The 55,917-nt window shown below is 67.3% G+C and carries 58 protein-coding genes and 1 tRNA gene (1 of these 59 only partly in view); 40 read left to right on the top strand and 19 right to left on the bottom strand.

Translation table 11 applies throughout. The features are described from left to right. On the bottom strand, nt 1–682 hold the 5' portion of the coding sequence (locus ABD231_RS41075; protein WP_344165621.1) for a hypothetical protein. The gene continues 116 nt to the left of window position 1, outside the view; only the first 682 of its 798 coding nucleotides appear in the window; the start codon lies at nt 680–682; its stop codon lies beyond the left edge, outside the window. Nucleotides 683–1,097: 415 nt separating this feature from the next. Further along, nucleotides 1,098–2,270, bottom strand: a complete 1,173-nt coding sequence (locus tag ABD231_RS41070) for a Gfo/Idh/MocA family protein (protein WP_344165618.1) — start codon at nt 2,268–2,270, stop codon at nt 1,098–1,100. A gap of 147 nt (nt 2,271–2,417) precedes the next feature. Here ABD231_RS41070 and ABD231_RS41065 point away from each other — a divergent pair, with 147 nt between their 5' ends. The 4 genes from ABD231_RS41065 to ABD231_RS41050 are packed head-to-tail and all read left to right on the top strand — an operon-like array spanning nt 2,418 to nt 5,177. Beyond that, entirely contained in the window at nt 2,418–3,257 is an 840-nt protein-coding gene (locus ABD231_RS41065; RefSeq protein WP_344165615.1) for an SGNH/GDSL hydrolase family protein, read from the top strand. Nucleotides 3,258–3,267: 10 nt separating this feature from the next. Next, nucleotides 3,268–3,984 (top strand): ribonuclease PH, encoded by a 717-nt coding sequence (gene rph, locus ABD231_RS41060; protein ID WP_132405575.1) that lies wholly within the window; start codon nt 3,268–3,270, stop codon nt 3,982–3,984. After that, entirely contained in the window at nt 3,981–4,586 is a 606-nt protein-coding gene (gene rdgB, locus ABD231_RS41055; RefSeq protein WP_344165611.1) for an RdgB/HAM1 family non-canonical purine NTP pyrophosphatase, read from the top strand. Before rph ends, rdgB begins: the two co-directional genes overlap by 4 nt. Before the next feature lie 3 nt (nt 4,587–4,589). Then, nucleotides 4,590–5,177: a hypothetical protein gene (locus ABD231_RS41050; RefSeq protein ID WP_344165608.1), complete on the top strand. Its 588-nt coding sequence runs from the start codon at nt 4,590–4,592 to the stop codon at nt 5,175–5,177. On the opposite strand, the gene ABD231_RS41045 is transcribed toward ABD231_RS41050, so the two are convergent. The 4 genes from ABD231_RS41045 to ABD231_RS41030 all read right to left on the bottom strand — a co-directional run bounded on the left by ABD231_RS41045 (nt 5,174) and on the right by ABD231_RS41030 (nt 7,154). After that, complete coding sequence (locus tag ABD231_RS41045) at nt 5,174–5,815, bottom strand: DsbA family oxidoreductase (protein ID WP_344165605.1); 642 nt, start codon at nt 5,813–5,815, stop codon at nt 5,174–5,176. The genes ABD231_RS41050 and ABD231_RS41045 overlap by 4 nt on opposite strands. Continuing rightward, a complete protein-coding gene (locus ABD231_RS41040; RefSeq protein ID WP_344165602.1) occupies nt 5,812–6,297 on the bottom strand; it encodes a nucleoside deaminase in 486 nt (161 codons plus the stop codon). Before ABD231_RS41040 ends, ABD231_RS41045 begins: the two co-directional genes overlap by 4 nt. A gap of 99 nt (nt 6,298–6,396) precedes the next feature. Then, entirely contained in the window at nt 6,397–6,801 is a 405-nt protein-coding gene (locus ABD231_RS41035) for a DMT family transporter (RefSeq protein ID WP_344165599.1), read from the bottom strand. Between the two features lie 32 nt (nt 6,802–6,833). Next, nucleotides 6,834–7,154, bottom strand: coding sequence for a DMT family transporter (locus tag ABD231_RS41030; protein WP_344165592.1), 321 nt, complete (start codon nt 7,152–7,154; stop codon nt 6,834–6,836). Between the two features lie 139 nt (nt 7,155–7,293). On the opposite strand from ABD231_RS41030, the gene ABD231_RS41025 reads away from it, so the two are divergent. The 7 genes from ABD231_RS41025 to ABD231_RS40995 all read left to right on the top strand — a co-directional run bounded on the left by ABD231_RS41025 (nt 7,294) and on the right by ABD231_RS40995 (nt 12,726). Then, complete coding sequence (locus tag ABD231_RS41025) at nt 7,294–7,737, top strand: MarR family winged helix-turn-helix transcriptional regulator (RefSeq protein WP_344165589.1); 444 nt, start codon at nt 7,294–7,296, stop codon at nt 7,735–7,737. 220 nt (nt 7,738–7,957) lie between these two features. Then, nucleotides 7,958–9,418, top strand: coding sequence for an AMP-binding protein (locus ABD231_RS41020; protein WP_344165586.1), 1,461 nt, complete (start codon nt 7,958–7,960; stop codon nt 9,416–9,418). Continuing rightward, nucleotides 9,415–9,681: an acyl carrier protein gene (locus ABD231_RS41015; RefSeq protein WP_344165583.1), complete on the top strand. Its 267-nt coding sequence runs from the start codon at nt 9,415–9,417 to the stop codon at nt 9,679–9,681. The genes ABD231_RS41020 and ABD231_RS41015 overlap by 4 nt, the downstream gene beginning before the upstream one ends. A gap of 16 nt (nt 9,682–9,697) precedes the next feature. After that, nucleotides 9,698–10,072: an ectoine synthase gene (locus ABD231_RS41010; RefSeq protein ID WP_344165580.1), complete on the top strand. Its 375-nt coding sequence runs from the start codon at nt 9,698–9,700 to the stop codon at nt 10,070–10,072. 72 nt (nt 10,073–10,144) lie between these two features. After that, complete coding sequence (locus ABD231_RS41005; RefSeq protein WP_344165577.1) at nt 10,145–11,263, top strand: acyl-CoA dehydrogenase family protein; 1,119 nt, start codon at nt 10,145–10,147, stop codon at nt 11,261–11,263. 9 nt (nt 11,264–11,272) lie between these two features. Then, entirely contained in the window at nt 11,273–11,941 is a 669-nt protein-coding gene (locus ABD231_RS41000) for a transglutaminase-like domain-containing protein (protein ID WP_344165574.1), read from the top strand. After that, a complete protein-coding gene (locus ABD231_RS40995; protein ID WP_344165571.1) occupies nt 11,938–12,726 on the top strand; it encodes a maleate cis-trans isomerase family protein in 789 nt (262 codons plus the stop codon). The genes ABD231_RS41000 and ABD231_RS40995 overlap by 4 nt, the downstream gene beginning before the upstream one ends. Nucleotides 12,727–12,782: 56 nt before the next feature. On the opposite strand, the gene ABD231_RS40990 is transcribed toward ABD231_RS40995, so the two are convergent. Both ABD231_RS40990 and ABD231_RS40985 read right to left on the bottom strand, forming a co-directional pair. Continuing rightward, complete coding sequence (locus ABD231_RS40990; RefSeq protein ID WP_344165568.1) at nt 12,783–13,886, bottom strand: IS701 family transposase; 1,104 nt, start codon at nt 13,884–13,886, stop codon at nt 12,783–12,785. Between the two features lie 235 nt (nt 13,887–14,121). Beyond that, nucleotides 14,122–15,348, bottom strand: a complete 1,227-nt coding sequence (locus ABD231_RS40985; protein WP_344165565.1) for an RNA polymerase sigma factor — start codon at nt 15,346–15,348, stop codon at nt 14,122–14,124. Between the two features lie 32 nt (nt 15,349–15,380). Here ABD231_RS40985 and ABD231_RS40980 point away from each other — a divergent pair, with 32 nt between their 5' ends. Then, nucleotides 15,381–15,815 (top strand): VOC family protein, encoded by a 435-nt coding sequence (locus ABD231_RS40980; protein ID WP_344165562.1) that lies wholly within the window; start codon nt 15,381–15,383, stop codon nt 15,813–15,815. 9 nt (nt 15,816–15,824) lie between these two features. Here the strand turns inward: ABD231_RS40980 and ABD231_RS40975 are convergent. From ABD231_RS40975 to bcp, 3 genes are all read right to left on the bottom strand, one after another. Beyond that, a tRNA-Leu gene (locus ABD231_RS40975) sits at nt 15,825–15,905 on the bottom strand. Nucleotides 15,906–15,952: 47 nt separating this feature from the next. Further along, complete coding sequence (locus tag ABD231_RS40970) at nt 15,953–17,611, bottom strand: substrate-binding and VWA domain-containing protein (protein ID WP_344165559.1); 1,659 nt, start codon at nt 17,609–17,611, stop codon at nt 15,953–15,955. 302 nt (nt 17,612–17,913) lie between these two features. Then, a complete protein-coding gene (gene bcp / locus ABD231_RS40965; protein ID WP_344165556.1) occupies nt 17,914–18,381 on the bottom strand; it encodes a thioredoxin-dependent thiol peroxidase in 468 nt (155 codons plus the stop codon). A 124-nt stretch (nt 18,382–18,505) separates the two neighbouring features. Here bcp and ABD231_RS40960 point away from each other — a divergent pair, with 124 nt between their 5' ends. From ABD231_RS40960 to ABD231_RS40935, 6 genes are read left to right on the top strand one after another with little or no spacing between them, the layout of a single operon-like run. Further along, nucleotides 18,506–20,083: a circularly permuted type 2 ATP-grasp protein gene (locus ABD231_RS40960; protein WP_344165553.1), complete on the top strand. Its 1,578-nt coding sequence runs from the start codon at nt 18,506–18,508 to the stop codon at nt 20,081–20,083. Nucleotides 20,084–20,099: 16 nt separating this feature from the next. After that, complete coding sequence (locus ABD231_RS40955; protein ID WP_344165550.1) at nt 20,100–21,044, top strand: alpha-E domain-containing protein; 945 nt, start codon at nt 20,100–20,102, stop codon at nt 21,042–21,044. Continuing rightward, a complete protein-coding gene (locus tag ABD231_RS40950; protein WP_344165547.1) occupies nt 21,041–21,883 on the top strand; it encodes a transglutaminase family protein in 843 nt (280 codons plus the stop codon). Before ABD231_RS40955 ends, ABD231_RS40950 begins: the two co-directional genes overlap by 4 nt. Before the next feature lie 4 nt (nt 21,884–21,887). Beyond that, nucleotides 21,888–22,931 (top strand): glucose 1-dehydrogenase, encoded by a 1,044-nt coding sequence (locus tag ABD231_RS40945; protein WP_344165544.1) that lies wholly within the window; start codon nt 21,888–21,890, stop codon nt 22,929–22,931. A gap of 17 nt (nt 22,932–22,948) precedes the next feature. Continuing rightward, nucleotides 22,949–23,212 (top strand): DUF3618 domain-containing protein, encoded by a 264-nt coding sequence (locus ABD231_RS40940; protein WP_344165541.1) that lies wholly within the window; start codon nt 22,949–22,951, stop codon nt 23,210–23,212. Then, nucleotides 23,209–23,547, top strand: coding sequence for a GroES family chaperonin (locus ABD231_RS40935; protein WP_344165538.1), 339 nt, complete (start codon nt 23,209–23,211; stop codon nt 23,545–23,547). Before ABD231_RS40940 ends, ABD231_RS40935 begins: the two co-directional genes overlap by 4 nt. Before the next feature lie 12 nt (nt 23,548–23,559). On the opposite strand, the gene ABD231_RS40930 is transcribed toward ABD231_RS40935, so the two are convergent. Then, complete coding sequence (locus ABD231_RS40930) at nt 23,560–23,937, bottom strand: DoxX family protein (protein ID WP_344165536.1); 378 nt, start codon at nt 23,935–23,937, stop codon at nt 23,560–23,562. A gap of 86 nt (nt 23,938–24,023) precedes the next feature. Between ABD231_RS40930 and ABD231_RS40925 the strand changes: the two genes are divergently transcribed. From ABD231_RS40925 to ABD231_RS40900, 6 genes are read left to right on the top strand one after another with little or no spacing between them, the layout of a single operon-like run. Further along, nucleotides 24,024–24,509: a MarR family winged helix-turn-helix transcriptional regulator gene (locus ABD231_RS40925; protein WP_344165534.1), complete on the top strand. Its 486-nt coding sequence runs from the start codon at nt 24,024–24,026 to the stop codon at nt 24,507–24,509. Beyond that, the gene (locus ABD231_RS40920; RefSeq protein ID WP_344165532.1) at nt 24,497–25,363 is read left to right on the top strand and encodes an alpha/beta fold hydrolase; all 867 of its coding nucleotides are present in this window, start codon (nt 24,497–24,499) and stop codon (nt 25,361–25,363) included. Before ABD231_RS40925 ends, ABD231_RS40920 begins: the two co-directional genes overlap by 13 nt. Then, on the top strand, nt 25,360–26,466 hold the full coding sequence (gene dapC / locus ABD231_RS40915; protein ID WP_344165529.1) for a succinyldiaminopimelate transaminase: 1,107 nt from the start codon (nt 25,360–25,362) through the stop codon (nt 26,464–26,466). The genes ABD231_RS40920 and dapC overlap by 4 nt, the downstream gene beginning before the upstream one ends. Nucleotides 26,467–26,515: 49 nt before the next feature. Continuing rightward, nucleotides 26,516–27,673: an amino acid deaminase/aldolase gene (locus ABD231_RS40910; protein ID WP_344165526.1), complete on the top strand. Its 1,158-nt coding sequence runs from the start codon at nt 26,516–26,518 to the stop codon at nt 27,671–27,673. Further along, a complete protein-coding gene (locus tag ABD231_RS40905) occupies nt 27,670–28,974 on the top strand; it encodes a D-arabinono-1,4-lactone oxidase (protein WP_344165523.1) in 1,305 nt (434 codons plus the stop codon). Before ABD231_RS40910 ends, ABD231_RS40905 begins: the two co-directional genes overlap by 4 nt. 10 nt (nt 28,975–28,984) lie before the next feature. Beyond that, complete coding sequence (locus ABD231_RS40900; protein WP_344165520.1) at nt 28,985–29,707, top strand: PIG-L deacetylase family protein; 723 nt, start codon at nt 28,985–28,987, stop codon at nt 29,705–29,707. Between the two features lie 74 nt (nt 29,708–29,781). On the opposite strand, the gene ABD231_RS40895 is transcribed toward ABD231_RS40900, so the two are convergent. Continuing rightward, a complete protein-coding gene (locus ABD231_RS40895; protein WP_344165517.1) occupies nt 29,782–30,195 on the bottom strand; it encodes a hypothetical protein in 414 nt (137 codons plus the stop codon). Between the two features lie 39 nt (nt 30,196–30,234). After that, a complete protein-coding gene (locus ABD231_RS40890) occupies nt 30,235–30,771 on the bottom strand; it encodes a DUF6817 domain-containing protein (protein ID WP_344165514.1) in 537 nt (178 codons plus the stop codon). A 237-nt stretch (nt 30,772–31,008) separates the two neighbouring features. Between ABD231_RS40890 and ABD231_RS40885 the strand changes: the two genes are divergently transcribed. Beyond that, nucleotides 31,009–31,146, top strand: a complete 138-nt coding sequence (locus tag ABD231_RS40885; protein WP_344165511.1) for a hypothetical protein — start codon at nt 31,009–31,011, stop codon at nt 31,144–31,146. On the opposite strand, the gene ABD231_RS40880 is transcribed toward ABD231_RS40885, so the two are convergent. Continuing rightward, complete coding sequence (locus tag ABD231_RS40880; RefSeq protein WP_344165508.1) at nt 31,132–32,046, bottom strand: LysR family transcriptional regulator; 915 nt, start codon at nt 32,044–32,046, stop codon at nt 31,132–31,134. The genes ABD231_RS40885 and ABD231_RS40880 overlap by 15 nt on opposite strands. Before the next feature lie 113 nt (nt 32,047–32,159). Here ABD231_RS40880 and ABD231_RS40875 point away from each other — a divergent pair, with 113 nt between their 5' ends. Then, the gene (locus tag ABD231_RS40875) at nt 32,160–32,903 is read left to right on the top strand and encodes an SDR family oxidoreductase (RefSeq protein WP_344165505.1); all 744 of its coding nucleotides are present in this window, start codon (nt 32,160–32,162) and stop codon (nt 32,901–32,903) included. 11 nt (nt 32,904–32,914) lie between these two features. After that, complete coding sequence (locus ABD231_RS40870) at nt 32,915–33,922, top strand: alcohol dehydrogenase catalytic domain-containing protein (protein ID WP_344165503.1); 1,008 nt, start codon at nt 32,915–32,917, stop codon at nt 33,920–33,922. Between the two features lie 3 nt (nt 33,923–33,925). On the opposite strand, the gene ABD231_RS40865 is transcribed toward ABD231_RS40870, so the two are convergent. Then, nucleotides 33,926–34,066, bottom strand: coding sequence for an RICIN domain-containing protein (locus ABD231_RS40865; RefSeq protein ID WP_344165500.1), 141 nt, complete (start codon nt 34,064–34,066; stop codon nt 33,926–33,928). Nucleotides 34,067–34,225: 159 nt separating this feature from the next. Beyond that, on the bottom strand, nt 34,226–34,837 hold the full coding sequence (locus tag ABD231_RS40860) for a hypothetical protein (protein WP_344165498.1): 612 nt from the start codon (nt 34,835–34,837) through the stop codon (nt 34,226–34,228). A 356-nt stretch (nt 34,838–35,193) separates the two neighbouring features. Here ABD231_RS40860 and ABD231_RS40855 point away from each other — a divergent pair, with 356 nt between their 5' ends. Beyond that, nucleotides 35,194–35,808 (top strand): Type 1 glutamine amidotransferase-like domain-containing protein, encoded by a 615-nt coding sequence (locus ABD231_RS40855; RefSeq protein ID WP_344165495.1) that lies wholly within the window; start codon nt 35,194–35,196, stop codon nt 35,806–35,808. A gap of 156 nt (nt 35,809–35,964) precedes the next feature. Here the strand turns inward: ABD231_RS40855 and ABD231_RS40850 are convergent, their stop codons facing one another. Further along, nucleotides 35,965–36,402, bottom strand: a complete 438-nt coding sequence (locus ABD231_RS40850) for a DUF6319 family protein (RefSeq protein WP_344165492.1) — start codon at nt 36,400–36,402, stop codon at nt 35,965–35,967. Nucleotides 36,403–36,512: 110 nt separating this feature from the next. Then, nucleotides 36,513–37,988, bottom strand: a complete 1,476-nt coding sequence (gene gndA, locus ABD231_RS40845; protein WP_344165489.1) for an NADP-dependent phosphogluconate dehydrogenase — start codon at nt 37,986–37,988, stop codon at nt 36,513–36,515. Nucleotides 37,989–38,174: 186 nt separating this feature from the next. Between gndA and ABD231_RS40840 the strand changes: the two genes are divergently transcribed. From ABD231_RS40840 to ABD231_RS40785, 12 genes are all read left to right on the top strand, one after another. Beyond that, nucleotides 38,175–42,878 carry a DUF2961 domain-containing protein gene (locus ABD231_RS40840; protein ID WP_344165487.1) on the top strand — a complete coding sequence of 1,568 codons (4,704 nt, stop codon included), beginning with the start codon at nt 38,175–38,177 and terminating at the stop codon, nt 42,876–42,878. Continuing rightward, on the top strand, nt 42,875–43,405 hold the full coding sequence (locus tag ABD231_RS40835; RefSeq protein ID WP_344165484.1) for an isochorismatase family protein: 531 nt from the start codon (nt 42,875–42,877) through the stop codon (nt 43,403–43,405). The genes ABD231_RS40840 and ABD231_RS40835 overlap by 4 nt, the downstream gene beginning before the upstream one ends. Before the next feature lie 142 nt (nt 43,406–43,547). Then, entirely contained in the window at nt 43,548–43,883 is a 336-nt protein-coding gene (locus ABD231_RS40830) for a hypothetical protein (RefSeq protein WP_344165481.1), read from the top strand. Beyond that, nucleotides 43,880–44,884 (top strand): phosphate ABC transporter permease subunit PstC, encoded by a 1,005-nt coding sequence (gene pstC, locus ABD231_RS40825; RefSeq protein WP_344165478.1) that lies wholly within the window; start codon nt 43,880–43,882, stop codon nt 44,882–44,884. Before ABD231_RS40830 ends, pstC begins: the two co-directional genes overlap by 4 nt. Continuing rightward, a complete protein-coding gene (gene pstA, locus ABD231_RS40820; RefSeq protein WP_344165475.1) occupies nt 44,884–45,948 on the top strand; it encodes a phosphate ABC transporter permease PstA in 1,065 nt (354 codons plus the stop codon). The genes pstC and pstA overlap by 1 nt, the downstream gene beginning before the upstream one ends. Nucleotides 45,949–45,959: 11 nt before the next feature. Beyond that, nucleotides 45,960–47,627, top strand: a complete 1,668-nt coding sequence (locus tag ABD231_RS40815; protein WP_344165472.1) for a phosphate ABC transporter substrate-binding protein PstS — start codon at nt 45,960–45,962, stop codon at nt 47,625–47,627. Continuing rightward, nucleotides 47,624–48,502, top strand: a complete 879-nt coding sequence (locus ABD231_RS40810) for a sortase (RefSeq protein WP_344165469.1) — start codon at nt 47,624–47,626, stop codon at nt 48,500–48,502. The genes ABD231_RS40815 and ABD231_RS40810 overlap by 4 nt, the downstream gene beginning before the upstream one ends. 28 nt (nt 48,503–48,530) lie before the next feature. Beyond that, the gene (locus ABD231_RS40805; protein WP_344165466.1) at nt 48,531–50,210 is read left to right on the top strand and encodes a PPC domain-containing protein; all 1,680 of its coding nucleotides are present in this window, start codon (nt 48,531–48,533) and stop codon (nt 50,208–50,210) included. Between the two features lie 158 nt (nt 50,211–50,368). After that, nucleotides 50,369–51,382, top strand: coding sequence for a substrate-binding domain-containing protein (locus ABD231_RS40800; protein ID WP_344165463.1), 1,014 nt, complete (start codon nt 50,369–50,371; stop codon nt 51,380–51,382). 83 nt (nt 51,383–51,465) lie between these two features. Then, entirely contained in the window at nt 51,466–54,099 is a 2,634-nt protein-coding gene (locus ABD231_RS40795; protein WP_344165461.1) for a hypothetical protein, read from the top strand. A gap of 42 nt (nt 54,100–54,141) precedes the next feature. Continuing rightward, nucleotides 54,142–54,987, top strand: a complete 846-nt coding sequence (locus ABD231_RS40790) for a phosphate ABC transporter ATP-binding protein (RefSeq protein ID WP_425554253.1) — start codon at nt 54,142–54,144, stop codon at nt 54,985–54,987. 68 nt (nt 54,988–55,055) lie between these two features. After that, a partial coding sequence (locus ABD231_RS40785; protein WP_344165458.1) for a lytic transglycosylase domain-containing protein occupies nt 55,056–55,917 on the top strand: 862 nt, incomplete at its 3' end.

The raw sequence follows: 55,917 nt of genomic DNA, 5'->3' as shown, positions 1-55,917 counted from the left end.
GCTCGGCTACGTCTGAGCTGCCGGGGATGAGGCCGGGTTCATCACGCGGTACGGCGGTCAGGTGCGGATAGCGCGGTATGCCTGCCAGCTTGAGTTCCGCGGGGGCGCGGTCAAGTTTGCAGTTGCCGAAGTTGTCGACGACGGTCACGAGTGGGCCCTCGTCCGGGGTGACGGGTATCGGGGTCGGCGTCGAGGGGACCGCGCGGCCGTCGGTGACCCATTTCGCGAGCAGGGGTAGGTACCAGAGGCTGCGGAACTGGGTGGTGATGATCCGCTCGGATTCCACGGGGTCGAAGTCGAGGGCTTCCAGGACCTCGGCGATGTCGGTGACAAACACCTCGGTGATCCCGAGCTCCCGCCGTACCAGCGCCAGGGCGCGCGGATTGAACGTGCTTGCGACGAGGTGTTCGCCGTACCGGAAGAAGCAGAACGGGACGCCGTTCGGCCAATGACCGTCACGAGGGGCGAGGTTGAGCAGGGTGATGGTGGGGTGGCCGGGTTCGCCGAGGGATTCCGTCGATCTCAGACAGTCCAGCAGGGTCAACGCCGCGAACGACTCGGGATCGGGGTCGTCGAGCGCGATGATCGTGGGGGACTGGCCGAAGAGGGCGCCGATGCGGGTGCTGAGGCGGGCGCGGGCGTTCCCGCCGACACAGTCGGTCAGGTAGGTGATCGGGTACATGCGAGGTCTCCTGGGGTGGTTGCAGACATGAGAAGAGGCCCCCGACAGGAGGCCTCTCGCTGCAAGCACACGTGACTACGCTGCCGAGGTTCCTCCGTATCGAGGGCTCAGCATTCGCATCGCGACGGCGTACCTGGTCACGTCGTGGATGTTAGCACCTGCGGTCATGCGCTCTATCGGACTGACCAGCCCTATCCCAGAGCGTGAGCTCGAGGAGCAAGCGCTCTGGATTTCGTCCGCCGGGTGGTGCGACGGTTCGGCTCTTCCGGCGCCACCTTGAGCACGCACCAACCACGTGACACCTGCCGAAACGGTTGAGCCGTGCTCAAGGTCGCGTGCCCGGCCCACCTTGAGCGCCGCTCAACCACCGTCCGGCCGGACAGGTGACTGATCCGTGCTCAAGGCCGTGGCGCCCTCAGCGCACCTGACCGTTGTCGAAGTAGGCGATTAGGGCGGGGTCGAGGTCCGGTACGTCGATCGGTACGCCGTTCGACCGCAAGGAGTTCGTGGCGGCGACGCCGGCGGCGACTGCGGCGCGGGCGGCGACGGGGGAGGTCAACGTTGTACCGCCGTCCCGGACGAAGGTGAGGAACTCGTTGACCAGGTGCGGGTCGGCGCCGCCGTGGTGGTCGCTCTCGCCGGCGATCTCGACGACCAGGTCGGCGTCCTCGCGGTAGCCGGAGCGGCGGCTGTTCCAGACCTTCACGACGCCGCCCGCGGTGTCGCCGAAGTTCTCCAGGCGGCCGCGGGTGCCGATCACGGTGTAGTTGCGCCAGTAGTCTGGCGTGTAGTGGCACTGCTCGTAGGTGACGAAAACGCCGTTGTCCAGCAGGAGATTCGCCATCGAGAGGTCCTCGACGTCCATCACCGGCGCGAGGCCCTTCTGCTCCAGCGGCGGCCAGTTGTCCGAGCTCACGAAGTCGGAGAACCGCTGGCCGGTGCGGTCGAGCCTGTCCTCGATCCCGCCGTACAGGGTGAGCGCGCCCATCGCGTTGACGCGCCGGGTGTAGCCGTTCGCCAGCCAGTGCATCACGTCGATGTCGTGGGCACCCTTCTGCAGCAGCAGGCCGGTGGTACGGCGGCGGTCGGCGTGCCAGTCCTTGAAGTAGAAGTCGCCGCCGTGGCCGATGAAGTGCCGGCACCAGATCGCCTTCACGTCACCGATCGCGCCGTCCTGGATCAGCTGCCGCATGGTCTGTACGACGGGCATGTGGCGCATGTTGTGACCGACGTACAGGCGGGCGCCGGACTCGTAGGCCGCCTGCAGGACGCGGTCGCAGCCCTCGGTGGTGATCGCCAGCGGCTTCTCCACGAAGACCGGGATCCCGGCGGTGAGGAAGTCGATCGCCGGACCCTCGTGCAGGTCGTCCGGGGTGGTCAGGAAGACACCGTCGAGCTTCTGGTCGAGCAGCTCGCGGTGATCGGCGTACGCGGTCGCCTCGGGGTACTTCTCCAGGGCCTGGTCACGCTGCGCGGCGACCGGATCGGCCACGGCCACGATCGCGCTGCCCTCCCCGGGGCGATGGGCGTGTCCCGCGAGGTAGCTCCGGGCGCCGAGCCCCACCACGCCGAGTCGAAGATCAGTCATCAGCCAGCAACTCCTGCACATAGTTGTTTGAATCAGCCTAACTCCGAGCAGTTCCGTCCTTCAATCACCGGGTCGCTGGATGGAATTGCCTTCCTGGTCACCCAGTCGACAGCGGGACCTCGCCCCGTGTCGCCACCATGACGGAATGTGAGCCTCCACTACGTGGCACTGGGGGACTCGACCACAGTTGGTGTCGGGGACCCGATGAACGGCAGCAGTACGACCGACCTTTCCGGTGCCGGCGCGCGCCCGGGGGAGGGGTGGCGGGGCTGGGCCTCGCTGCTCGCCGACTCCTTGGGCAGCTCCCACCGTGTGACGTTCTCCAACTTTGCGACCAGTGGCGCGACGACCGACCTGGTCGCGACCCGACAACTCCCCGAGATCGGCAGCGGCCCGATCGACATCGCCTCGCTGATCGTCGGCATCAACGACACCCTGCGGTCCACCTTCGACCCGGGCCGCGTCCGCGACCACCTGCACGTGTGCGCCGAGGAGCTGACCGCGCGCGGTGCGCTCCTGCTCACCGTCCGGTTCCATGACCACGCCAAGATCTTCGGCCTGCCGAAGTGGATGGGCCGGCCGCTGTGGCAGCGGATCGAGCAGGTCAACCTCGCGTACGACGACCTGCACACCCGGTACGGCGGGATCCGGCTCGACATGGCCGATTACCCCGAGGTGTACCGCCGCGACTTCTGGAGCATCGACCGGATGCACCCGGGGGAGCGTGGGCACCGCAAACTCGCCCGGATGTTCGCCGACGAACTGACCGGTCGAGGCGTGCGGATCGACGTACCGCCGGATCTGGACTGCGCCTACAAACCGCCGAGCAAGTGGGCCGACACGGTCTGGATGGTCAAGGAGGGCGTCCCGTGGCTGGGCCGCCGCGCCGGCGACCTGCTCCCGTTCGTGGCCCGGATGGCGTTGTCGCAGCGCCGGCCCGCCTCGGGCGCGTTGACCAATGCGGAGGTCCAGCGGCTGGAGGCTTAGGGTTTGGACCATGGCTCGCATCGACGGACGTACCCCTGACCAGCTCCGCCCGGTAACCCTGACCCGGAAGTGGCTCGACCACGCCGAAGGGTCGGTGCTGGTGGAGTTCGGGAAGACGCGGGTGCTGTGCGCGGCGAGTGTGACCGAGGGTGTGCCGCGGTGGCGGAAGGGTTCCGGGCTGGGCTGGGTCAGCGCCGAGTACGCCATGCTGCCGCGGTCGACGAACACGCGCTCGGACCGCGAGTCGGTGAAGGGCCGGATCGGCGGCCGGACGCACGAGATCTCGCGGCTGATCGGGCGGTCGCTGCGTGCGGTGATCGACTACAAGGCGCTCGGCGAGAACACCATCCTGCTGGACTGCGACGTACTGCAGGCCGATGGAGGCACCCGTACGGCGGCGATCACCGGCGCGTATGTCGCGCTCGCGGACGCGGTGTCGTACTTGCGCGACCGCAAGCTGCTGAAGAGTGAGCCGCTGACCGGCACGGTCTCGGCGGTGTCGGTCGGAATCATCGACGGCGCCCCGATGCTCGACCTCTGCTACGAAGAGGACGTCCGGGCCGAGACCGACATGAACCTGGTGATCACCGGCGACGGCAAGTTCATCGAGGTCCAGGGCACCGCCGAGGGCGCACCCTTCGACCGCGCCGAGCTGGACAGCCTGCTGTCGTTGGGTCTTGCAGGCTGTGCGGACCTGACAAAGCTGCAGCAGGAGGCGCTGGGATGACGCGCGTCTTGCTCGCCTCGAACAACAAGAAGAAGCTCGAGGAGCTGCGCCGGATCCTGACCCCGATCGTGCCGGGGATCGAGGTGCTCGGGCTGGGCGACGTACCGCCGTACCCGGAGCCGCCGGAGACCGAGCCGACCTTCGAGGGCAACGCCCTGCTGAAGGCGCACGCCGCGCTGGCTGCGACCGGCCTGCCGTCGATCGCCGACGACAGCGGCATCTGCGTCGACGCGTTGAACGGGATGCCCGGCGTACTGTCGGCGCGCTGGTCCGGTCCGGCCAAGGACAACGACGCGAACAACCAACTGCTGCTGGGTCAGCTCGAGGACGTGCCGGATGAGCGGCGGGGTGCGTCGTTCGTCGCGGCCGTTGCCTTCGTGCGGAAGAACGCGGCCGACGAGCTCGTGCTCGGCGAGATGCGCGGCTCGGTGATCCGCGAAGTCCGCGGTACGGGCGGCTTCGGGTACGACGTACTGTTCCAGGCCGAGGGGTACGACGTGACCACGGCCGAGCTGACCATCGAAGAGAAGGACGCGATCAGCCACCGCGGCAAGGCGTTGCGCGCCCTGGCTCCGATCGTCGCGAAAGCATTGGGGGCCTAGCGCATGTTGTTCGCAGGACGTGACAAGGAAGGCGTCGAGGACGGCTGGATCACCTCGGCCTACCGCCGCTGGTCCGAGGCCCGCGTCGTCGAGGGCCGGATCTACCGCACCAACGCCGGCCGGATCCAGATCGACAGCATCAGCGAGATCAACCCCGCCTTGATCGCCGACAACGACCCCGACGTAGCCCGCGCCGACCGCAGCAACGCCGGCGACATCCTCCGCCGCCTCCGCGGCGACGACTCCTGGCCGACCTTCCTGATCCGCTTCCACCTGGTCAAAGAACCCGACCCCCGCGACCAACTGGCCGCCCAAACAGACCTGACGGCCGAGGACCTCAAGGACCTCAGCGACCGCCTGGCCCGCTTCGACGCCACCAACCCCCACGGCCCCTGGACAACCCAAACCCTCCGCCTCATCCAGTCCAAACCAGCCACCCGAGCAGCCGACCTAGCCGCCACCCTCGGCCGCGAAACCGCCCCCTTCAAACTAGACGTCCGCAAACTCAAGAACCTAGGCCTGACCTACAGCCTCGAAACCGGCTACGAGCTGTCTCCCCGCGGAACGGCGTACCTGAACACCCTCGACTAACAGCCGTCGACGCTGCAGGCCGTGCCGAAGGCGATGGCTTGCTCGGCTTGGGCGTCGAGGATGGCTTTGCGGAGTTCGAAAGGGGTGGGGACGCCTTCTATGCGGGTGTTGCCGACCAGGATGGTGGGGACGGACTGGATCTGGTGGGCCTCGGCCTCGCGGAGGGCGTCTTGGTGCTTCTCGCGGTAGGTGCGGTTGTCGAGGGCCTTGCGGAAGGCGGGGGCGTCCAGGCCGATCTCGGCGGCCAGGGCTTGGAGTACGTCGGGGTTGCCTAGGTCCTGGTCTTCTTGGAAGAAGGCTTGGAACATGCGGTGGGTGTACTCGGTGCCTTTGTCGTGGGCGGCGGCGTACTGGTAGCCCTCGAAGGCCAGGTGGGTGTAGGGCTGGGGGGAGACGGTGGGGAGGGTGATGTCTACGCCCAGTTGGCGGGCCATCGGGTAGACGGCTCGGGCCCAGATGGCGGGGAGGTACTCGTCTTCGGGGCGCAGGGTGGGGTGCGGGTGCGGGCGGAGTTCGAACGGCATCCACTCGATGTCGACGTACAAGTCCTTGGTCGCTTCTTCGATCGGGCCTTCGGCGAGGAGGCAGAAGGGGCAGACGTAGTCGGAGAAGATCTTGATCTTGACCTTGTCGGTCATCGGTGGGCTCCCTTCCGGCCGGACATGAACTCTTCGAACGGCGCCTCGTGTCCCTCGATCGGGGCGTGGGTCACCTGGATCGGCCAGTCGGTGGGGTCGCTGGCGAAGATCGAGTAGGAGCTGGAGTAGTTGAAGCCGTAGGCCTCGGCGGTCTTGCGGTCGGCGGCGTACACGATGTGCTCGATGTTGAAGTAGAGCGCGGCCATGTAGCACAGGGCGCAGGGCTCACCGGAGGCGATCAGGGTGGCGCCGGCGACGCCGAAGCGGCCGGACTTCTTGGCGGCGGCGCGCAGGGCGACGACCTCGGCGTGGGCGGTCGGGTCGTCGTCCTCGAGGACGCGGTTGAAACCGGTGCCGAGGACGTGACCGTCGCGGACGACGATCCCGGAGAACGGGATACCGCCTTCGGCGACGTGGGTGCTGCTGATCCGGACGGCCTCCTCGATGTGAGGAGTCAGGTGGTCGAGAGGGTCAGTGGGCATCAGGAAGTCCTTGGGGGGAGGTCGATGAGGACACCCGGGGCGGCCGGTCGGCTCGGACGGGAGCGACCCGGCCGCTCCGGGTGTGTCGAGGGGCTCGCGTCAGACGCCGGCGTTCTCAGGCGCGGGCGTGGTCTGCTCGGCCGAGGCCTTGGGGGCGTCGAACTTGTCGGCGAGCTTGAGCCAGATGACGCCGAGGACGATGAGGCCGAGCCACAGCGACTGCACGACCGTGAGGCTCTGGTCGAAGAAGACCGGGCCGAGGGCTGCTGCGCCGGCCGCGCCGATTCCTGCCCAGACTGCATAACCGATCCCCACCTCGATGGTGCGCAGTGCGGCGCTCAGCGCCCACAGGGTCAGCAGGAAGAAGAAGACGGCGACCAGGGACCAGGTCAGCCGGGTGAATCCGTGGCTGCCGCCGACGGACAGCGCGTAGCCGATCTCGAAAACACCGGCGAGCAGGAGCATCAGCCAGGACTTGGCCGCGGAGGGGGACGTCGAGGACATCGGAGGTTCCTTTCGAAGGAGTTCGAGTTTGCTTACGCTGCGCCGCTGAGCTGCAGGCCGACGACGCCGACGATGATCGCGGCGATGCCCAGGCCCTTGCGCCAGCTCAGCTTCTGGCCGAACAGCAGCGCGCCGAGGACGGTGATCCCGATCCCGGAGATCGACGTCCACAGGGCGTACCCGACGCCGACGTTGAAGGTCAGCAGCGCCCGGCTGAGGAAGAAGGTGCCGAACGCACCACTGACGAGGGTGATGATCGTCCACTTGCGGTTCTTGAAGCCTTCGGCCTTGCCGGCCGCGATCGCGACGACGATCTCGAAGACGACGGCGATGCCGAGTAGGAGCCAGTGCATGAGGTGTCCTCCGTTGAGTTGCTTGTACATGCAAGCGTCTGGCCCAGACTGTACGCCAAACTCCTGAGCAAGGGAAACCCCGAGAGGTTGCATGGGCATGTACTCTGATTCAAGAATCAATCGAGGAGGACCAGGCTCCATGACAACCTCGCAGCTGGCGCCCGCGCGCACTTCCGACCGCAGCGCCTGGGATCGCGTGCTCACCCTGCATGCCCAGGTCGAGCGTGAGCTCGCCGCGGCCCTGCAGAGCCGGCACGGCATCGGCCTGTCGGAGTACCGGTCCCTCGAGCACCTCGTCGGCTCCGAGACCAGTGAGCTGCGGATGCAGGATCTCGCCGACAAAGTAGGCCTCGGTCAGTCGTCGATCACCCGCCTGGTAGGGCGTTTGGAGGCGTCCGGCTTCGCCTTCAAGGACCTTTGCCCGTCGGACAAGCGCGGTGTCTACGCGGTCATCACTGACGAGGGTCGCAAGCGCTATCAATCGGCTCATGCCACGTACGTCGAGGTGCTGTCGGCCGCCCTGAATGCTTTCGCCGCCGACCCGGACCTGGGGCCGACAGTCCAGGCGCTCCGCACCGCGTAGTCACCGCTCACCGACCCCCGCTCGCCGATCCGGCGATGCGGGGGTTTTTGTTTGCCCGCACAAGCACCAATGATCCTGCTCACTACTACTTCGCCAAGTAGATGCTTGACCAAGCATGTACCTCGCGGGATACCTTCGGCACCGCCGCCCCGGGTTCGAAACCTTCGAACCGAGTGGGTGTGCACCGTCCAGAGATTTCCCTAGTGCGAGGAATTCCGCCGTGCCATCACCTTGCCTGGCCGAAGCCGTCGCCGTTCACGGCCACCTACGACCCCACGCAACCGCCCTGGTCACCAGCGACCGCACCGTCTCGTACGGCGAACTGGGCGAGCTCACGCAGTCCTTCCGGCACAGCCTGATCGAGCTGGACGTGCCGGCCGGAAGCACGATCTGCGTCCCGGCGCACAAGACGCCGGAGACCATCGCGCTGCTGCTCGCCGCGTTCCTCGAGGGCCTCGTCGTACTGGCTCCCGCTCCTGATCTCGGCGCGGCCGCACTGGTCCGCCTGGCGCAGCAGGCCCGCGCCACCCACGTGCTCACCGCGTCTGCGATCGATGCCCTGACCGCGGACGCGGTGCAGCCCGACGAGCAGGAGGCGGCGGGGTTCGCCGCCCCGGATCCCGCCCGCACCTGCCTCCTGCTCACCACCTCGGGTTCCACCGGTACGCCGAAGATCGTGCCCATCGCGGCCACCGGTTTCGACGCCTTCGCCGCCTGGGCCACGAAGGAGTTTGCCCTTACGGACAACGAGGTTGCGCTCTCCTACGCACCTCTCAACTTCGACCTCGCGCTCCTCGACATCTGGACCTTCCTGCAGCTGGGAGCGCAGGTCGTCCTGGTCGACCAGGGCCGAGCGACGGATGCGCCGTACGTCGAAAGCCTGGTCACAGACGTCACCTTCATCCAAGGCGTCCCCATGCTCTACCGACTCCTCACAGAAGCCGGTGCTGAATCGATACCTTCCCCACCCCACCGCCCCGGTCGGTTCGCTCCGGTCCGCCAGGTGATCTTCACCGGGGACAGCGTGCCGGATTCGCTGCTCGGACCGGTGAGTGCGGCCTTCCCGAATGCCCGGTTCCACAACATCTTCGGCTGCACGGAGACGAACGACTCGTTCATCCACGAGGTCGACCCGACCACGTTGACCGGCAAGATGCCGATCGGCCGTCCCATCGCCGGAACCGACGCGCTCATCCGCGACGGCGAGCTCTTGGTGGCAACGCCGTTCCAGACCGACGGCTACCTCAACACCGCCTTGAACGCCGAGGTCTTCGAAGAGATCGACGGCCGCACGTTCTACCGCACCGGCGACCTCGTCACCCAGGACGACGACGGTCTGTACAGCCTGCAGGGCCGTGCGGACTGGCAGGTGAAGGTCCGCGGTGTGCGGACCAACCTGCAGGAAGTCGAGCGGGTGATCTCCGCACACCCCGACGTGATCGAGGCGGTCGTCGTACCGCTGCCGGACGAACAGGCCGGCGTACGGCTGCACGCACATGTCAGCCGGCGCCACAGCAGTGCGCTGACCGGCCTTCGGCTGCGAACGCACGCAGGTCAGCACCTGCCCCGCCATGCCATTCCCACGTCCGTGCACGTCACGGACGACCCGATGCCCCGCACGTCCACGGGCAAGCCCGACCGAAACCTCATCAAGAGCAACCGCCTGAAGGAGAACAAGTGAGCACCCGAGACATCGCCGGCGAGATCCGCGCCTACGTGGTGGCCGAGTACCTGGCCGGTGAGGACACCTCCGACCTGACCGGTGACTACGCCCTGATCGAGTCCGGCGTCATCGACAGCCTCGGGCTGATCCGCCTGATCTCGCACCTCACCGAGACCTACCAGGTCTCCTTCGACGACATCGAGTTCGGCCCGGACAACTTCCGCAGCCTCGACGCGATCGTCGCCCTCGTCCAGACCCATTCCGTCGTACCCGTCCAGTAGAAGGAGCAAGCAAGAAATGATCGTCCGCAGCATCGACAACGTCGCCCCTGTCGAGTGGGGCAACGGCCTCAGCTACCGCGTCCTGACGGATGCCGATGGCATGGGCTTCGCCATCTGCGACACCCTCGTCCGCCGCGGCACGACGAGCGCTCTGCAGTACCGCGCGCACCTCGAGGCCTGCTTCTGCGTCGGCGGTTCGGGTGAGGTCGTCGAAAAGGACGGCACCCGCCACAAGATCGTCGAGGGCACGATGTACGCCCTCAACGAGCACGACCCGCACTACCTGGTCGCGTCCGAGGACGAGGACCTGCACCTGATCTCCGTGTTCAACCCGCCGATCGTCGGCAACGAGAAGCACACGCTGTCCGCGGACGGCTTCTCGCAGTACTGAGCCGTCCGAGCCTGCCGGCTGTTGCCATAAGCAATGGCCGGCAGGCGCCCGCAGCCGAACCGAGGACACCTCTTGAACGACGACCTTTTCCACCTCGCCACCCCGTGGGCAGATCAGCTCAACGCCGACCTGCAGGAGTCGGACGCAGCCGGTGCCTTTCCGCAGGACAAGTGGAAGGCCATCCAGGACTCCGGGATCCTGCGGACCCCCTTCGACCCCGAACTCGGCGGCAGCGGTCGCAGCCTGACCGACACCATGCGTGCCCTGGAAGGCCTCGGCTACACGTCGCGTGACGCCGGCCTGTCCTTCTCGACCTCCACCCAGATCGTCTCCGTCGGCATCCCGATGCAACGGTTCGCGACCCCCGAGCTCAAGAGCCGGTACCTGCCGCGGATCATGGCCGGTGACCTGGTCACCGCGCATGCGATCACCGAGGAGACCGGTGGCTCGGATGCGACGAACGTGTCGACCGTTGCCCATCGCGACGGTGACGACTACGTCATCAACGGCAGCAAGATGTTCATCACGAACGCGCCGATCGCCGACCTGTTCCTGCTGTACGTCCGCACCGGCAAGCCAGGCCCGTTCGGTCTGACCACGCTGCTGGTCGAGGCCGGTACGCCGGGTCTGTCGGTCGGACCGGTGATGGACAAGCTCGGCCTGCGCACCAGCCCGATCGGCACCCTCGCCTTCGACGACCTGCGTGTCCCGGTCGCCAACCGAATCGGTGCCCAGGGCGCGGGATTCCTGGTCCTGGACTACGTGATGAAGCGTGAGGTCCTGTTCGGCTTCTCGCTCACCCTCGGCGAGATGACCCGCCGGCTGGAGGAGACCGTCGAGTTCGCCAAGACCCGCACGCAGTTCGGGCAGGCGATCGGCAAGTACCAGGCGATCTCGCACAAGCTCGCCGACATGAAGATGCGCGTCGAGACCGCCCGCAAGTGGCTGACCGACACCGGTGCCAAGGTCGAGGCCGGGCAGGACGCCGCCTTCGATCTGGCCGCCACCAAGACCATCGTCTCCGAGGCCAACGTGCAGACCGCGCTGGACGCCGTCCAGATCCACGGCGGACGCGGCGTGCTCACCGAGTTCGGGATGGAGCGCGAGTTGCGCAACTCCATCGCCGGGACGCTCTACTCCGGCAGCTCCGAGATCCAGCGCAACCGCATCGCCACTCTGATGGGCCTTTGAGGAGTTCCCATGACTGCTGACCTGAACGAGCTGACCCGGCCGACCGCGTTCCTCGACTACGAGACCGACGAGGTCCAGGCCTTCGTCGACCACGCCGTCAAGGACCGCTCGGCCGACCCGACGACCAACGCGATCGAGCTGTACTACGCCGTACGCGACGGGATCTTCTACGAGGTGTACGACGCCGACCTGTCGCCCGAGGGGCTGAAGGCGTCGAGCACGGTCCGGGCCAAGTCCGGCTTCTGCCTGCACAAGTCCGCGGTCTACGCGGCCGCGGTACGCGCCGTCGGCATCCCGTCGCGCCTCGTGTACGGCGATGTGCGCAACCACCTTGCCTCGCCGCGACTGATCGAGCACATTGGTGGTGACGTCTTCTTCCACGGCCTCACCCAGGTCCACCTGAACGGCAAGTGGGTCAAGGCCACACCGGTCTTCAACAAGATGCTCTGCAAGCTGTACGGCATGGAGGCCCTCGAGTTCGACGGCCTCAGCGACAGCCTCTACCACCCGTACGCCGAGGGTGGCGGGTCGATGGAGTTCCTCACCGACCACGGCAGCTTCGACGACGTCCCGTACGACTTCGTCATCGCCACCATGCGGGCCAAGCACCCGAAGTTCCTCTCGGGCACCGGCACAGTCGCCGGCGGGAGTCTCGCCGCAGAAGGGACAACTCGATGAGCAAGGCACCACTTGACGGCTGGGACGCGAGCACCCGGATCGGAGTCGTCGTACCGCATGCCGATGTCGGTCCCGAGGCCGAGCTCCAGGCGATGGCTCCTTCGTCGGTGTCGATTCACGGATCGCGGATCCACTTCGCCGCGATGCGGGCCGGTGGCGAGATGGACGAGAAGATCCCGCACGACCCGGTCCGCGCGTTCGTCGAACCGCCGTTCCTCGACCAGGCCGTGGAGCTCGTCGCCGCGAGCCCACTGCATGCCCTCGCTCTCGCCTTCACCTCGTCGAGCTACGTGCTGAAGGCGAAGGGGGAGGAGGAGCTCTACGAACGACTCGCTCCCGTCACTCGCGGTCTGCCGATCACGGGCACGACCGTGGCGGCTCGGGCGGCGTTCCGCGCGCTCGGTGCACACAAGATCGCGATCGTGAATCCGCCGTGGTTCGACGACGTCCTCTCGCAACAGGGCGCCGACTACTTCGGTGAGTTCGGGTTCGACGTCGTACATCATGGGCCGTGTGGCCTGCCGTCGAACCAGAAGGCGATCACGCCGACCAACCTGTCCGCCTGGATCCGTACGACGGTCGCCGCGCACCAGCCCGACGCCGTACTGGTTGCCGGTAACGGGATTCGCGCGGTCGGGACCATCAAGCCGCTTGAGGAGGAGCTCGGCTTCCACGTCGTCACCGCGAACCAGGTGATCATGTGGCACGCGCTGCACCTCGCCGACGCCGCGCACGTCGCGGCCGGCATCACCGACTACGGTCACCTCTTCAGCACCAAGCCGTAAACACCAGTCAGGGCCGCGCTCTTCGACGTACTGAAGGGCGCGGCCCTGCTGTGTCGTCAGGCGACCTGGCGCAGGTGGCGCACTGCCAACTGCTGATAGTTGTACGCCGCGGAGACCAGCGTCATGTGGTGATGCCAGCCCGGGTACGAGCGGCCCTCGAAGTCCCGCAGACCGAAGTCCCGCTCGAGGCGGCCGATGGTGGTCGCGGTCGTTGTCTGCGCGTCCACCAGTGCGAGCAATTCGCCGAAGGGCCGGTTCGTCATGTTCGTCAGCCAGAGACCCCCGGGACGGCCGCGGTCGTCCTCGGGGCGCGCGAACAGGCGGTAGGTGCGTTGCAGCCCTGGTCTGGTGTGGGTGCGCGGCAGGTAGACGAGGCCGGAGGGGTGTGGCGCGTGACCGGCGCGTCCGTCGAGGAACTGCGCGGCGCGCACCGGCGCACCTTCGGCACACTGCCGGGCGGCCAGATGGCTGCCGGGCTGCAGCAGCAGGTTGTCCGGTACGGCGACCACGAAGTCGTGACCGCGTTCGACCAGTCCGCGGATCATCGCGGAGGTGTCCAGGTATCCGACCATGTCGGCCACCACCGGCAGCGAGTCCTCGGTCGCGTAGAGCGCCAGGCCGTTGGTCAGCTTCAAGGCGTTGGGGATCGCCGATGCGGCCGTCGCGGTGCTCGGGATCCTGGCCTGCCGACGGCGCGCGCTGTCGGACCACTCCTCAGGGATCAGCAGGTTCCAGGCCACCGGCAGGTCGCCGGTGCCCGACGAGAGGAAAGCGCCGATCCCGATCTGGCAGTTGACGGTCCGGCCGGTCTGCCGGATGAACCGGCGGTGCACCCCACAGGACTGCCCGCCGCGCTTCGGGAGCACGACCGGCGCGAGGCTCCAGCACCGGGGCTGGGTGTGCCGCTCGACCCAGCGGGTGATCTCGGTCTGGATGGGTTCCCATTCCCAGGGGCTCGCATTGACGAACTGGTGCAGGGCCTGGGCCGCGGTATCGGAATCGGTGACGGCGGCTGCCATCCGCCGGACCGTCTTCTTGCCCGGTGTCGTGAGGAGTCCCTGCACGTACACCTCGGCCCACCGCCGCTGATCGGCCCTGGGTATTCGTCTGAACAACTGGTCGGTAAATCCGTCGAAGCTCGTCGATCGCGCAGCCGTCACTGAAGTTCCTCCCCTGAGGCCCACCGGGGCTGGTGGACGCCCTCAAGAGAATAAAGAACAACCGCTATGTTTTTTAGGCCTTTCGCGGCACCTCGCTGCAACTTCACCATGTTGCCAAGTCACGTTCGGCAAAAGCTCCCCGGAGTTATCACTTGGGTAATTGTGCAGTTACCGTGCGGGTATTCGGCCAAGCGTTTGGATGGATTGTTTCGACCTGAATTGAATAGTTTCCGGGCTAGCCCAGTTGATCGCGGCGACGGCCCAGAAAAGCTGCTTCGGCAGTGTTCCCGGCGAGGATGATCGCCTGGTCGTAGGCAGCCCGCGAATCGTCGCTGCGGCCGAGCCGGCGGAGGAGATCGGCGCGGGTCGCGTGGTAGGCGTGATAGCCCGACAGCGCCGATTCCAGCTCGTCGATCGCGGCCAGTGCTACCTCCGGCCCATCCAGCTCGGCGATGGCGATGGCTCGGTTGAGCGCCACGACAGGCGAGGGGTCCACGCGGATGAGCTGGTTGTAGAGAGCGACGATCTGCGACCAGTCGGTGTCCCAGACATCGCGAGCCGACGTGTGGACGGCGTTCACCGCCGCGAGGATCTGATACCGCCCGGGGGCGACACCGGCGGCCAGGCGTTCGCGGACGAGCTGATGCCCTTCCGCGATCAGCTCGGCGTCCCAGACTCCGCGGTCCTGCTCCCCGAGCGGAACCAGCTCCCCGGTCGCCGACACCCTCGCCGTACGGCGGGCTTCGGTCAGCAGCATCAACGCCAGCAACCCCGCGACCTCGCCGTCGGTGGGCAGCAGCCCGCGGATCAGACGGGTCAGGCGGATCGCCTCGGCGGTGAGGTCCGCGCGGACCGGATCGGTATCGGGGCCGGTCGCGAGATAGCCCTCGTTGAAGACCAGGAACAACACCGCGAGTACGCCGGTCACTCGCGCCGGAAGGTCCTCTGTCGCCGGGACCCGGTACGGGATCTTGGCCGCCTTGATCTTCGCCTTCGCGCGGGTGATCCGCTGGCCCATCGTGGTTTCCTGCACCAGGAACGCCCGCGCGATCTCCGGCACGGTCAGCCCACCGACCATCCGCAACGTCAACGCCACCCGCGTCTCCGGTGCCAGCGCCGGATGGCAGCACGTGAAGATCAGCCGCAGCCGCTCGTCGTCGATCACGCCGAGCGGCTCGACAGGTTCGTCGTACGCGAGCTGAGCCTCCTTCTGCCGGTCGTCGCGCTTGCTCTCCCGCCGGAGCCGGTCGATGGCCTTCCGGTTCGCCGTCGTCGTCAGCCACGCACCTGGATTGGGCGGTACGCCGTCACTCGGCCACCGCTCCACCGCCACCGCGAACGCCTCGGCCGCAGCCTCCTCGGCCACATCCAGATCCCCGAACCGCCGAGCCAGCCCGGCCACCACCCGAGCCCACTCCTCGCGGTGGACCCGGCTGATCGCGTCATCCACGGAAACAGCCACCTCGACAAGTTAATGCAAATAGGGTGGAGGGCATGGCAACGGTCAGGCAGTTTCAGGTGACGTTCGACTGCGCAGAACCCGAGCGGGTAGCGCGGTTCTGGTGCGAGGTGCTCGGGTACGAGGTGCCCCCGCCCCCGAAGGGGTTCGCGTCCTGGACCGAGTTCGACCAGTCGCTCCCGGCGGAGAGCCAGGGCTCCGCGTTCGCCTGCGTCGACCCCACCGGCGTCGGACCGCGCCTGTTCTTCCAGCGCGTCCCCGAGGGCAAGGTCGTCAAGAACCGCGTGCACCTCGACGTCCGCGCCGGAACCGGCCTCGTCGGCGACGAGCGCCTCGCCACCCTCCAGGCCGAATCCGACCGCCTCGTCGCACTTGGCGCCGTACAAGGCCAGATCCTGTACGCCGACGGCATCAACGAGTCGTGCATCAACATGCAGGACGTCGAGGGCAACGAGTTCTGCCTCGACTAGTCGGGGTTGTGCCAGAGGCGGGACTCGAACCCGCACGCCCAAGGGCACCGGCACCTAAAGCCGGCGTGTCTGCCGTTCCACCACTCTGGCCAGGGAAAAGCTCCCCTAGGACAGACATCCTAGGGGAGCGGGTTGCGTCAGCGGCTCTGCAGGGCGTCGATGAACACCTGGCGGAGGTCGCTGGGGTTGTCGGCGACGTAGGAGCGGCCGCCGGTGGCCTGGGCCAGGCGGCTGAGCTCGTTGGCGTTGACGTCCGGGCCCATACCGAGGGCGATGATGCGGACCGGGCGGTCGGGGTCGTTGAGACTCTGCAGGCTGCGGATGGTCGCGTCCAGGTCGGAGCTGCCCGGGTCGTCGTTCTTGCCGTCGGTGAACAGCAGGATCGAGTTGACCGCGTTCGGGTCGTAGTTGCTGCGCACCGCGCGGACGGCGGCGATCGCGGTCTGGTAGAGACCGGTGCCGCCGTTCGGGATCGGCTTCTGCTGCTTCAGGACGTTGCCGATCGTGTTGCGCTGCTTCGGTGACAGCGGCGCGATCGGAACCAGCTTGTTGTAGTCGGCGCCGTCCTTGCCGACGTTCGAGGAGAACGTCCACAGGCCGAGGGAGGCGCTGTCCGGGAACAGCGAGAGGCCGCCGCTGGCCGCCTCGATGGTGAGCTGCATCCGGGTCTTGTTGCCGACCTTCTCCGCCATCGAGCCGGAGACGTCGATCACCGCGAGCGAGTGCGTCGACAGCGAGAGCCGGCTCCAGGTGCCGAGCGTGCGGTCGATCGAGTCGGCGTTCGGCTTCGGGAGCTGGTTGATCTCACCGACGCCACGGCCGCCGCTGAGCTGACCGAGCAGCTGGTCGCGGAAGCCGGCCTGGTCGCGGGCCTGGCCGGCGGCGTCGCCGATCATCTCCCCGCCGAGTGTCTTGGCTGCCTCGGTCGCCTTGGCGGTGTCGCCCTTGGCGGTGACCACGACCGGGTAGTCGAGTGAGAGCGTGCCGGTGGCCGGCATGACGGCCTTGAGCTCGCCCTCGGGGTGCTCTTCCTGGTACTTCACGAACGCCTGCTCGGAGGCCGGGACGATGACGTCGCTGCCCTCCTGGCTGGCGCGGCCGAAGAGCGCGTTCACATCGGTGAACGGCTTGGGCATCGAGCCGAGACGCTGCGCGAGCGGTACGACGACGTTGTTCACCGTGGTGTTGGACGTCGAGGTCTGCTGCCGCTCGGCCTGGATCGCCAGCAGCGTGAGCGCACCGGGCGACGTACCCAAGGGGTCGAGCAGGGCCGGCTGCGCGCCGCCGAGAGCCCGCAGCCAGGACGAGGTGTCGGCGAAGTTCGTGTTGCGGCCGACCAGGACCATCGGCGAGCTGGCGACCGACGGTACGGCGACGGACGGGACGGTCTCGCCGTCGTCGGCCTGGGAGACCCAGAGTGAGGAGTCCGGGATCCAGATGTCGGGGCGGTCGTCGGCACCGGTCGCGAGGCTCCGGGCGACCTTGGCCGCCGGCGTACCGGTGATGGTGAACTGCAGGCACGGAACGCCGTCCTTGCCGCCCTTGGCCGACAGCGACTTGGCCGCGGTCTCGATGGCGGGCTGCAGTTCGGGTGCGGTGGTCAGCTTGATCTGCGTGGGGTCGTCGCAGGATTTACCCCCGAGGATCCCGTCGGAGCCGGACTCCGAGCCGAAGGACCGGACTACGAAGACGCCGCCGATCGACAGCACCAGTAGTCCGACCGCGGTGATGTACACCGGCCGGCGGTTGTTGTTGCTCTTGTTACTTCGCGTTACCGCAGAGGAATGCTTTCCCATCGTGGTTGGTCCCTCCCTCCCAGAGGCTCACTGCGCGCGCAGAGTACCCGGTTTCGGCAGGTCAGAGCGAAGTTCACAACGAACCGAAACGGCTTCTCCGGAATACTGCAAGGGGCTCCGGAGTACTGCTCGTTCACAGGAAAGCGGGAAATCTCACGGTGGGTGATGCCGTAGCTGCGGATCGCTGAACTAGCGGTGTGATCCAAATCACACCAGCCGGACCGGCCTCTGGACCGCTCACATGAAACGGTCGAAGGTTTCCCTCCGCAAACGGCATCCGGCCGGTGAATCAGCAACCAGGTCTACAGCCCCAGATCACGCCGCAACTTGGCCACGTGGCCGGTCGCTTTCACGTTGTACTGCGCGACCGCGATCTTGCCGTCCGGGTCGACCACGAACGTCGACCGGATCACCCCGGTCACCTTCTTCCCGTACATGGTCTTCTCCCCGAAGGCGCCGTACGCCGTCAGCGTTTCCTTCTCCGGGTCGCTGAGCAGCGGGAACGTCACGCCGTCGCGCTCGCGGAACTTGGCCAGCTTGGCCGGCTTGTCGGGGGAGATCCCCAGTACGGCGTACCCGGCGGCCTGCAGTGAGTCCAGCGAGTCGCGGAAGTCGCAGGCCTGCTTGGTGCAGCCCGGGGTCATCGCGGCCGGGTAGAAGTAGACGATCACGTTCTTGCCGCGCAGGTCCTTCAGCGCGACGTCGTTGCCGTCGGCATCCTGGAGGGTGAAATCAGGTGCGGTGTCACCGACGGACAGACGTTCGGACATCAGGCCCTCCACGGATCGAGTGAGATGCCCGCAATGTTACGTGCGTGAAAACTCTGACCGGGTCGCAGGGGGCACGCCTCTCGTTCCAGGTGCGGACAAGGCTTTCGTGAGTGAGGATGCGGAGATGAGCCGCCGCCCGGAACCTCAGTTGTTCGCCGGATACCTCGATCCGCGCCGGCCGCATGCCGATGCGTACGACGAGATGTTCGATCCGGTCGATGGTGTCCGGACGGCGTACAAGCGGCTGCACGATTCGCTCAGCCCGTTGCAGCCGGGGGACCTGACGACGCGGTCCGAGGCGCTGGATCGCGCACTGGTCGACCAGGGCATCACCTTCAGCCTGTCCGGTCAGGAGCGGCCGTTCCCGCTCGACCTGGTGCCACGGGTGATCACGGCCTCGGAGTGGGCTCGGCTGGAGCGCGGCATCGTGCAGCGGGTGCGCGGGCTGGAGGCGTTCCTGGCTGACATCTACGGCGACCAGCAGATCGTGAAGGACGGCGTACTGCCGCGCCGGCTGATCACCTCCTGCGAGCACTTCCACCGGCAGGCCGCTGGCATCGTCCCGCCGAACGGCGTCCGGATCCACGTGGCCGGGATCGACGTGGTGCGCGACGAGCAGGGCGACTTCCGGGTGCTGGAGGACAACCTGCGTAGTCCGTCCGGGGTGTCCTATGTGATGGAGAACCGCCGGACGATGGCGCGAGTCTTCCCGGACCTGTTCGCCAAGCACCGGGTGCGGCCGGTCGGCGACTATGCGGTGCACCTGCTCAGATCACTCCGCGCTGCGGCACCACCGGGTGCCACTGACCCGAATGTCGTCGTGCTGACGCCAGGTGTCTTCAACTCGGCGTACTTCGAGCACTCGCTGCTGGCACGGCAGATGGGTGTCGAGCTGGTCGAGGGGCGCGACCTGTTTGCCCGGAACAACGTCATCTACCTACGGACCACCGAGGGCGAGCAGCGGGTCGATGTGATCTACCGGCGGATCGACGACGACTTCCTCGACCCTGTGCACTTCGTACCGGACTCCGTGCTCGGTGTCGCGGGCCTGGTGAACGCGGCACGTGCGGGCAATGTGGTGATCGCCAACGCGATCGGAAACGGTGTGGGTGACGACAAGCTCGTCTATACGTACCTGCCGGAGATCCTGAAGTACTACCTCGGTGAAGCGCCGCTGCTGCCCAACGTGGACACCTACCGGTGCTGGCTGCCCGCTGAACACGACGAGGTGCTGGACCGGCTCGACGAACTGGTCACCAAGCCTGTGGAGGGTTCTGGCGGCTATGGCATCGTCTTCGGACCGGATGCCTCGCCCAAGGAGCTGCAGGCCCAGCGGCGCCGGATCAAGACGAATCCGCGCGGGTGGATCGCGCAGCCCGTCGTACAGCTGTCGACTGTGCCGACCAAGGTCGGCGGACGGCTCAAGCCACGGCATGTCGACCTGCGGCCGTTCGCGGTCAACGACGGTGACTCCGTCTTCGTACTGCCGGGTGGACTGACCAGAGTGGCGATTCCCGAGGGCAGTCTGATCGTCAACTCGTCGCAGGGCGGTGGATCCAAGGACACCTGGGTTCTGGCGCCACGTGCTTCGACCGGAGTCGCCGAGCTCAGTGGCGCAGGACTCGGTGTGACCTCGGAGGACGCAGCCACTCCGGAACGCGGACCGGAACTCAATATCGCCCAGCAACAGCAGCAACAGTGATGGGGAGGTGCTGACGATGCTCGCACGCAACGCCGAATCGCTGTACTGGATCGGCCGGTACGTCGAACGCGCGGACGACACCGCGCGGATTCTCGACGTCTCGGTTCACCAGCTGCTCGAGGATGCCTCGGTCGACGCCGACACGGCCAGCCGGACACTGCTGCACGTGCTCGGGATCAACCCGCCCGACGGTGCACCGCTGGATGTGTGGGGACTGACCGAGCTGGTCGCCATGTCACCGGAGACCGGCTCGATCATCTCGTCGATCTCCAGTGCCCGGGAGAACACCCGCGTCGCCCGAGAGGTGGTGTCGAGTGAGCTCTGGGAGTGCATCAACGCGACGTACAACGCCGTACCGGAGCGGCAGCGTGCTGCCCGGCGGCTGGGGCCACATGGGTTCCTGACGTTCGTGGAGGACCGGGCGGCGATGTTCGCCGGGCTGGCGGACTCCACGATGAGTCGTGATGACGGGTGGCGGTTCCTGGTGCTGGGGCGCTCGGTGGAGCGGGTCGACATGATCGTCCGGCTGCTGATGTCCCGGGTGGGGGACAAGCCGACGTCTCCCGGGTGGGTGACAGTACTGCGCTCTGCTGGTGCGCACGACACGTATCTGCGCACCTATCGGGGTGCACTCGATGCGTCCCGGGTCGTGCAGTTCCTGCTGCTGGACCGGCTGTTCCCGCGGTCGGCGTTCCACGCGCTGCTGCAGGCCGAGGCGTGCCTGGAGGAGCTCGACCGCGGTCCGACGGCTCGGATCGGTACCGGTGCGGAGGCGTCCCGGTTGCTGGGCAAGGCGCGGAGCGATCTGGAGTTCCTGCGCCCGGCCGAGCTGCTGGACAACCTCACCGGTCGGTTGCAGGCGTTGCAGACCACAGTGCGCGAGGTCGGCGAGGCAGTGTCCCGCCAGTACTTCCACGCCGTGCCCTGGATCGAGTGGAACAACGCGGAGGTGAACCTGTGAAGTGGCGTCTCCGTGTCGTGCACACAACTGGCTACCGGTACGACGGTCCGGTCGCCCAGTCCTATAACGAGGCTCGGCTCACCCCGCGTAGTGACGACCGGCAGAACCTGATGGTTGCGCGGCTGGAGACTGTCCCGGTGACCCGTGCCTACAAGTACACGGACTACTGGGGTACTGAGGTCAATGCCTTCGACCTGTTCACTCCGCACACCGAACTGAAGGTCGTCGCGGCCTCCGTGGTCGAGACGACTGGCCGGCCGCTTCCCGCGGTCGACGCGTCCTGGAACGAGGTGCGGTCGTCGGAGTCCGTCGACCTGTACGCCGAGTACCTCGAATGGACCACCTACGTTCCGAAGCACCGGGAGCTGACCGCTGTGGCTCGCGGACTGCGTAAGGGGCGGACTCCCCAAGAGACCGTGCTTGCGGTCTCCAAGTGGGTGCACGACACCCTCAAGTACCAGCGCGGCACGACAGGGGTGCACTCGTCGGCCATCGACGCGTGGCAGGCCGGTGAGGGCGTGTGTCAGGACTACGCGCACCTCACACTCGCCATGCTGCGTGCCGTCGGTATCCCGAGCCGCTACGTCTCCGGCTACCTGCACACCAAGCCCAACGCGGCAGTGGGTGAAACAGTCGTCGGTGAGAGCCATGCGTGGATCGAAGCGTGGACCGGTGAGTGGTGGGGCTTCGACCCGACCAACGACATTCCGATCGCGCACCGGCACGTCTGGGTTGCCACTGGTCGCGACTACGCCGACGTGTCTCCGTTGAAGGGCATCTACTCGGGTGGTGCGGCCACGGCGATCGAGGTGACAGTGGACATGACCCGGTTAGCCTGAGCCCATGCGGGCGATGACCATCACACCGGGCAAGGCGGACTCCGCGCGGTTGGGTGAGGTGGCAGAGCCGCCGTCCACCGACGGGTCGGTCCTCGTCGAAGCCCTGCTGACAGGTATCTGCGGGACCGACCTCGAGCTGGTGTCAGCTCACTTCGGCTCTGCTCCGCCGGGCTCTGATCAGCTGGTCATCGGCCATGAGTCGCTGGGCCGCGTTCTCGAGGCGCCTGCGGGTTCCGGCTTCGCACCGGGTGACCTGGTCGCCGGAGTGGTCCGCCGGCCCGACCCCGTGCCCTGTCCGGCGTGTGCACGCGGTGAGTGGGACTTCTGCCGCAACGGCCTGTACCGCGAGCGCGGCATCAATTTGATGGATGGGTACGGCGCTGAGCGATGGCGCGTCGACCCCTATTTCGCCGTACCGGTCCCGGCTGAACTCGGAAATCTCGGAGTCCTGGTGGAACCGGCCAGTGTGCTCACCAAGAGCTGGGAACAGATCGATGCGGTCGGGCAGCGGTCCTGGTACGGGCCTGAGCACGTCCTGATCACCGGGGCCGGGCCGATCGGCCTCCTGGCCGCCATGGTCGCGCGGCAACGCGGGTACGACGTCCACGTGCTCGACCGGATGTCCGACGGGCTCAAGCCGGATCTGGTCCGGGCACTCGGGGCCAGCTATCTGACGGACCTCAGCCAGCTGCCCGTCGTACCGGATGTGGTCATCGAAGCGACTGGGGTCGGGCAGGTGGTGTTCGACTGCGCCAAGCTGCTGGGTCCGGCCGGGGTGATGTGTTTGATCGGCATCTCGCCCGGGCCGGCATCGATCGACGTACAGCTCGATGCGCTGGTCCGGCAGCTCGTGGTGCGCAACGTCGCGCTGATCGGTGTGGTGAACGCCGGTAAGCGGCACTACGCCGACGCTGTGGACGTGCTGCAGGCGGCCGATCCGGACTGGCTGGCGCGCCTGATCACCAGGACCGTCCCGCTGTCCGACTGGACGTCGGCGCTGGCCCGGGAGCCGGACGACATCAAGGTGGTCGTGGACATGCAGGGCTGACCTGCGAGGATGGGGGTATGTCGGAGACGAAAGCTCGGACCGCCGAGCAGATCGAAGCGGACATCGCCGCCACCCGGGCCCGGCTGGCCTCGACCGTGGACGAGCTGGTCGACCGCGCGCACCCGAAGAACGTGGCCCTGCGGCAGGTCGAGCAGGCCAAGTCCCAGGTCTTCGACGAAACCGGGCAGCTGCGCACCCAGAAGGTCGTCGCGGTCGCCGGTGCGGCCGTCGGTGTGGTGGCCGTCCTGCTGCTGATCCGTCGCCTGGTGGGACGCCGGTGACTGCTCGCAAGAAGCTGACCGACGACAAGCTGCCGGTCCGGATGCTGCACGACCGCGTCCTGGTCTCGCTGGAGGCCGAGGGTGAGCGGAAGTCGTCGGCGGGCATCCTGATCCCGGCCACCGCCCAGATGGGCCGCCGGCTGGCCTGGGCGAAGGTCGTCGCGATCGGCGCCAACGTCCGGACCGTCGAGGTCGGCGACCGGGTCCTGTTCGACCCGGAGGATCGCGCCGAGGTCGAGGTCCGGGGCGACGACTACATCCTGCTGCGTGAGCGCGATCTGCACGCCGTCGCCTCCAACCGCCTCGAGGACGGCCAGACCGGCCTCTACCTCTGAGACGCCCTCTGATCAGAAGCTGTTCGGGCCGAACCGGAAGATCGCGACCACGACGGCCAGCACCAGGATCACCGCGTTGATGATGATCGGCTGGTTCTCCTTGCGACGGCCGTGCGTGACGATCGCGCCGAGCATGATCACCGCCAGGCCGACCGCGGCCAGCGGCGTCAGGATCGGGGCGATGTCGAGGACGGCAGGCAGGATCAGGCCGATCGCGCCGAGCACCTCGGCCGCGCCGATCAGCTTGATGGTGCCGGCCGAGAAGTCCTCGACCCACTGCATGTTCGGGTTCGCGAGGAGCTTGCGGCGCGACTGCGCCAGCTTGGTCGCGCCCGCCGCCAGGAAGAAGGCGGCCAGGACTCCGGCGAGGATCCACAGAAAGACGTTCATAGCCCACTCTCGGTGATGAGTTGATGTTTCAACCCAAGGTAGGTCGTTAAGACTTGAAGCGTCAACAAATCGCGTAAACTCTTGGCGTGGCGGAGACGAACGAAGACACCCGGTGGCTGGAGCCCCATGAGCTCGCGGCCTGGATGTCCCTGGCCGGACTGATGTTCAAGCTGCCCGGAGCGCTCGACTACCAGCTCCAGCGGGACTCCGGTCTGACCCATTTCGAGTATCTGGTGCTCGCTGGGCTGTCCGAATCACCGGACCGGTCCCGGCGGATGAGTGATCTGGCCGGATTCGCCAACGGCTCGCTGTCGCGGCTGTCACATGTGGTCAAACGGCTGGAGCGGCGCGGCTTCGTCGTACGGCGTCCTGCTGCGGACGACGGCCGGATCACCGTCGCCACGCTGACGGATGCCGGCTACGCGTTCCTTGTGGACGCAGCGCCCGGACATGTCGGTACCGTCCGCGAGTATGTGATCGATGCGCTCACGCCGGAGCAACTCGCTCAGCTGAAGGCCATCGCCGACCAGATCCTCCAGAGAGTGGACCCAGGCAAGCCATGCAGCGAATAAGACCGCCCTTCGCCCTCCTGGAGCGGGTTGCGCCTGCTCTGGGCGCCGCACTGCTCTACCGGACGTGGTTCCAGGTCCGCGACGTACCGGAGAAGGTGCGCGCGCCGCGTGCCGGTCTCCCCGAGGCGACGCCGTTTCAGGTCGGCGCAGTGCGCGGACGCGCGTACGGCGAGGGTCCGCTGGTCTACCTGGTCCACGGGTGGGCCGGCTGGGGCCTGCAGCTCGGCGCGTACGTCGCTCCGCTGGTCGAGCAGGGTTTCCGGGTCATCACGTACGACGCCCCGAGCCATGGGGACGCGGATCCCGGAGAGCTGGGCCCAGGCAGGTCCACCATGCTGGAAGCCGCGGAAGCCCTCCAAGCCGTCGTGGCTGAGCACGGCCCGGCGCACGGCCTGATCGCGCACTCCGGCGGCGCCGTTGCGACTGCGCTGGCGCTGCGGGCCGGCCTGAAGGTTGAGCGCATGGTGTTTGTTGCCGCAGCCACCGACTTCAGCGAGACACTCGACCAGTTCGCGGCGCTGCTCGGATTCGGACCGCGGATCCGCGCTGGGTTCTTGTCGCGCTTCAAGCGGGACTTCGGACCCCTCGAGGATTTCGCGTTGCCGAAGGTGATCGCCGGGCTAGACCTGCCGCCGCTGCTGCTGATTCACGACCGCGCTGACCCGGAGACGTCGTACCAGGGGAGTGTTGCGCTGCTCGACCAGTGGCCGGGTTCACGGCTGGAAACGAGTGATGGGCTGGGGCACCGGCGAGTGCTGCGGGATGCGGCGCTGGTGCAGCAGGCGGTGGACTTTCTCGCGGAGCGGGCGCCCGGGGATGGGCCGGCGGTTGTGCGGGAGACAATGGGGGAGTGAAATTCGAGACCTCCAGCCGGTTGCCCGACTTCCCGTGGGACAAGCTCGCCCCCTACAAGGCCAAGGCGGCCGCCCATCCGGACGGCATCGTCGACCTGTCCGTGGGCAGTCCCGTCGACCCGGTGCCCGCTCTGGTGCAGAAGGCGCTGGCTGACGCGGCGAACGCACCGGCGTACCCGACCACCATCGGCACGGCGTCCGCTCGGCAGGCCGCTGTCGATTGGATGGCCCGCCGGCTCGGAGTGGTCGGCGTGGACCCGCAGGACGGCGTACTGCCGGTCATCGGGACCAAAGAGCTGATCATGATGCTGCCGACGCTCCTCGGTGTCGGTGCTGGGGACACAGTGCTGATCCCCGACCTGGCGTACCCGACGTACGAGGCCGGTGCGGCGCTGGTGCGCGCAACCAGCGTGCCGGTGGCGGACCCGACGGCGTACGACGGCGGTCCGGTCCGGGTCGCCTACTTGAACTCGCCGCGCAACCCGTCTGGGCAGATCACGCCTGCGGAAGATCTGCGGCGGGCTGTCGAGTGGGCGCGGGCGAACGACGTACTGCTGGTGAGTGACGAGTGCTACGCCGAGTTCGGCTGGGACGAGAAGCCGGTGTCGGTGCTGCACCCCGACATCTGCGGTGGGAGCTTCGACAACCTGCTTGCGGTGCACTCGCTCTCCAAGCGCTCCAACCTGGCCGGCTACCGGGGCGGATTCGTCGCGGGTGACGAGACGGTGGTCGCGGAGCTGCTCGCGGTTCGCAAGCACGCCGGGCTGATGGTGCCGTCGCCGATTCAGGCGGCCATGGCTGCTGCGTTCGCCGATGACACCCATGTGGACGAGCAGCGCGAGCGCTACCTCCGTCGCCGTACCCTCCTGCGCGATGCGCTCACCGGGGCGGGCTGGAACATCACCCTGTCCAACGGCGGGCTCTACCTGTGGGCCGACCACCCGACGTACGACTCCTACGCGTCGGTGGCCGCTCTTGCTGAGCACGGCATCCTCGTCGCGCCGGGCACTTTCTACAGCCCGGACGCCGATCACCACATCCGGGTCGCGCTGACCGGTACCGACGAGCGCGTCGAGGCTGCGGCTGCCCGGCTCAGCAGCTAACTTCAAAAGATGTATTACCTTTCAGTATTTCTTCGCTTACACTCCGAAGATGGGTGAGTTCGAGCGATACGGACGGCTGACCGCGGGCTTGGATGCCCCGTTCGCCGTGGTGGATCTGGCCGCGTTCCGGCGGAACGCGGACGATTTGGTCCGCCGAGCCGCCGGGACGCCGATCCGGGTCGCGTCCAAGTCGGTGCGGTGCCGCCCGCTGCTCGCGGCCGCGCTGGAGCGGCCCGGGTTCCACGGGGTGATGGGTTACTCGCTGGTGGAGGCGCTCTGGCTGGCCGAGAACGGTGTCGACGACATCCTGCTCGGCTACCCGACCGCGCACCGCACTGCGCTGCGCGAGCTGGCCGCCAACCCCGAGGCGGCCGCGAAGATCACGCTGATGATCGACTCACCTGAGCACCTGGCGTTCATTCGGTCGGTGACCGCTGGTGCTGATGCCAAGATCCAGGTTGCGCTCGATGTCGACGCGTCGCTGCGGGTCTTCGGCCAGCACCTCGGCGTACGGCGTTCGCCGCTCCGCACCCCGGATGACGTCACCGCGCTGGCTCGCCAGGTTGTCGCGGACGACGCGTTCGAGCTGACCGGCGTGATGTTCTACGAGGCGCAGATCGCCGGTCTGCCCGACACGTCCCCGGCTGTGCGCTGGGTGAAGCGTCGCTCTGCCGCTGAGCTCGCGGACCGGCGTGGTGCGGTGGTGGACGCGGTCAAGCAGCTCGGTCCGCTGCGGATCGTGAACAGCGGTGGAACCGGCAGCCTGGAGATCAGCAGCGCCGACCCGGTCGTCACCGAGGTTACCGCCGGTTCCGGCCTCTACGGTCCGACCCTGTTCGACAAGTACGACATCTTCCAGCCCGAACCCGCGGTCGCGTACGCCCTGGACGTCGTACGTCGCCCCGCGCCCCGGATCGCCACCCTCTTCGGCGGCGGCTATGTCGCCTCCGGCCCCGCCAAGAAATCCCGCCTGCCATCACCCGCTTGGCCGGCCGGCCTGAAGCTTTTGGGCACAGAAGGTGCCGGAGAAGTGCAGACTCCGGTCCTTGGAAAGTCCGCCGACGGCCTGCATCTTGGAGATCGAGTCTGGATGCGCTACGCGAAGGCGGGGGAAATGTTCGAGCGATTCGAGGTCGTCCACGCGATCGACGGCGACGTGATCACCGAGCTGAAGACCTACCGAGGTGAGGGGCGGAACTTCGGATGAGCCACACCTTTCGGAACTGGTCGGGTACTGAGGCGGCCACCGGGGTTGAGGTGCTGCGGCCGGGGTCGGTTGACGAACTGGCTGCGGCGGTCAAGGCTGCGGCTGAGCAGGGCAAGAAGCTCAAGGCGGTTGGTTCCGGGCACTCGTTCACTGGTTGTGCGGTGCCTGAGCAGGTGATGGTCCGGCTCGATGGGTTGTCCGCGATCACCAATGCTGACCAGGAGTCTGGGCGCGTCACGGTCGGCGCGGGGACCGGGCTGCGCAAGTTGAATGCCGGGTTGGCCGCATTCGACCTTGCGATGGCGAACCTCGGCGACATCGACAAGCAGACCATCTCCGGCGCGATCTCCACCGGCACGCACGGGACCGGCGCTCGCCTCGGCGGCATCGCCACTCAGATCGCCGCGCTCGACCTGGTCACGGCCGACGGTTCCGTCCTGCATTGCTCGCCGGAGGAGAACGCCGACGTCTTCAACGCGGCCCGAGTGTCGGTCGGCGCGCTCGGGGTGATCAGTTCGATCACCCTGCAGACCGTTCCCGCGTATCTGCTGCGTGCGCAGGAGATGCCGCTGCCGCTGGCCGAAGTGCTGGACGGTTTCGATCAACTTGCCGATGGCAACGATCATTTCGAGTTCTACTGGTTCCCGCACACCGACATCGCGCTGACCAAGCGCAACAACCGGGTCGCCGCGGGCGTCGGACCGTCGCCGGTCAACGCGATCCGCGGCTGGGTCGACGACGAGCTGCTCTCCAACCGCGTCTTCGAGCTCACCAACCGGCTGGCGATGCGACGGCCGACGCTGGTGCCGCGAATCAACCGGTTGGCATCCCGCGCCCTCTCCGCCCGCGAGTACGTCGATGCGTCGTACAAGGTGTTCTGTTCCGAGCGCAACGTGCTGTTCCGCGAGTCCGAGTACGCCGTACCGCGTGAGCATGTGGTCGAGGTGCTGCACCGGCTTCGGCGCTGGATCGATGACTCGGGCCACCATTTCCCGTTCCCCATCGAGGTCCGGGTGGCTGCGGCCGACGACATCTGGTTGTCGACCGCGTCGGGTCGCGACACGGCGTACATCGCGATCCACCAGTACCACCGGCTGCCGCACGACCATTACTTCCAGGCCTTCGAGCGGATCGTCGCCGAGTACCAAGGGCGCCCGCACTGGGGCAAGCTGCACACCCTGGGTGCCGACGACCTCCGCGCTCGCTACCCGTACTTCGACGACTTCCTCGCCGTGCGCGATCGGGTAGACCCCGGCCGCACGTTCAGTAACCCGTACACGCGCAAGGTCTTCGGCGACTAACCTGCACGTCATGAGTGCTTCGGAGGGATTGCAGCCGGTCGACGAGGACTGGCAGAAGGCGCTGGCCGTGGTCGCGCATCCGGACGACCTGGAGTTCGGGTCGGCGGCGGCGATCGCGCGCTGGACCGCGCAGGGCAAGGAGATCGTGTATGTCCTGCTCACGTCGGGGGAGGCCGGGATCGACGGGATCGCACCGGACGAGTGCGGCCCGCTCCGCGAGGCCGAGCAGATCGAGTCGTCGCGGATCGTGGGAGTGTCGGCGGTCGAGTTCCTCGGTCAACCCGACGGCACGATCGAGTACGGCGTACCGCTGCGGCGCGTGATCGCCGAGGTGATCCGCCGGCACCAGCCAGAGATCGTGATCACGAACAACTTCCGCGACACCTGGGACGGCGACGTACTGCTGAACCAGGCCGACCACATCAACACCGGCCGCGCCACGTTGGACGCTGTCCGCGACGCGGCCAACCGCTGGATCTTCCCCGACGCCGGTGAGCGCTGGGGTGGCGTCAAGCAGGTCTGGGCGGCCGGCTCGCCGAACTCGCGGCATGCCGCCGACACCACCGACACGTTCAGCATCGGTGTCGAGTCCCTGAAGGCGCACAAGGCCTACATCGACGGCCTCAACTGGCCGCACTTCGACGCCGAGGAGTTCCTCGAAGGAACTTCCCGTCCCACCGGCACCGCGTTGGGCACCAAGTACGCCACCCGCTTCGAGGTCTTCACCCCGTAGCGCCAGGTCCGGTCGCGCAGGTGGGAGCATCGCGCGGTCGGCGGGCACGCCGAACTGTCCGCCGACCGCTCGGCTCAATCTGTCGGCAGCTCCTGCGCGGCCCGCAGCTGTGGAGGCGTCGGCTTCGGCCTCCGCGGTTCGCGATCTCCGGCGGGGTCGCCGGGACCACCCTGCGGTCCCATCCAGGAACGCACCAGGGTGCGCCCGTGTTTACGGGTGAGCCGGAGTAGGTCCACTCGCTCGACCTCGGTGGCCGCGATGCCGAGCTGGAACAGCGTCCGCTGCGCCATCGCGTAGGCCTGGTCCTGTTTGCGGGCCGAGGACTTGTGCTCGAGAACGATCGCGATCTTCCCGTCGGGCAACTCGTCGAGTCGCTGGAACCGCAGTCCGCGGTCGAGCGGGTACGAGGTGAGCGACAGGGCGACGTACTCGGGCTCGGTCAGACGGCGTACCGGCTTGGCGTGCGCTATCACTTCGTACCTGGACATACTTCGATCATGCGTCGCCTGGTCGCGGAACTCCAGAAATCAGAGCTGGAGGATCCGCTGCGCCTCGGCCAACACAGCCGGCGAGGTCAGCGACTGCCAGCGCGGAATCTGCTCCTGCAGGAACGGGCGCAGCTTGTCCGCGAGCTTCGGGGCGTGGTCGAGAACGTCGAGCTCGTTGACGATCGTGAGGTCGACGAACTCCCGCAGCTGCTCACCACTCAGCTCCTCCGAAGTACCGGTGAAGCGGTCGGTGACCGTGCGGTGCTCGGCCAGATCGCGCCAGCTGGTCTCGCGGTCGCAGGCGCCGTACCGATAGACGAGCAGCTCGGCCTCCGGGCCGATCACCGACTCGAGCACCGGCCGCTCGGTCTGCCAGTCGAACAGATGGGTCGGGAACCCGTCCGTCCCGTACGCCGCATGCGCGAGCCCCGCCAGCGTCAGTGTCTCGGACGCACCCAACGTGGTGAGCCGCTTGGCGACGCGATGCAGATGCACGTAGAGGCTTCCGCCGGCGTGGTCGATCTCGTCGGCACCGCGGACCAGCAACAACGAACCCAAGTCCTGGAAAGTGCTCATCTGACCCCTTCTCGGCGCCGGCCCAGGCACCAACCGTAAGGCCACAGGCCGCCGATCGCCCACCACCCCGGCGTGCCGATTCGGTCACACCCAGTTCACCCGCCGTTCCCGAGCCACCGTGCGCCCGCGACCGAAGCCGCCCTGCACAAGGGAACCCCCGGAGCGCACCCCGGACCGGCCCCTGAAACCCGCGCAATCCCCTTTCGCGCACGACCTGCCGCGCGCCACGATTTCCTCATGAGCAACACCGCAGCCCGCTGGACCCTGATCGCGGCCTTGGCCGTCCTCACGCTCCTCACGATCACCATCACCACGCGCCTCGACGGCGCCCTCGACAAGCCGGCTCAGTCCACCGGACAGTCAGCTAGTAGGTGACGTGATCGGCAGTAGCACCCGGCTTGTCTCCTGCAGCAGTAATGGCAGGTACGGGTTCGGGTTGTGCACAGCCCACATGAGCGCCAGCTGATTCGGCGGCGCGTCGACCAAGGGCAGCCACACCAGTCGCGGGTGCGCGAAGTACGTGACCGTCGACGCCGGCGCGATCCAGCAGCCGTGACCCGCGGCCACCAGATGCAGGCACTCCTCCGGAGTCCGCCCCTCAGGCCCGAACACCGCCCGCGACCCGTCGGGGCGGGGATCGATGAACCAGAAGCTGACGACAGCCTCGGGCATCCCCTCGCGCGGCCCAACTACCGGTACGTCGGCCAGGTCGGCGATCGTCAGGCTGTTCCGCCCGGTCAACGGGTGCCCGGGCGGTAGCGCGACCCAGCGGTCCTCGGCGAAGAGCGGGTGGATGACGAACCGCGGATCGTCGCCGATCGGCAGCCACAGGAACGCAGCATCGGCGCGACCCTCGACCAGGGCGTCGATCTCGTCCGGCAGGGTGTGCGAGGCGATCGGCTGCACCTCGAGATCCGGTGCCTGTCGACGCAGCGCCGCCTCGACCGCCGGCATGAAGTGTGCGGTGCTCTGCGCCTTGAACGCGATCCGCAGTGGTTCGGACCGGCCGGCCGCGACCATCCGGGCCTCGGACATCATCGCCTCGGCGGACGACAGCAGTGCCTCGCCCTGTTTCAGGACGACCTGGCCGGCCGCGGTGAGCTCGATTCCCGACGGCAGCCGCACGACGAGCGGCGTACCGACGACGCGCTCGAGCTGACGGATCTGCCCGCTGACTGCCTGCTGGGTCAGATTCAGTCGCCGGGCGGCCCGCGTCATGCTGCCGTCCTCGGAGACGGCGGCCAGCGCCTGCAGGAGGCGCAAGCTCAGATCCACCTCTGCATCCTGTCACAACGAAATCTTGTGACCTCCCCAACAAGTCTCTGTTTCCGTTCAGTCGGATCACGCCGGACGATCGGAACAAGGCGACTTGATGGGAGAAAGTAAGTATGACGCTGCAGGGGAAAACCGCGCTCGTCACCGGCTCGTCGAAAGGGCTGGGCCGGGCGATCCTGCTCCGGCTCGCCGGGCAGGGTGCGAATGTCGTGGTCAACTATTCGCGCGACGAGAGCGCCGCGGCCGAGGTTCAGGCGGCCGCGGAGGCACTCGGCGTACAGGCGATCACGGTCGCGGCCGATGTGTCCCAGGTGGACGGGATCACTCAGGTCTTCGACGCCGCGATGAAGGCGTTCGGCCGGATCGACATCGTGGTCGCGAACGCGGGGATGGAGAAGGTGAACATCCCGGTCACCGACGTGACCGAGGACGACTTCGACCTTCTCTTCCGGGTCAACACCAAGGGCCCGTACTTCGTCCTGCGCGAGGCGGCTCGCCGGATCGCGGACAACGGCCGGATCGTCACGATCTCGTCGAACACCACCACCGTCCCGCAACTCGGGGTCGGTCTCTACGGCACGAGCAAGGTGGCCACCGGATACCTGGCCCGGGTGCTCGCGCTCGAACTCGGACCACGCGGCGTGACCGTGAACACCGTCGTACCGGGTCCGATCGACGGCGCCGGCATCTTCACCGACCCGGCGAACGACGAGTACAAGCAGAGCCTGATCGAGATGGTGCCGATCGGGCGCCTCGGTACGACGGAGGACGTGGCGGGCGTCGTGGCGTTCCTGACCAGCGACGACGCCGGCCTGATCACCGGCCAGCAACTGGTCGCCGACGGCGGAATGCACTGAAAGGGTTTTTGATGACCATGCGAGCAGCTCAAGTTCAGCAGCCCGGCGGCCCCTTCGTGGTAACGGATGTAGCCATCCCGGAGCCGGCACCCGGGCAGATCCGGGTGAAGGTCTACGCGTGCGGGATCTGCGGCGGTGACGCCATCCCGCGCAACGCTCTCTTCGGCACTGTCTTGCCGCGCACCCCCGGCCACGAGATCGCCGGCGTGGTCGACGCGGTCGGCGAAGGCGTGACGCTCTGGACGGTCGGCGAGAAGGTCGGCGTCGGCTGGTCCGGTGGCGTCGACTTCACCTGCGAGTTCTGCCGCCGCGGCGACTTCACGAACTGCGTCCAGCACACAATCGTCGGCACGTCGTACGACGGCGGTTACGCCGAATACATGGTCGCTCCGCAGGATGCGGTCGCGCGGATCCCCGAGGGGTTGTCCTTCGAGGAAGCAGCCCCACTGATGTGTGGCGGGATCACCGCCTTCAACGCCCTCCGCCACGCCAAGGCCGGACCGGGCGACCTGGTCGCGATCCAAGGCGTCGGCGGTGTCGGACACCTCGCGATCCAGTTCGCCGACAAGATGGGCTTCCGCACAGTCGCGATCAACCGCGGCCGCGACAAGGAGGAGCTAGCCCGCCGACTAGGCGCCGACGACTACATCGACAGCACCGAAGGCGACGCCGGCGAAGCCCTCAAAGCGCTAGGTGGAGCAGCCGCCGTACTGGCCACCGTCTCCCGAGCCGAACTCCAATCCGACCTCATCAAAGGCCTTCGCCCCAACGGCCAACTCATCGTCCTAGAAGGCTCCGACCCCATCCAAGTCACTGGCCACGACCTGGCCGACACCCGCCTCACCGTCTCCGGCTGGTACTCCGGCGTAGCCCAGGACTCCGAAGACACCCTCAACTTCGCCGTCCTCAAAAACATCCGCCCCATCATCGAGACCTACCCCCTCGAAGAAGCCGAAGCCGCCTGGCAACATCAGCCGAAAGCCAACCTCCGCATAGTCCTCCAAACCCAGCCCAGCTGAGCGTTACTTCGCCTCGAGGCGGTAGCGCTGGCAGGGACCGTTCCAGTAGTCCCACAGGATGAGCGCAGCGCCCGCCTCGGGCCAGCAGCCGGCCACGTCTACAGCCTTGCCGGTTCGGGTGTCGAACACCAAGATCCTGATCAAGACGACCACCGCGGTGGTTCTGGGCACGGCCTGCGGCTCGGCGTCATCAACCAGAAGATCAACGCACGGTATCCGGGGCGACGGAACCAGCCCGGCACCTGCCACTACGCGATGGGCCTGACTATCTGCAACAGATAGTCAGGCTGTGAGGTACTCGGGTTACATCGGGTCTTCGCAGCGGATGCCGGAGCACGGGTTCTTCGGCGGTGGGTAGTAGACGAGTTGTCCGAGCTGCTGCCAGCGGGACAGTCCGTTGGCGCCGTAGGTGGGGCCGGCGTAGTACTCGCTCTGCAGGGTCACCGAGGGCGTGTACGCGGTAGCCAGCCAGGACCTTCTCTCGTCGAAGGTGTCCGGCTTGTGGATCGACAACCAACTGGGGTCGTGCTGCTTCGTGGTGAAGAAACCCCTGGCGTTCGGGAAGCCACAGTCCATCAGGACGGGCTTCTTGCTCGCCCCCACCACGCCGATGCACTTGCGGTACTGGGTGTTCTCGATCCAGGCGGTCGTGGAGGAGACAGTGGTGATCTTCCAGCTCTGTGTCGTCCGGGCGCCCGTACACGGTCGCGTCGTCAGGGATAGATCGGTGTCGACCACGTCGAGGCACAGGTTCTCGCGGCCATCGCCGTACTGGCCGCCGTTGCGCAACCACGTCACCGTGACGGTGTCCGCGCTGGCCGGCACCGCACCCCGCACGCCCGCAAGGATGCCCAAGGCCGCGAGGGTGACCGCGCCGGCCCCCGCGACCACCTTCTTCGTCAGTGAGATCTTCATAGCCGAGATCGTCGTCACAACCTGTTTCACCGACGTCTCGCGCCGATCTCACGAGGTCGCAACGAGCGCAGCCCTGACCCCTGACAGCCGGTCGCCGGCCCGGCGGTCACCTTGAGACCCCACCAACCATCTAACCCCCCCCGAAGCGGTCGAACCGTGCTCAAGGTCAACCAGCCGACTCACCTTGGGCACCCCTCAACCACCTCCCGGCCGCGCACATGGTTGACCCGTGCTCAACGTCGTACCGGCCACAACCCGGGGGTGGGCGTAGCCGGCGGGGGCCGTGGACAGGTAATACCTTGTTCAGGGCCACTGGATCTTGTTCACGCCCCCGGTCCGATGCGCGAGAGGTGTCGATGAGGTTGCTGTTGAGTTCCTGGTTCCTGACCCCTGACAACCAGCCGTTGGTGCTTTCCGGGGGCCGGGCTGGAATCGTGCTGAATGCGCTTGATGGGTACGGCGTATCGCGCGCTCGCGACTATGGCCGGGAGAGCCGCACTCTGGAGTCCTTTGGGTACTCCTGTGAGGAGCTCGATCTCCGCGAGTACTTTGCAGGGCCCGAGGAACTCACTGAACGCCTGGGCGGCCTCGACCTCGTCTGGGTCCTGGGTGGGAACGCGTTTGTGTTGGCTCGGGCGATGACTCGGGCGGGATTTCGGGCGGCTGTTCAGGAGCAGGGGCAGCGGACGGACTTCGTGTACGGCGGGTATTCGGCGGGGGCCTGTGTCGCCGGGCCGGATCTTCAGGGGATCGAGCTGATGGATGAGCCGGGCGTTCTGCCCGCGGGGTATTCATCGTCGACTCGACCGGAGTGCCTCGGGCTGGTGCCGTTTCGGATCGTTCCGCACTGGCGGTCTGAACATGCTGAGACGGAAGGGGCGGAGCTAGCCGCGGCCTATCTCGCCGAGCGCGGGTTGGAGCATCGACGGCTGCGGGACGGGGAGATGCTGGAGCTGCACGACATCAGCTGAGTAAAGACCGCAGCCCAGATGCGCGGGGCACCTGGGCTGCGGGGGCGATGTGCGTCCTGGGAAGAGGACGAGCATCGGCGGGTCTTGGTCGCCAGGGAAGGTGGCTGCCAGGACCGGAGAGTCCGGCCGGCGAGGGCCAGACAACGGGTGGGTGGGTCAGGAGAGGTCGGCGAGTGCCTGGCGGGCGGCCTCTAGCTCGGCTTCGAGGGCGGCGACCTTGGCGGCCTGCTGGGCGCGGGCCTCTTCGATGACCTCGTCGAGCGGGGTCGAGAGGTCCTCGTGCAGCTCCTTGGCGGCGCGCGAGACGGCCGCGGCGGCAACTGCCACGCCGCGGGCCAGGTAGGTCGAGCCCTGCTTGAGCTCGGCGGTCCATTCGCCGTCGGCGGTGCCGGTGACGGTGAGCGTCAGCTCGATCGTCTTGGTCTTCTTGGCAGCGGTCTTCTTGGCCGGCGCCTTCTTCGGAGCCGGGGCCGGAACCTCGGACTCAGCCTCGGCGTCGGGGGCCGAGAAGGATGCAGCCGGGGTGGTGTCGGCGGTGACGGGAGTGTCGACGTCGTCCGACGGCGTTTCTACTGCCAGAGTGTCTACAGTCATCGTTGCGGCGATCTCCTTAGTAACGTCGCCCGCGGTGAGCGGGCTGGCACTGTGCGAACATTAGAACATACGTTCGACCCCAACGCCAACCCGCCCGCGTGTCGCAAGACCTAGGACTTCGTCTCCGAACGGTCGCCCGACCACTCCAGGTGGAAGGTTCCCTCGGCGTCGACGCGCTTGTAGGTGTGCGCCCCGAAGAGGTCGCGCAGACCCTGGATCAGCGCCGCCGGCAGCCGGTCCGCACGCAGGCCGTCGTAATACGACAGTGCCGCCGAGAAGCCCGGAGCCGGTACGCCGGCCGTGGCTGCGGTCGCGACAACGCGACGCCAGGCGTCCTGGCCGTTGGCGACGGCGTCCTTGAAGTAGTCGTCGACGAGCAGTGACGGCAGGGCCGGGTTCCGGTCGTAGGCCTCCTTGATGCGGTCCAGGAAGCGGGCCCGGATGATGCAGCCGCCGCGCCAGATCGTCGCCATCGCGCCGAGGTCGACATTCCAGTCGTACTGCTCGGAAGCGGCCCGGATCGCGTCGAAGCCCTGCGCGTAGGCGACCAGCTTGGACGAGTAGAGCGCGTGCCGCACGTCCTCGATGAACGCGTCCCGATCCACGTCCACCTTCGCCGACGCCGGCCCCGGCAGTACGCCGGCCGCCGCCTCACGCCGTACGACGTCGCCCGACAGCGACCGTGCGAACACCGCCTCCGCCATGCCGCTCACCGGGATGCCCAGGTCGAGTGCGGACTGCACCGTCCACCGTCCGGTGCCCTTCTGCTCCGCCTGGTCCAGTACGACGTCCACGAACGCCCCGCCCGTGGTGGGGTCGACCTGGCTGAGGACGTCGGCGGTGATCTCGATCAGGAAGGACTCGAGGTCGCCGGTGTTCCACTCGCGGAACACGTCGGCCAGCTCGGCCGGGGACAGGCCCAGGACGCGACGGAGCAGGTCGTACGCCTCGGCGATCAGCTGCATGTCGGCGTACTCGATGCCGTTGTGCAGCATCTTCACGAAGTGACCGGCGCCGTCCGGGCCGACGTGCACGCAGCACGCTTCGCCGTTCACATGCGCGGAGATCTTGGTCAGGATCGGGCCCAGTGCTGCGTAGGACTCCTTGGAGCCGCCGGGCATGATGCTCGGGCCGTTGAGTGCGCCCTCCTCGCCACCGGACACGCCGCTGCCGACGAAGTGCAGGCCCTTCTCGCTCAGCGCCTTCTCGCGGCGCCGGGTGTCCAGGAAGTGTGCGTTACCGGCGTCGATGACGATGTCGCCCTGGTCCAGCAGCGGGACGAGCTCGTCGATGACGGCGTCGGTCGGCTCGCCGGCCTTGACCATGATGATGATCTTGCGCGGCTGCTCGAGCGCCTCGACCAGCGCGGGCAGATCGGCGGCCGCGGTGAAGTCACCCTCGTGCCCGAACTCCTCGATCAGCGCGTCCGTGCGGCCCTGGGACCGGTTGTGGACGGCGACGCGGAACCCGTTGCGCGCCAGGTTCCGGGCCAGGTTGCGCCCCATCACGGCGAGGCCGGTGACGGCGATCTCGGCTTTTGCCCCCGACCGGGGTGGTGGGGTGGGGTCGGCAATTGCAGAGCTCATCGATTTACTCCCGCAGTCTCAAGGTGTGTGCGGACCCATCTTTGCGCGCCCGGCAAGCGGTCGCCGCAGCGGCCCGGCCCGCGGACAGCCAACTCCCCGAAGCTGAGCCCTTCTCAAGCGCGGTGCAACGATGGTAGACACTGAGAAATCGATTTCCCGCCATCCATTCCGCCGGAGGGCTCGCCCATGTTCCGTCGCATAGTCGCGGTGGTCGCTGCCGCCGTACTGGTGCTCCCGACCGCAACAGCAACAGCCGGTACGACGCCGCTTCCGCAGAACAACGGTCCCGTCGGATGGGACGTCTACCGCCACCTGGACCGCCTGCCGGAACTCCAGACCGGCGTCCGCACCAAGCAGTTCTCCAGCTTCGGCCGGGACGGCACCAACAACGACGGTTTCGACGGCGCCTTCTCCTGCCTGCGTACGTCGGAAGCCGGCTGCGTGATCGCGGAGGACAGCGGCCCTGGTGAGGTCGCTTCCATCTGGTTCACCCGCGACGAAGGCAATGTGACCAAGACCGGCACCATCACTGTCGAACTCGACGGCAAGCAGGTACTGCACGGTTCACTGCAGGACATCGTTGACGGCAAGCTCGGTGCGCCGTTCAGCTACCCCCTGGTCGCGAACGGCGTCCAGAGCAGCGGTGGTGTCTACATCCGCGTCCCGATGCCGTACCGCTCCTCGATGCGCATCACCACCCAGAGCAACCCGTACTTCTACCACGTCGGCTACCGCGAGTTCCCGGACGCAACTGGCATCCGCACCTTCGACCCGGCAGACAAGGCGGAGGATGTACTGAAGCTGCTCAAGGACGCCGGCACCACAGACCCCAAACCCGCCCAGCCGAACAGCCAGACCACCAAGAGCACGCTCAAACTTGCCCCCGGCAAGCGAGTCACGCTGGCCGATACCTACGGGCCAGGTGAGCTCAGTGCTCTCCGGCTGAAGCTTCCGAGCATCGTCGGCCTCGAGTTGCCGGAGTTCGCCGACGACGGCCGCGCCTTCACCGGTAGCAGCAAGTTCACGATGAAGATCGACCCGGCCAACACCGGCGTGAAGCTGACGCGTCGGATGGACCTGCGGATCGGCAACCAGCGAGCCAAGGTTCTGGTCGACGGCGTCGAAGCAGGGGAGTGGGCTCCGCTCAAGGCGGCCGGTGCGCAGTGGCACGACCAGACCGTCGACCTCCCGGCCGCACTCACCGCGGGCAAGTCGCAGATCACCATCACCAACCAGTTCATCTCCTCCGACCTCGACTTCAACGAGTTCACCTACTGGGTCGATTCACCCAAGCGCACCGACACCCTCGATGTCGGGCCGAACCACGTCGCCGACGAGCAGGCGCACGGCTACGAAATCACCAAGCAGGCCTGGAGCGGCGCCCACACGATGCCGTACGCCGCAACGGAAGCCGACGGTGCTCGCGTCAAGCCCTCCGACTCGTTGCTGGCCGGTGTCCGCGTCGAGGTGACGATCGACGGTCAGAAGCGCGTCGACGCCCAGATCGGTGAGTTCTTCGGCTCCGGCCTCGGTGAGAACCCGGTCCGCTCGCTCTTCTTCGCCATGGACCCCACTGGCTGGTACTCCGCCTGGTGGCCGATGCCGTACGTCGCCCGTGCCACGGTCAGCCTGGTCAACAAATCGGCGTACCCGCTGACCGGCCAGTCCGAAGTCACCGCATCCCGGGACGCGCGTAAGGCCGTCGACCTGGTCACCGGGAAGACCGGCTACTTCACCGCGATCTCGAAACGTGGTGAGACCACGCAGGGCAGCGACTGGACGCTCGCGCAGACCTCGGGACGTGGCAAGTTCGTCGGCGTCGTCCAGACCATGGAGGGGCTGCTTGCCAACGGCAACACTCGCGGCTACCTCGAAGGCGACGAGCGTGTGTACGTCGACGGTGAGCGGACCCCGGCGATCCACGGTACCGGGACCGAGGACTACTACGAGTCCGGCTGGTACTTCAACGCTGGAACCTACTCGACGCCGTTCCACGGCAACTCCGCCCACGAGGTCCAGGCCGGCTTTTGCACCTACGAATGCGATGGCGCTTGGCGTCTGCACATCACCGACTCGATCGGATTCCAGAACCAGCTCGACATCGGCATCGAACACGGTCAGCAGGACGACCACCCGGCGATCTATGGCTCCACCGCGTTCCTCTACACGTCGGCGAAGTTCGGAGCCCGGGAGACCGATCGCATCGACGTACCAGGGACCGAGCTGACGTCGGTCTACGAAGGGGACCACGATGATGTCGCGTTGACCGATCAGGTCGGTCAACTGCTGCGCTTCACCGCGAAGATCGACCCGGTCAACCAGGGTGTGACGCTGAGAAGGACCAGCGATCAGAAGGTCGCCGGACAGTCCGCGCAGGTCTTCGTCAACGGCAAGGCCGCCGGCACGTGGTTGCAGCCGCTCGGCAATACCCACCAGCGCTGGCTCGACGACAACTACCAACTGCCCGCAACGCTCACCGCCGGCAAGTCGACACTCGACATCGAGCTGCGCCCCACCGGACCGTGGACAGCCAGCCGGTACGTCGTTCAGTCGCTCGTCACCCCGTACGCCGACCGCCGCGCACCCGCCGCTGTCACCAACGTGAGCGCGACCGGCCAGACAGGCAACGCGATCAACCTGGCATGGGAAGACGCGGCTGATGACGCAGGTATCGCGCACTACAACGTGTATGGGACCAAGGTGGTCGGGACGAAAGCGCAGGGTCAGGAGAAAACGCGGGGCGGGCAGGCAGCGCAGGGCGGCGAGGAGTTGCTCGGGAGCACGCCGCTGCCAGGCTTCGTCCACCGTGGCCTCGGACTCCACGAGACGTGGTCCTATCGGGTGGCGGCGGTCGACCTGGCGGGGAACGTCGGGCCCAGGTCGACGGCGGTCGAGGGGACGAGTGGCAATGTGCTGCGGGTGGAGGGGGAGGCGATGCTGCCACCTGTCTCGTCAAGCGTCCCTGTGGATCCGCAGGGCAACTGCTGTGGCGTGAGTTGGTCAGGTGGCGCACAAGCCTGGATCCACGGCACCAAGGCTGGTGACAAGACCACGCTGGCCTTCACCGTGCCGACCACCGGCACCTACGAGCTCAACGCCGTACTCACCAAGGCCGCCGACTACGGCACAGTCGACCTGCAAGTGGACGCCGGCGAGGTCAGGAGTTTCGACGGCTACCAGTCAAGCGGCGTCGGCACGCAACGCCAAAGCCTCGGCACCCGGCAACTCACCGCGGGCAAGCACACTCTGACCATCACGCTGACCGGCAAGAACCCGGCCGCAACCGGCTATCTCGCCGGCCTCGACCTCCTGGACCTGGAATTGAACAGCACCCAGATCACGCCGTACACGAAGACCGACACAGTGGTTGCGGCCGGCAAGTTCACCAAGGTCTACGACCCAAGCACCGGCGAGACCGGTCCGTGGTACTACAACGATCACACGCTGATCCAGGACCGCGCGACCGGTACCTGGCACGTGTACGCGATCACGCATGCCGAGCCGGCCAACCCGCTCGACGAGAAGAGCTTTGGCCACGCCACGGCCCCGACCCCGAACGGTCCGTGGACCAAGCAGCCGCCCGCATTGGTCGCCGACCCGAATGCCGGTGAGATTCACATCTGGGCACCGCATGCCATCTACGACAACGGCACCTACTACCTCTTCTACGCGGCCGGTACGCCGGACCACACGGCGTACCGGATGCATTTGGCCACCTCGACCGACCTCAAGACGTGGACCCGGGACGCGGCGAACCCCTTGTTCACCGACGGTTTCGATGGGCGAGACCCGATGGTTCGCAAGGTCGGTGACCAGTGGGTGATGTACTACACCGCGAACTCGACGCCATCCGGCGGCAACCACATCGTTGCCTACCGCACCAGTTCCGATCTGAAGCATTGGAGCGCGCGGCAGACGGCGTTCCAACACCCGGCGACCGGCACGTACGGCGGTCCGACGGAGTCGCCGTTCGTAGTTCAGCGGGGGACCGACTGGTACCTGTTCGTCTGCTGCGACGGAGGCTATGAGTCGACAAAGGTCTACAAGAGCAAGGATCCGCTGCACTTCACCACCGACCAACTGGCCGGCACGATCCAGGCGCATGCCGCGGAGGTCGTGCAGGACGGCAACAACTGGTACGTGACCGGCGCCGGTTGGGGCAAGGGCGGTCTCTTCCTCGCCCCACTCGACTTCGCCAAACAAGAGGTGACCAAAGGACAAGTGGTCAGCAACGACCACTATCGAGCCACGATCCAGACCAGTCCCCGTACGGCGATCACCAGCCTCGAGGTCGACCCGACCGGCCAAAAGCAGTACCGCCAGGCACTCGACGAGACCGGTCGCGCGACCGCGCCGTACCTGGGTGTTGGTGGTTTCGGTGCCACCGACATCACCGGTCCGGCCGCGCAGGTCGAGACGACCGGCACGAGTGTCAAGCTGACCGGCATCCCGTTCGGCGACGAGCCCGTGACCGCCGATTGGACCTTCGACTTCGGTCCGCGGACCTTCGATACCGGTCTGACCTGGAAGGTGAACGGGGCAACGAGTGCGACGCTCTGGGAGGTCGCCTTCAACGTCGATTCGGCCCTCCCGGACCAAGGCGACCCCGGCGGCTTCGGCCGCGACGGCGATGTTCCCGGCCTCCCGAAGTGGTCGATGGCAACCGGTCCGGGACTCAGCCTCGTCACCGCGCACAAGAACGCGTGGTCCAACGACAACCACTGGTACGACCCGGTCAGCGACGGCGTCGCCTGGCAGCCGCTGTGGCAACCCGGCGGTCGCGCCTGGCCGCAGGGCACGTACGACGGCGGCACCTGGCGCGTGGGCTTCTCCGGTACCGAGCGGGACGTGACCTACGCGAACGCCTTGGCGGCTACGCTCGGCGGATGACCACGTTCAGCCTTGATCCCCGCCGTACGGCGCTCGTCCTGATCGACCTGATGCCCCGCATCATCGCTCTGGACACCGCGCCACTGAAGGGAACCGAGGTGCTCGCGCGCTGCGCCGCGCTGGCAAAGGCCACGCGCTCCGTCGGCGGCCTGGTGGTCAACGTCCGGGTCGAACGCCCGGGCGTTGACTACCAGCCGGAAGGCAGCGGCTTCGCACCCGAGGTTGCCCCACAGCCCGGCGACCTCGAGATCGTCAAGAACACCCTCGGCGCCTTCGGCCGCAGCACCCTCGACGCCGAACTCCAGCACCGCGACATCAACACGCTCGCCCTGGCCGGCATCGCCACGAACTTCGGCGTCGAGTCCACCGCCCGCGCCGCCGACGATCTCGGCTACGAGACCGTCTACCTGACCGACGCGATGACTGGCCTCGACGAGGAGTCCCACAACTTCGCCCTCAGTAAGATTTTCCCCCGCCTCGGCACCCTCTGCACCGGCACCGAGTACATCGCCGCCCTCAGCGACTAAGACATTCCGGCCCCGGCCGTAACCGAAAAGCGTGTTCATGCTCCGCTTCGGTTCGGTTCACCACGCGTTGTCCGCTCCTGGCAACAGTCCCCCTGACTAACTGCTCTGGGGGAGAGGTTGGAGGGGCGAGGTGGGGGTGCGGATGCAGTTTCTCGAGGATCCGCGAGGAGGTGAACGGCTGTGGCGACTGCTCTCCGGCAACAACCGCCCACTCGCGATGGGGCGCGGCGGGCGGGAGTCGCCGCAGGAAGAGCTGGCGGCGGTACGGCGGCTTGCGCGCGAGGCGGAGCCGGCCCTGCGGCGGGATCCGGAGGGACGGTGGCGCTGGGAGCTGGCCGCGGACAACGGGCCTGATGTCCGCTGTCCCGGGGTCTTCGCGCGCCGGATCGACGCTCGCCGCGCATTCCATCGATTCACGCAAGCGGTTGAGCTGGCCGAGGTCACGTCCGGGCAGCTGACCCAACGGGAGCAGCGGTGAGCGAACCGACCCCCGAATCGACAGCTGAGCCGGCACCGCGCAAGCTGCGGTCGTCGCTCGCACCGTCCGACCTGATCTTCCGGCTCGTGGCCCGCGGCGGCGGTGGCCTGGTGCTGCTGATCACCGGTGGGATCGGGATTTTCCTGGCATACCAAGCAAAACCGACACTTCAGACGTACGGGTGGAAGTTCTTCACCGAGCAGTCCTGGCAGCCTGAGGCGAACCAGATCGGGGTCGCGGCGATCCTGTTCGGAACCGTCGTGGTCGCCGCCATAGCGATCGCGATCTCGTTCCCGCTGGCGGTCGCGACCGCGCTCTACATCACCGAGTGGGCGCCACGAGGGCTGAAGAAGAGCCTGGTCGCGGTGGTCGACCTGATGGTCGCCGTACCGTCGATCGTCTACGGCCTGTGGGGCTTCTTCCTGCTGCAGCCGCGCGTCATCCACCTGTCTCGCTGGATCACCGACTTCTTCGGCTGGATCCCGATCTTCAAGGTCGACACCGATCCGGACGCCGCGGTCTTCGACGGCGCGACGTACGCGTCCTCGGCGTTCATTGCCGGGATCGTGGTCGCGATGATGGTGATGCCGATCGCCTGCGCGGTGATGCGCGAGGTCTTCGACCAGACACCGGCCGGCGAACGCGAGGCCGCCCTGGCGCTCGGATCGACGAGCTGGGGTGTCGTCCGCGCAGTCGTCCTGCCATTCGGCCGCGGCGGCATCATTGGCGGCACCATGCTCGGCCTCGGTCGCGCCCTCGGCGAGACGATCGCCGTGGTGATGATCGTGTCGCCCCTGTTCGAGATCAACTGGCACGTCCTGCAGTCCGGCTCGATCACGATCTCGTCGATGATCGCGCTCCGGTACGGCGAGGCCCAGGGATCCCAGCTGAACGCCCTGATGGCGGCCGGCCTGGTGCTGTTCGTGATCACCCTGATCGTCAACCTGATCGCCGGCTTCGTGGTTGCCCGCAGCCGCAGCGGCGCCGGAACGGAGATCTGATGGCCGCCATTGTGGAAGAACCGGTACGTCGCCAGTTGCGGATCGTGGACGTGGAGGACCGGGCCGGGCTGGTCGGGTCGGCGGTGGCCGGGTTGTCATTGACCTGGGTTGTCTACAGCCGGATCCTGCCGACCGAAGGCACGCTCGGATTCATCGTCTGCTGGTGGCTGTCGTTCACCGCGCTCTACCTGCTGTACACGGGACTCCGGCGCGGCCGCGTCGTCCTCGCCGATCGCTTCGCCGTACTGCTCGCTCATAGTGGCGCAGCGCTCGTCGGCTTCGCGCTGTCGACGGTGATCGGCTACACGCTGATCCGTGGTGCGCGGGCCTTGATCCACAAGAACTTCTTCACCCAAGACCTGCGCACAGCCGGACCACTCGAGCCACTGAGCACCGGCGGCGCGCTCCACGCTCTCGCCGGGACGCTGATCCAGATCAGCATCGCCATCGCGATCACCCTGCCGCTCGGCATCCTGTGCGCGGTCTACCTGACTGAGGTCGGTGGCCGCGCGTCGAGGCTGGTGCGCTCGGTGGTCGAGGCGATGACGGCGCTGCCGTCGATCGTGGCCGGCCTGTTCGCGTACGTCGTACTGCTGATCGGATTCGGGATGCGGTTGTCCGGCTTCGTGGCGGCGATGGCGATCTCGGTGATGATGCTGCCGATCATCGCCCGCTCGTCCGAAGTCGTGCTGAGGCTGGTACCCAGCGGTCTGCGGGAAGCGTCCCTAGCTCTCGGCGCAACGCAATGGCGAACCGTCTGGTCAGTCGTGCTGCCGACCGCGCGACCCGGTCTCGCGACCGCGCTCGTGCTCGGTACGGCGCGCGGCATCGGCGAGACCTCGCCGGTCCTCCTGACCGCCGGCTTCACGACGTACCTGAACCTGAACCCGTTCTCCGGCCCGATGGTTTCGCTGCCGTTGTTCACCTTCAAGATGTCGCAGTCGCCCGAGGCCAACTACATCAGCCGGGCGTTCGGTGCCGCGGCATTGCTGCTGGTCCTGGTTCTGCTGCTGTTCGCCTTCTCCCGCTGGATGGCCGGCCGCGGCCGGTCCGGTTCCCGATGAAAGGACCAGCCATGCGACGGCTCAGCGCCTTCGTGCTCGCCCTGCTTCTGACACTCGCGTCGGCGGCGCTCCCGGCGTCGGCCGGCAGTACGGCGTACGCGCCGATCTATGGCACCGGGTCGACCTGGTCGCAGAACGCGCTCGACCAGTGGATCCGCGATGTCGAGCCGCTCGGGATGCGGGTCGAGTACGGCGGCGGCGGGTCGTCGCGGGGCCGACTCGACTTCGCCAACAACCTGGTCGACTTCGCGATCAGCGAGATCCCGTACCAGGGCAAGGACCCGCTGACCCAGGCCGACGACAACGCCCACGGCCGTGCGTACGCCTACATGCCGATCGTTGCCGGCGGCACCGCGTTCATGTACCAGATCAGGATCCGCGGTCAGCTCTACCGCGACCTGCGGCTGTCCGGGGACACGATCACCAAGATCTTCACCGGCAAGATCACCAACTGGAACGATCCGCAGATCACTCGCGACAACAACGGCAAGAAGCTGCCGAGCAAGAAGGTCATCCCGGTCGTCCGCTCGGACGGTTCCGGTACGACGGCGCAGTTCACCCTCTGGATGAACACTCAGCAAAAGGCGTTGTGGGACGGCTTCTGCCAGTCCACGCAGAACCGGAAGTGCGGCCAGACGTCGTACTTCCCGACCACGAACTTCTCCGGTGTGAAGGCGCAAGGTGGTTCGAGTCAGATGGCCGGGTACATCTCGGCCAGCTACGCCGACGGCGCCATCGGGTACGTCGAGTACTCGTACGCACTCGGCAAGAGCTACCCCGTCGCGAAGGTGAAGAACACCGCCGGCTACTACACCGAGCCCAACGCCTACAACACCGCGGTCGCGCTGACCCGGGCGCAGATCGAGACCAACTCCAAGTCGCCGCTCTACCTCACCCAGAAGCTGACCGGGGTCTACAACCACCCGGACCCGCGCGCGTACCCGTTGTCGTCGTACTCGTACATGATCCTGCCGACCGCGAATCTCAGCGCCAACAAGGGCCAGACCCTGGCGGACTTCGCGGCGTACTTCCTCTGTCAGGGGCAGCAGAAGGCGGCCCCACTCGGCTACTCACCGCTGCCGCTGAACCTGGTGCAGGCCGGGTTCCACCAGATCGCCAGGGTGCCGGGGAGCAAGGCCGGGGCGACGGACATCAAGAAGTGCGGCAACCCGACGTTCGACGGGAAGAACCTGAATCGCAACGTGCTCGCGGTGGTCGCTCCGCAGCCGCTGCCCTGTGACCGAGACGGTGCCGGACCGCCGGTGAACGGCAAGTGCGTTGCCGCGGGCAACAACGGGAACGGCAACAACAACGGGAACAACACTGGCAACAACAACGGCAATAACAACAATGGAAACGGCAACAACAACGGTACTGGGAACGGCAGCCAGAACGGCAACGGGAACGGCGGTCAGCCGACTCAGCCAGGACAACAACCTGGCGCCGGTCCGACGAGCGCGCCGGTGGTCGATCCGGAGACCGGGCAGGTGATCAACGCCGGCGGCCCGAACAACGGTGGGTACGTGCCGACCGGACAAGTGACCGACCTGAACGGCAGTCGCGGCAGTGGCGATATGCTCCGCAACCTCGCGGTACTGGTCGCGGCTGAGGCACTCCTGCTGCTCCTGGTTCCGACCCTGGTGTCCCGGCACCTGCGGCGTAAGCGAGCGGGCCGGTGACCGTCGCCGTCTCCGCACCGTTGCGGATGGCAACCAAAGCGCGTGAGGAACTCGCACTCCGGCCGCAGCTGACGTCGGATGCATTGCGGATGTTCGCGCTCGGAATCCTCGTGTTCGTGATCTACGTGCTGCTCCTGGGCGCGCTGCAGTACAACCGCGCCCAGGACATCGCCTACGACAAGTTCCGCGGTCAGCTCGCCGAGGCGACGGCTCCGATCGGTCCGGGCATCGAGTACGGCGCTCCGGTCGCCGTACTCGATATTCCGGGACTCGGCCTGCGCCAAGTGATTCGCGAGGGCACGGCCGGCTCGATTCTGATGCAGGGACCGGGACATCGGGCCGACAGTCCCCTGCCCGGTGAGGCTGGGGTCGCGGTCATCTACGGCCGCGCGCTCAGCTACGGCGGCCCGTTCCGCGCCGTACCGAAGTTGGGGCCCGGTGCGCGGTTCGAGGTCGTCACCGGTGAAGGGCGCTTCAACTACGAGGTGAAGGCGGTACGACGGGCGGGGGATCCGTTGCCCGCAGCCCTACCGAACGGCGGGTCCCGCGTCACGCTCGTCACCGCTGAGGGCGCGCCGGTACCCGCGAAGACCGTGTACGTCGACGCCGAGCTCGTCGACGGCACCGCACTACCCGACCCGGGCGGACGGTTGGCCCGGGTCCCGGACTCTGAGCAGGCGTTCGGCGTGAACCTGTCCGGTGTGCTGACGCTGGTGCTGTGGTTGCAGGCACTGATCGCGGTCGCCATCGGAGTCGTCTGGTTCCGGTCCCGGATCGGCCGCTGGGAGTCCTACCTGATCGGCGCGCCGGTAGTCGTCGCGCTGGTATGGCGGGTGTTCGAGCAGATCGCCGCCATGCTTCCGAACCTGATCTGACCAGATCAGTTCATTGGAGGGGAAAACGATGAACGCACGAATCCACCGGCTCGTGGTAGGCGCGGCACTCGTCGCCGCATTGCTTGCCACCACCCCGGGGGTCTCGTCCGCGGTAGTCACCACCAACCACCAAGAGCACGAAGCGGCCACGGCAGCGGGGGAGAACGACAGCCGGGCCACAGCAGAGCGGTTGTACGGCGTCAGTACGGCGACCGTGCACGGCACCCTCTCACCGGCCCCGGTCGCACTGACCGCCGGTGACGAGGACAACGGGTCGATCGCCTCCGCGACGGCCACCGGGATCGGCGCCGGCGCAGTCCGGGCCGTGACCACCAGCGGGACACTCGGTGACGGGCCGCACGGCTCGCTCGGCGACAAGACGAACGACTTCGACTTCTACCAGGTGGCCGGTCAGGCCGGGCAGACGCTGACCGTCAGCACCGACGGTTCGCCGGCCTCCACCAACACCGTCGTCGGCCTGTACGACGCGGCCGGCCAACTGCTCGCGTCAGACGATGACAACGGCGCCGGTGCGCTCAGCAAGCTGCAGTACCCGATCACCGCGACTGCTGACTACTACGTCGCCGTTGCGGGGAAGAGTGCGGCAGGCGACTTCCCGACCGACCCGCAGAACTCGGGCAGCGGTCTGGGCGGTGCCGACACCGGCGCCTACCAGCTCCTGATCGCCGCGGCTCCGATCGACCGCGACTTCTACGCCGTCAAGCTGGCCGCGGGTGACGTCCTCGGCGCCGCGCTCGGCGCATCCGGCGACCGGCTCACGGTGATCCGGCCGAACGGATCGGTTGCCGTGGGCACCGATCTGCACAGCCTCGGCAAGCTGCCGGCCGCCTCCACGCTTCCGCGCGGTGCAGTCGACCTGGCGGTCGTCGCCGACCAGGCTGGCTGGTACGCCGTCTCGGTCACCGACGGTTTCGGCCCCTACGACCTGACTCTCGGAGTATCCCGACCGGCCGTCGACGACGCTCCGCAGACGGTGTTCCTCGACTTCGACGGTGGCTCGGTCGACCTCGCGCCGCTCGGTGGTACGGGAGTACGGCAGCTGTCCGGACTGACGCCGTACCTGCCGAACTGGGGTCTGACCGCGGCCGATGAGGCCGCCGTGATCGCCAAGGCGACGACCACCGTCCGGGAGAACCTGCGCACTGACGCCGTCCGCGCCGGGTACGACGTCAACGTGCGAATCCGCACCAGCGCCGACGACACCGACACCTTCGGCAGCCCGAATGTGAGCCGCGTGGTGATCGGTGGCAAGACCGCCGAGTCCGGAATCGGCCGGATCGGCACCGCGCAGTCCATCGACCCGGGCAACTTCGCCCACGAGGAGACCGCTCTCGTCCAGCTCGACCGGATCAGCGCGGCCACCGGCCCGCTCAGCCTGAACACCTACCTCACCGCCACCTCCGACCGGATCGCGTTCGTCGGCACCGCCTTGGGCAACCTGGCCAGCCGCGAACTCGGTGCCCTGTACGGCGCCGCTCCGGCCGACCCGGCGAGTACCACCGCCACCCTGATGGATGCCGACGGCAACTTCACCGGCCTGTACGGCGTGGGTCCGGACGGCTTCGGCGGTACCGCCGATGACCTCGATGTCGACTACAAGACCGACACCTACAACCCGGCTTCCGGCCTGATCGGCAGCCAGAACGCCCTGAACGCGATTGCGTGGGGAATCAGTTTCCCTTGCTGAGAGTGAGAACGTTTCCGGCTAGCCAGCGGGTCATGTCCGGTTAACCGAACAGCGACCTGCTGGTGACCCCGGCACGATGAATTAGGGATGTGACCGCAAACCGGCACCGCGACCACACCAAGGTCGCGAAAACGCTTGTGAGGAAGGGAATTCCCCTAATGCGTTTCACCCGTACCGCCCGTGCCACCGCGATCGCCGCTGCCGCGGTCGCGCTGGTCGCCACCTCCGCGCTGACCGCTTCGGCCGACCCGGGCTTCACGCCGGACGCGAACGACATCGTCCTGGTCGGCTCGGACACCAGCGAGAACGTGCTGAACGACCTCGCCGCCGTCTACAACGGCCGGACGCCGACCCCGTCGGCCAAGCTCGCCTCGTGGGACGCGACCGGCACCTCGCCGATCGTGCTGCGCTCCGGTACCGCCTCCGTCACCCGGCCGAACGGCTCCAGCGCCGGTCTCGCCGCGCTGTGCTCGAACGCCAACGTGTCCGCGGCCCGCTCGTCGCGTGGCCCGGCCACCGGTGACTGCGCCGGCCTCGCCTTCCTGCCGTTCGCCAAGGACAGCGTCCGCTGGGCCGCCCACAGCGGCGTCGCCGCGGTCACCTCGCTGACCGACGGGCAGCTGACCGGTATCTACAACTGCACCATCACCAACTGGAACCAGGTAGGCGGACCGAACCAGGTCATCCTGCCGCTGATCCCGCAGGCCGGTTCGGGCACCCGCACCTTCTGGGCCACCCAGGTCGGCATCAACGCCAGCAGCCTCCCGTCCTGCGTCAAGGACAACGTCGGTGGCACGCCGGTGCAGGAGCACAGCCCGACCCTGATCAAGGCCAACGCCGGTGCGATCGCGCCGTTCTCCGTCGGCCGCTACAACCTGCTCACCGCCACGGAGAAGAGCGGCACCGTCCGCGGCGACATCGCGGCCGCCGACTCCGCGGCGTACGACCGCAACCTCTACAACGTCGTGAAGACCGTCAGCGGTTCGGTTCCGGCCGGCCTCGCCGACGTCTTCGGTGACGGTTCGGGCTTCTCTTCGCTGGGCGGCACGCCGTTCGTGTGCGAGGACGCCGACACCGACCCGGCCACCACCACCGCCGGTGACGTCGTGACCGCCAACGGCTTCCTGCCGCTGGGCGACGCCGCCAACGGTGGCACCTGCGGCGTGCTCTGACTTTCGCAGTAAACGCAACAAACCCCGGCGGGTGCGGAGCTTCCGCGCCCACCGGGGTTCAGGTACTGAGAGGGAGGAATCCTGTGAGGCCCAAGAAGCTCACCATGATCGCGGGTGCGTGCCTGCTGGCGCTGTTGTCGGTGGTGCCCGGACCAGCCGTCGCCGCGGACGACGATCCGCCGCCGGACCCGACGGACGCGGCCATGGTCGCCGAACCGTCCGCGAATCCGGTGACGCTGCAACGGGACGGCGTCAGCGTCACCGCATCGAAGACCGGGAACCTCACCCGGCAGATGGTCTCGGTGTCGTGGAAGGGCCTCGACCGGTCTCCGACGAACTTCATCTACCCCGTGGTCGTGATGCAGTGCCGCGGAACCAACCCGAGTCGCGAGGACTGCTGGATGGGTTCGGTCGCCGACAACGGCGACGCGCAGGGCACGAACAAGCTGCAGGCCAAGGCGACGTACTACGCACCTGTCGAGACCTCGGACTGGTACAGCCAGGCCAAGACCCTCCCGGCCGGACCGTTCTTCTCGGTGCCGTTCCGCAAGGTCGACTCAGCCGATGACACGAAGGACCAGTACCAGGGCTGGCGTAATGCCCTGAACGGGTTCTGGAACACCATGCCGCTGCTCATCGAGCCGGACCTGGAGCACAAGCTCGGACCGATCGACGACTTCACCCCGGGTACACGGAACTTCCGGCGCGGGGTGACACAGGCGGACGGCACCGGTCAGGTGCAGACCTGGGTCAACACCGCGGTCGAGAACCCGTCACTCGGGTGCTCGGACACATCGCCTTGCTCCCTGGTCGTCGTACCGGTGCGGGAACGTCCTTGCCGGAACGCGAAGCAGGGCGCGCCGCCGTTGACGATCAGCAACTGCGCCAAGGCTGTTGGCCAGGCCGGCATCGGCAACTGGCAGCTGCTGGCCAACTGGTACGAGCGGTACGTCTTCAAGCTCTCGTTCAGTCCGAGCCTGCCGAAGTGCATCGGGCGCACTGACCAGGCCAAGTTCCTCGGGTCCGAACTCACGGCCGAGGCGATGCGCCGGTGGGTGCCGGCTCGCTGCCAGAAGGAGAGTCCGGCCGCCCTCGACTTCACCCGTGCCTGGGAACCGGACTCGCTGCGTCAGCTCGGATTGCGCGACCCTGCCTCGACGTCGAAGTACGCCGCGGATGCTGCGGTGGTCAGCGAACCGGCGACGCCGGACGATCCGGTCTCGAACGACCGCAAGCTCGGGTACGCGCCGATCGCGACGACCGGGTTCGCCATCGGCTACACGGTCGACCAGAACCAGGGCGGGACCCTCAGCCAGGTCACCGATGTGAAGCTCAACCAGCGGCTGGTGGCCAAGATGCTGTCCCAGTCCTACCCGGGCAAGTTCCGCCCGAACACCGACAAGCTGCCGGTGAATCCGAACACCGCCAGCAACCCGGCGAACATCTTCAAGGATCCCGAGTTCCAGCAGCTCAATCCCGCGGCGGCCGGTTACGCCGGAGCCAACGCGGCCGAGGGGACTCAGCTGGCGATGCCGACGGCTCGCAGTGACGTGTTCCTTGCGCTGACTCGATGGATCTGGGCTGATCCGACCGCGCGTTCCTTCCTGCAAGGCAAGGCGGATCCGTGGGGGATGACGGTCAACAAGACCTACCGCGGCTGGGAGTTGCCCACCGACGACTACAACCTGAACGACGGTTGGCAGATCCCGAAGACCGGTGGCGACTGGGCGGGCTTCCAGCCGCAGACCTTCTGGGCGCAGAACACGAACTCCTGGGCGAACGGTTCGGACATCACGATGTCTGGTTGGCCGTTGACGCAGAGTCCGCAGTTGCGGGACCCGAGTACGCCGACGAGCGGATTCGCGGGTAAGCGGGACAACGCACAGAACTTCGGTGAGCGACACATCTTCGTGCTCTCGGTACTGCCCGAGCTCGAGAAGACCGGCGTACGGGCTGCTGACCTGCGCAACAGCGCGGGGGAGTTCGTCGGACCAACGGTTGAGTCGATGGGGTACGCGTTGGATGGCGCGCAGCCGGACAAGAACTCCGGGACCTGGAAGCTCGACTACGACGCGATGGACAAGCGCGGCTACCCCGGCACGATGATCAGCTACGCGGCCGTGCCGACGTCATCGCTGCCGAGCACGCTGGCTCAGCGGTACGCCGACAACCTGCGCTGGATCAGTACGCAGGGGCAGCAGTGGGGGCAGGAGGCCGGGCAACTGCCGGACGGCTACCTCGCGCTGACGCAGGAGATGCGCCATCAGGCCAGCCGGGTCGCCGATGCCGTCGGGGCCCAGACCGGTACGCCGCCGATTCCGCCGAAGGACCCGGTCGACGATCCCAAGGATCCGACACCGAACGATCCGCCGAAGAACTCACCTCATCACAACACCAACGAACCGAAGGACCCGAACGGTCCTGGGGATGGGAAGACGCCGACTCCCACGCCAGGCCCGGGTACGCCGTCCGGCGGGCCGACTAGTCAGCCGCCGGTGAACAACTCCAGCACGAAGCCGATCGCGGCCACGACCGGTGAGTCGCTCGGCTGGCTGGCTTGGGGACTGCCGGCGTTGCTTGCCGCTGGACTCGCGGCCGGGGTTGCATCACCTGGGATCCGGGTGATCTCGCAGCCGGGACATCCGGTACGGCGCGGTCTGGCCGCCGGCGGTTCGTACCTGGCCGGGCTACTGCGTCGGGGCCGGCGTCGTGGCTGACCTGCCTGCTCGTATCAGTTCTGTTCGATCGGAAGGACTCGCATGACGTCTGTACTGCCTGCCGTTCCTAGTGCGGCGTCTGATGAGACCACCGTGCTGCCGCCCGTCAGTGGCGGCAGCATGCTGGAGAGCGACCGAGTCGCGGCCTGGTTCGGGAATCACAAGGTGCTGGCCGACATCTCGCTGCGGATGGAGTCCGGTCAGGTCACTGCACTGATCGGCCCGTCGGGCTGCGGGAAGTCGACGTTCCTGCGGATCCTGAACCGGATGCACGAGCTGGTGCCTAGCGCGTCGCTGGCTGGGCGGGTATTGCTCGACGGCGACGACATCTACGAGCCGGAACGGCGGATCACGGATACGCGTAAGCGGGTCGGGATGGTGTTCCAGAAGCCGAACCCGTTCCCGGCGATGAGCATCGCGGAGAACGTCACGGCGGGGTTGAAGCTGACCGGGACCCGGGTTCGGGGGAGTGAACGGACTGAGCTGATCGAGGAGTGCCTGAGCAAGGCCGGGCTGTGGAAAGAGGTCCGGGATCGGCTCGGCTCACCGGGTGGGGCGTTGTCCGGTGGGCAGCAACAGCGGTTGTGTATCGCCCGATCGCTGGCCGTGCGACCCGACGTACTGCTGATGGATGAGCCGTGTTCGGCACTCGACCCGACGTCGACGCGGCGGATCGAGGAGACGATCCACGAACTGCGCCGCGAGGTGACGATCGTGATCGTCACGCACAACATGCAGCAGGCGGCGCGGGTGTCGCAGACGTGCGCGTTCTTCCTGGCCGAGCAGGGGACTCCGGGCGTGATCGTCGAATCCGGGCCGACGACGAAGATCTTCTCCACCCCGGAGGACTCGCGAACGGCGGACTACGTGGAAGGGCGGTTCGGGTGATCACCCGGGGCGATACATGGCGAATCAAATTGATCGCCGGCTGGGCGTGCGCGGCACCGCTCGGACTGATGGCGCTGGTGATCGCCTCCGGCGGTGGTGGCGCTGCGAATCAGTTGGTGGTTGATGCTCATGCGGTGACCGGGTTCATCGACCAGCCGGCGGACCTGCCACCGGGACCCGGGGTTGATGGTCAACTGCCAGTGCAGCAACCGGCCGATGTACCGGAGTCTGGTACGACGGATGGGACGGTGCAGCCGATTCCGGGGATCGCGGGTGATGCGTCCGGAATCCCTGGGACGGTTTTGGCGGCGTACCAACGGGTTGCTTTCGATGTGAGTGTTGCGTTGCCGGGTTGCCATCTGACCTGGCCGTTGCTGGCGGGAATCGGCAAGGTCGAGTCAGACCACGCAGGCGCCGGCAAGGTAGATGCCCAAGGCAACACCCGAGGCCGAATCCTAGGCCCAGTATTGGACGGCGGCCCCGGCATGGCCGCCATCTCCGACACCGACCAAGGCCGCTACGACGGCAACCCGGTCTGGGACCGAGCGGTCGGCCCCATGCAGTTCATCCCCGGTACCTGGACAAGTTTCGGTGCCGACGGCAACGCCGACGGCCTGAAAGACCCCCACAACATCTACGACGCCTCCCGCGCAACCGCCAACTACCTCTGCTGGGGAGGCGCCAACCTAGCCGACCCCCAAACCCTGGTGCGGTCCGTCCTGCGCTACAACCACTCCATGGAGTACGTCTCCACAGTCCTCCGCTGGATGCAGTCCTACACCCGCCAAACAGTCCAAGTCCCAGACTCCGAAGGCATAATCCCGCCCCCACCCGACGACAAGGTCACCCCCGGCAAGCCCATCCCCACACCACCAACCCCCACCCGCCCCGCCCAACCCACCATCACCCCACCACCCGTCACCCCGCCAG

It is taken from the genome of Kribbella yunnanensis (genome assembly GCF_039529655.1).
GTDB classification, from domain to species: domain Bacteria; phylum Actinomycetota; class Actinomycetes; order Propionibacteriales; family Kribbellaceae; genus Kribbella; species Kribbella yunnanensis.
Note: the sequence above shows the minus strand (reverse complement) of the source record. Positions and strands in the feature narration are given on the sequence as shown.

What these genes read in the sequence shown, in the direction of transcription:
- ABD231_RS41070 (WP_344165618.1), bottom strand. Translation starts at nt 2,270, where the DNA reads ATGACTGATCTTCGACTCGGCGTGGTGGGGCTCGGCGCCCGGAGCTAC.
- rph (WP_132405575.1), top strand. Translation starts at nt 3,268, where the DNA reads ATGGCTCGCATCGACGGACGTACCCCTGACCAGCTCCGCCCGGTAACC.
- rdgB (WP_344165611.1), top strand. Translation starts at nt 3,981, where the DNA reads ATGACGCGCGTCTTGCTCGCCTCGAACAACAAGAAGAAGCTCGAGGAG.
- ABD231_RS41050 (WP_344165608.1), top strand. Translation starts at nt 4,590, where the DNA reads ATGTTGTTCGCAGGACGTGACAAGGAAGGCGTCGAGGACGGCTGGATC.
- ABD231_RS41045 (WP_344165605.1), bottom strand. Translation starts at nt 5,815, where the DNA reads ATGACCGACAAGGTCAAGATCAAGATCTTCTCCGACTACGTCTGCCCC.
- ABD231_RS41040 (WP_344165602.1), bottom strand. Translation starts at nt 6,297, where the DNA reads ATGCCCACTGACCCTCTCGACCACCTGACTCCTCACATCGAGGAGGCC.
- ABD231_RS41035 (WP_344165599.1), bottom strand. Translation starts at nt 6,801, where the DNA reads ATGTCCTCGACGTCCCCCTCCGCGGCCAAGTCCTGGCTGATGCTCCTG.
- ABD231_RS41030 (WP_344165592.1), bottom strand. Translation starts at nt 7,154, where the DNA reads ATGCACTGGCTCCTACTCGGCATCGCCGTCGTCTTCGAGATCGTCGTC.
- ABD231_RS41025 (WP_344165589.1), top strand. Translation starts at nt 7,294, where the DNA reads ATGACAACCTCGCAGCTGGCGCCCGCGCGCACTTCCGACCGCAGCGCC.
- ABD231_RS41010 (WP_344165580.1), top strand. Translation starts at nt 9,698, where the DNA reads ATGATCGTCCGCAGCATCGACAACGTCGCCCCTGTCGAGTGGGGCAAC.
- ABD231_RS41000 (WP_344165574.1), top strand. Translation starts at nt 11,273, where the DNA reads ATGACTGCTGACCTGAACGAGCTGACCCGGCCGACCGCGTTCCTCGAC.
- ABD231_RS40995 (WP_344165571.1), top strand. Translation starts at nt 11,938, where the DNA reads ATGAGCAAGGCACCACTTGACGGCTGGGACGCGAGCACCCGGATCGGA.
- ABD231_RS40980 (WP_344165562.1), top strand. Translation starts at nt 15,381, where the DNA reads ATGGCAACGGTCAGGCAGTTTCAGGTGACGTTCGACTGCGCAGAACCC.
- ABD231_RS40970 (WP_344165559.1), bottom strand. Translation starts at nt 17,611, where the DNA reads ATGGGAAAGCATTCCTCTGCGGTAACGCGAAGTAACAAGAGCAACAAC.
- bcp (WP_344165556.1), bottom strand. Translation starts at nt 18,381, where the DNA reads ATGTCCGAACGTCTGTCCGTCGGTGACACCGCACCTGATTTCACCCTC.
- ABD231_RS40960 (WP_344165553.1), top strand. Translation starts at nt 18,506, where the DNA reads ATGAGCCGCCGCCCGGAACCTCAGTTGTTCGCCGGATACCTCGATCCG.
- ABD231_RS40955 (WP_344165550.1), top strand. Translation starts at nt 20,100, where the DNA reads ATGCTCGCACGCAACGCCGAATCGCTGTACTGGATCGGCCGGTACGTC.
- ABD231_RS40945 (WP_344165544.1), top strand. Translation starts at nt 21,888, where the DNA reads ATGCGGGCGATGACCATCACACCGGGCAAGGCGGACTCCGCGCGGTTG.
- ABD231_RS40940 (WP_344165541.1), top strand. Translation starts at nt 22,949, where the DNA reads ATGTCGGAGACGAAAGCTCGGACCGCCGAGCAGATCGAAGCGGACATC.
- ABD231_RS40930 (WP_344165536.1), bottom strand. Translation starts at nt 23,937, where the DNA reads ATGAACGTCTTTCTGTGGATCCTCGCCGGAGTCCTGGCCGCCTTCTTC.
- ABD231_RS40920 (WP_344165532.1), top strand. Translation starts at nt 24,497, where the DNA reads ATGCAGCGAATAAGACCGCCCTTCGCCCTCCTGGAGCGGGTTGCGCCT.
- ABD231_RS40910 (WP_344165526.1), top strand. Translation starts at nt 26,516, where the DNA reads ATGGGTGAGTTCGAGCGATACGGACGGCTGACCGCGGGCTTGGATGCC.
- ABD231_RS40905 (WP_344165523.1), top strand. Translation starts at nt 27,670, where the DNA reads ATGAGCCACACCTTTCGGAACTGGTCGGGTACTGAGGCGGCCACCGGG.
- ABD231_RS40900 (WP_344165520.1), top strand. Translation starts at nt 28,985, where the DNA reads ATGAGTGCTTCGGAGGGATTGCAGCCGGTCGACGAGGACTGGCAGAAG.
- ABD231_RS40895 (WP_344165517.1), bottom strand. Translation starts at nt 30,195, where the DNA reads ATGTCCAGGTACGAAGTGATAGCGCACGCCAAGCCGGTACGCCGTCTG.
- ABD231_RS40890 (WP_344165514.1), bottom strand. Translation starts at nt 30,771, where the DNA reads ATGAGCACTTTCCAGGACTTGGGTTCGTTGTTGCTGGTCCGCGGTGCC.
- ABD231_RS40885 (WP_344165511.1), top strand. Translation starts at nt 31,009, where the DNA reads ATGAGCAACACCGCAGCCCGCTGGACCCTGATCGCGGCCTTGGCCGTC.
- ABD231_RS40875 (WP_344165505.1), top strand. Translation starts at nt 32,160, where the DNA reads ATGACGCTGCAGGGGAAAACCGCGCTCGTCACCGGCTCGTCGAAAGGG.
- ABD231_RS40870 (WP_344165503.1), top strand. Translation starts at nt 32,915, where the DNA reads ATGACCATGCGAGCAGCTCAAGTTCAGCAGCCCGGCGGCCCCTTCGTG.
- ABD231_RS40860 (WP_344165498.1), bottom strand. Translation starts at nt 34,837, where the DNA reads ATGAAGATCTCACTGACGAAGAAGGTGGTCGCGGGGGCCGGCGCGGTC.
- ABD231_RS40855 (WP_344165495.1), top strand. Translation starts at nt 35,194, where the DNA reads ATGAGGTTGCTGTTGAGTTCCTGGTTCCTGACCCCTGACAACCAGCCG.
- ABD231_RS40850 (WP_344165492.1), bottom strand. Translation starts at nt 36,402, where the DNA reads ATGACTGTAGACACTCTGGCAGTAGAAACGCCGTCGGACGACGTCGAC.
- gndA (WP_344165489.1), bottom strand. Translation starts at nt 37,988, where the DNA reads ATGAGCTCTGCAATTGCCGACCCCACCCCACCACCCCGGTCGGGGGCA.
- ABD231_RS40840 (WP_344165487.1), top strand. Translation starts at nt 38,175, where the DNA reads ATGTTCCGTCGCATAGTCGCGGTGGTCGCTGCCGCCGTACTGGTGCTC.
- ABD231_RS40835 (WP_344165484.1), top strand. Translation starts at nt 42,875, where the DNA reads ATGACCACGTTCAGCCTTGATCCCCGCCGTACGGCGCTCGTCCTGATC.
- ABD231_RS40830 (WP_344165481.1), top strand. Translation starts at nt 43,548, where the DNA reads ATGCAGTTTCTCGAGGATCCGCGAGGAGGTGAACGGCTGTGGCGACTG.
- pstA (WP_344165475.1), top strand. Translation starts at nt 44,884, where the DNA reads ATGGCCGCCATTGTGGAAGAACCGGTACGTCGCCAGTTGCGGATCGTG.
- ABD231_RS40815 (WP_344165472.1), top strand. Translation starts at nt 45,960, where the DNA reads ATGCGACGGCTCAGCGCCTTCGTGCTCGCCCTGCTTCTGACACTCGCG.
- ABD231_RS40805 (WP_344165466.1), top strand. Translation starts at nt 48,531, where the DNA reads ATGAACGCACGAATCCACCGGCTCGTGGTAGGCGCGGCACTCGTCGCC.
- ABD231_RS40800 (WP_344165463.1), top strand. Translation starts at nt 50,369, where the DNA reads ATGCGTTTCACCCGTACCGCCCGTGCCACCGCGATCGCCGCTGCCGCG.
- ABD231_RS40790 (WP_425554253.1), top strand. Translation starts at nt 54,142, where the DNA reads ATGACGTCTGTACTGCCTGCCGTTCCTAGTGCGGCGTCTGATGAGACC.